At 66.6% G+C, this 56,211-nt stretch carries 50 protein-coding genes, 1 tRNA gene and 5 pseudogenes (2 of these 56 running past the window's edge); 29 read left to right on the top strand and 27 right to left on the bottom strand.

Going from position 1 to position 56,211, the window contains the following annotated elements:
* The 6 genes and pseudogenes from AC2S9W_RS09570 to AC2S9W_RS09595 all read right to left on the bottom strand — a co-directional run.
* A protein-coding gene (locus AC2S9W_RS09570) for a beta-glucosidase family protein (RefSeq protein ID WP_067182473.1) crosses the window boundary here: on the bottom strand, positions 1-1,742 show its 5' portion. 340 nt of this gene lie to the left of the window's left edge; only the first 1,742 of its 2,082 coding nucleotides appear in the window; the start codon lies at positions 1,740-1,742; the stop codon falls past the left edge of the window.
* Complete coding sequence (locus AC2S9W_RS09575; protein ID WP_486572030.1) at positions 1,739-3,163, bottom strand: MFS transporter; 1,425 nt, start codon at positions 3,161-3,163, stop codon at positions 1,739-1,741. The genes AC2S9W_RS09570 and AC2S9W_RS09575 overlap by 4 nt, the downstream gene beginning before the upstream one ends.
* 77 nt (positions 3,164-3,240) lie before the next feature.
* Positions 3,241-3,555 (bottom strand): hypothetical protein, encoded by a 315-nt coding sequence (locus AC2S9W_RS09580; RefSeq protein ID WP_486572110.1) that lies wholly within the window; start codon positions 3,553-3,555, stop codon positions 3,241-3,243.
* Positions 3,556-3,759: 204 nt separating this feature from the next.
* Positions 3,760-3,960, bottom strand: a pseudogene (locus tag AC2S9W_RS09585) (TetR/AcrR family transcriptional regulator); the annotation flags it as partial.
* A gap of 29 nt (positions 3,961-3,989) precedes the next feature.
* The gene (locus AC2S9W_RS09590) at positions 3,990-5,366 is read right to left on the bottom strand and encodes a sulfatase family protein (protein ID WP_234002603.1); all 1,377 of its coding nucleotides are present in this window, start codon (positions 5,364-5,366) and stop codon (positions 3,990-3,992) included.
* A complete protein-coding gene (locus AC2S9W_RS09595) occupies positions 5,366-7,621 on the bottom strand; it encodes a TonB-dependent receptor (RefSeq protein WP_158682106.1) in 2,256 nt (751 codons plus the stop codon). Before AC2S9W_RS09595 ends, AC2S9W_RS09590 begins: the two co-directional genes overlap by 1 nt.
* 59 nt (positions 7,622-7,680) lie before the next feature.
* On the opposite strand from AC2S9W_RS09595, the gene AC2S9W_RS09600 reads away from it, so the two are divergent.
* Entirely contained in the window at positions 7,681-7,965 is a 285-nt protein-coding gene (locus AC2S9W_RS09600; protein ID WP_158682108.1) for a hypothetical protein, read from the top strand.
* 14 nt (positions 7,966-7,979) lie between these two features.
* Positions 7,980-8,055: transfer RNA gene (locus AC2S9W_RS09605), tRNA-Thr, on the top strand.
* A gap of 37 nt (positions 8,056-8,092) precedes the next feature.
* Here AC2S9W_RS09605 and mnhG read toward each other — a convergent pair.
* The 8 genes from mnhG to AC2S9W_RS09645 form a co-directional block, all read right to left on the bottom strand.
* Entirely contained in the window at positions 8,093-8,455 is a 363-nt protein-coding gene (mnhG, locus tag AC2S9W_RS09610; protein WP_174521637.1) for a monovalent cation/H(+) antiporter subunit G, read from the bottom strand.
* Entirely contained in the window at positions 8,452-8,733 is a 282-nt protein-coding gene (locus AC2S9W_RS09615) for a K+/H+ antiporter subunit F (RefSeq protein WP_067106205.1), read from the bottom strand. The genes mnhG and AC2S9W_RS09615 overlap by 4 nt, the downstream gene beginning before the upstream one ends.
* Entirely contained in the window at positions 8,730-9,212 is a 483-nt protein-coding gene (locus AC2S9W_RS09620; protein ID WP_067106207.1) for a Na+/H+ antiporter subunit E, read from the bottom strand. The genes AC2S9W_RS09615 and AC2S9W_RS09620 overlap by 4 nt, the downstream gene beginning before the upstream one ends.
* Complete coding sequence (locus tag AC2S9W_RS09625; RefSeq protein WP_076074707.1) at positions 9,209-10,828, bottom strand: monovalent cation/H+ antiporter subunit D; 1,620 nt, start codon at positions 10,826-10,828, stop codon at positions 9,209-9,211. The genes AC2S9W_RS09620 and AC2S9W_RS09625 overlap by 4 nt, the downstream gene beginning before the upstream one ends.
* Entirely contained in the window at positions 10,825-11,172 is a 348-nt protein-coding gene (locus AC2S9W_RS09630) for a Na+/H+ antiporter subunit C (protein WP_067182485.1), read from the bottom strand. The genes AC2S9W_RS09625 and AC2S9W_RS09630 overlap by 4 nt, the downstream gene beginning before the upstream one ends.
* A complete protein-coding gene (locus AC2S9W_RS09635) occupies positions 11,172-14,102 on the bottom strand; it encodes a monovalent cation/H+ antiporter subunit A (protein WP_076074709.1) in 2,931 nt (976 codons plus the stop codon). The genes AC2S9W_RS09630 and AC2S9W_RS09635 overlap by 1 nt, the downstream gene beginning before the upstream one ends.
* A gap of 138 nt (positions 14,103-14,240) precedes the next feature.
* A complete protein-coding gene (locus tag AC2S9W_RS09640) occupies positions 14,241-15,116 on the bottom strand; it encodes a universal stress protein (protein ID WP_067106216.1) in 876 nt (291 codons plus the stop codon).
* A 379-nt stretch (positions 15,117-15,495) separates the two neighbouring features.
* Entirely contained in the window at positions 15,496-16,119 is a 624-nt protein-coding gene (locus AC2S9W_RS09645; RefSeq protein ID WP_067106306.1) for a helix-turn-helix domain-containing protein, read from the bottom strand.
* A gap of 142 nt (positions 16,120-16,261) precedes the next feature.
* On the opposite strand from AC2S9W_RS09645, the gene AC2S9W_RS09650 reads away from it, so the two are divergent.
* The 8 genes from AC2S9W_RS09650 (at position 16,262) to AC2S9W_RS09685 (ending at position 27,600) form a co-directional block, all read left to right on the top strand.
* Positions 16,262-18,238 carry a serine hydrolase domain-containing protein gene (locus AC2S9W_RS09650; protein ID WP_076074712.1) on the top strand — a complete coding sequence of 659 codons (1,977 nt, stop codon included), beginning with the start codon at positions 16,262-16,264 and terminating at the stop codon, positions 18,236-18,238.
* Positions 18,238-19,245, top strand: a complete 1,008-nt coding sequence (locus AC2S9W_RS09655; RefSeq protein ID WP_076074714.1) for a dipeptide epimerase — start codon at positions 18,238-18,240, stop codon at positions 19,243-19,245. The genes AC2S9W_RS09650 and AC2S9W_RS09655 overlap by 1 nt, the downstream gene beginning before the upstream one ends.
* A gap of 82 nt (positions 19,246-19,327) precedes the next feature.
* Positions 19,328-20,470, top strand: coding sequence for a dipeptidase (locus tag AC2S9W_RS09660; RefSeq protein ID WP_104959468.1), 1,143 nt, complete (start codon positions 19,328-19,330; stop codon positions 20,468-20,470).
* Positions 20,471-20,474: 4 nt separating this feature from the next.
* Entirely contained in the window at positions 20,475-22,661 is a 2,187-nt protein-coding gene (locus tag AC2S9W_RS09665) for a TonB-dependent receptor (protein ID WP_083675052.1), read from the top strand.
* A 19-nt stretch (positions 22,662-22,680) separates the two neighbouring features.
* Complete coding sequence (locus AC2S9W_RS09670) at positions 22,681-23,721, top strand: N-acetyltransferase DgcN family protein (RefSeq protein WP_076074716.1); 1,041 nt, start codon at positions 22,681-22,683, stop codon at positions 23,719-23,721.
* Positions 23,718-24,851, top strand: coding sequence for a YkvI family membrane protein (locus tag AC2S9W_RS09675; RefSeq protein ID WP_076074717.1), 1,134 nt, complete (start codon positions 23,718-23,720; stop codon positions 24,849-24,851). Before AC2S9W_RS09670 ends, AC2S9W_RS09675 begins: the two co-directional genes overlap by 4 nt.
* Complete coding sequence (locus AC2S9W_RS09680; RefSeq protein ID WP_076074719.1) at positions 24,848-26,425, top strand: serine hydrolase; 1,578 nt, start codon at positions 24,848-24,850, stop codon at positions 26,423-26,425. The genes AC2S9W_RS09675 and AC2S9W_RS09680 overlap by 4 nt, the downstream gene beginning before the upstream one ends.
* A complete protein-coding gene (locus AC2S9W_RS09685) occupies positions 26,422-27,600 on the top strand; it encodes a dipeptidase (RefSeq protein ID WP_076074720.1) in 1,179 nt (392 codons plus the stop codon). The genes AC2S9W_RS09680 and AC2S9W_RS09685 overlap by 4 nt, the downstream gene beginning before the upstream one ends.
* Positions 27,601-27,610: 10 nt before the next feature.
* Here the strand turns inward: AC2S9W_RS09685 and AC2S9W_RS09690 are convergent, their stop codons facing one another.
* Entirely contained in the window at positions 27,611-27,979 is a 369-nt protein-coding gene (locus tag AC2S9W_RS09690) for a hypothetical protein (protein ID WP_207797378.1), read from the bottom strand.
* An 18-nt stretch (positions 27,980-27,997) separates the two neighbouring features.
* Between AC2S9W_RS09690 and AC2S9W_RS09695 the strand changes: the two genes are divergently transcribed.
* The 6 genes from AC2S9W_RS09695 to AC2S9W_RS09720 all read left to right on the top strand — a co-directional run bounded on the left by AC2S9W_RS09695 (position 27,998) and on the right by AC2S9W_RS09720 (position 33,315).
* The gene (locus tag AC2S9W_RS09695) at positions 27,998-28,348 is read left to right on the top strand and encodes a DUF2200 domain-containing protein (protein ID WP_076074722.1); all 351 of its coding nucleotides are present in this window, start codon (positions 27,998-28,000) and stop codon (positions 28,346-28,348) included.
* A gap of 152 nt (positions 28,349-28,500) precedes the next feature.
* Complete coding sequence (locus AC2S9W_RS09700; RefSeq protein WP_067106253.1) at positions 28,501-30,051, top strand: catalase; 1,551 nt, start codon at positions 28,501-28,503, stop codon at positions 30,049-30,051.
* 263 nt (positions 30,052-30,314) lie between these two features.
* Positions 30,315-30,968, top strand: a complete 654-nt coding sequence (locus tag AC2S9W_RS09705; RefSeq protein WP_067106256.1) for a PepSY-associated TM helix domain-containing protein — start codon at positions 30,315-30,317, stop codon at positions 30,966-30,968.
* Between the two features lie 13 nt (positions 30,969-30,981).
* On the top strand, positions 30,982-31,506 hold the full coding sequence (locus AC2S9W_RS09710; RefSeq protein WP_486572031.1) for a DUF2271 domain-containing protein: 525 nt from the start codon (positions 30,982-30,984) through the stop codon (positions 31,504-31,506).
* Positions 31,507-31,522: 16 nt separating this feature from the next.
* Positions 31,523-32,356, top strand: coding sequence for a DUF4198 domain-containing protein (locus tag AC2S9W_RS09715; protein ID WP_486572032.1), 834 nt, complete (start codon positions 31,523-31,525; stop codon positions 32,354-32,356).
* A 92-nt stretch (positions 32,357-32,448) separates the two neighbouring features.
* Complete coding sequence (locus AC2S9W_RS09720) at positions 32,449-33,315, top strand: FAD:protein FMN transferase (RefSeq protein ID WP_486572033.1); 867 nt, start codon at positions 32,449-32,451, stop codon at positions 33,313-33,315.
* A 9-nt stretch (positions 33,316-33,324) separates the two neighbouring features.
* Here the strand turns inward: AC2S9W_RS09720 and AC2S9W_RS09725 are convergent, their stop codons facing one another.
* The 7 genes from AC2S9W_RS09725 to serS all read right to left on the bottom strand — a co-directional run bounded on the left by AC2S9W_RS09725 (position 33,325) and on the right by serS (position 42,180).
* Positions 33,325-34,026, bottom strand: a complete 702-nt coding sequence (locus tag AC2S9W_RS09725) for an energy transducer TonB (RefSeq protein WP_486572034.1) — start codon at positions 34,024-34,026, stop codon at positions 33,325-33,327.
* Positions 34,027-34,054: 28 nt separating this feature from the next.
* Positions 34,055-34,732, bottom strand: a complete 678-nt coding sequence (locus tag AC2S9W_RS09730) for a Fe2+-dependent dioxygenase (RefSeq protein WP_486572035.1) — start codon at positions 34,730-34,732, stop codon at positions 34,055-34,057.
* A gap of 74 nt (positions 34,733-34,806) precedes the next feature.
* A complete protein-coding gene (locus tag AC2S9W_RS09735) occupies positions 34,807-37,113 on the bottom strand; it encodes a catecholate siderophore receptor Fiu (protein ID WP_486572036.1) in 2,307 nt (768 codons plus the stop codon).
* Between the two features lie 200 nt (positions 37,114-37,313).
* Positions 37,314-38,366: a potassium channel family protein gene (locus AC2S9W_RS09740; RefSeq protein ID WP_486572037.1), complete on the bottom strand. Its 1,053-nt coding sequence runs from the start codon at positions 38,364-38,366 to the stop codon at positions 37,314-37,316.
* Between the two features lie 6 nt (positions 38,367-38,372).
* Positions 38,373-39,458 carry a peptidoglycan DD-metalloendopeptidase family protein gene (locus AC2S9W_RS09745; protein ID WP_486572038.1) on the bottom strand — a complete coding sequence of 362 codons (1,086 nt, stop codon included), beginning with the start codon at positions 39,456-39,458 and terminating at the stop codon, positions 38,373-38,375.
* Positions 39,459-40,080: 622 nt separating this feature from the next.
* A complete protein-coding gene (surE, locus tag AC2S9W_RS09750; protein ID WP_076074732.1) occupies positions 40,081-40,845 on the bottom strand; it encodes a 5'/3'-nucleotidase SurE in 765 nt (254 codons plus the stop codon).
* Positions 40,846-40,899: 54 nt separating this feature from the next.
* Positions 40,900-42,180 (bottom strand): serine--tRNA ligase, encoded by a 1,281-nt coding sequence (gene serS / locus AC2S9W_RS09755; RefSeq protein ID WP_486572039.1) that lies wholly within the window; start codon positions 42,178-42,180, stop codon positions 40,900-40,902.
* Between the two features lie 172 nt (positions 42,181-42,352).
* Between serS and AC2S9W_RS09760 the strand changes: the two genes are divergently transcribed.
* From AC2S9W_RS09760 to AC2S9W_RS09770, 3 genes are all read left to right on the top strand, one after another.
* Positions 42,353-43,444: a hypothetical protein gene (locus AC2S9W_RS09760; protein ID WP_486572040.1), complete on the top strand. Its 1,092-nt coding sequence runs from the start codon at positions 42,353-42,355 to the stop codon at positions 43,442-43,444.
* A 682-nt stretch (positions 43,445-44,126) separates the two neighbouring features.
* The gene (gene dksA / locus AC2S9W_RS09765; protein ID WP_067106274.1) at positions 44,127-44,588 is read left to right on the top strand and encodes an RNA polymerase-binding protein DksA; all 462 of its coding nucleotides are present in this window, start codon (positions 44,127-44,129) and stop codon (positions 44,586-44,588) included.
* A 326-nt stretch (positions 44,589-44,914) separates the two neighbouring features.
* Positions 44,915-45,073 carry a hypothetical protein gene (locus tag AC2S9W_RS09770; protein ID WP_486572041.1) on the top strand — a complete coding sequence of 53 codons (159 nt, stop codon included), beginning with the start codon at positions 44,915-44,917 and terminating at the stop codon, positions 45,071-45,073.
* Between the two features lie 50 nt (positions 45,074-45,123).
* Here AC2S9W_RS09770 and AC2S9W_RS09775 read toward each other — a convergent pair whose 3' ends face one another.
* A complete protein-coding gene (locus AC2S9W_RS09775; RefSeq protein WP_076074740.1) occupies positions 45,124-45,282 on the bottom strand; it encodes a YdcH family protein in 159 nt (52 codons plus the stop codon).
* A gap of 125 nt (positions 45,283-45,407) precedes the next feature.
* Here AC2S9W_RS09775 and AC2S9W_RS09780 point away from each other — a divergent pair, with 125 nt between their 5' ends.
* Entirely contained in the window at positions 45,408-45,605 is a 198-nt protein-coding gene (locus tag AC2S9W_RS09780) for a YdcH family protein (protein ID WP_067106279.1), read from the top strand.
* A gap of 28 nt (positions 45,606-45,633) precedes the next feature.
* Here AC2S9W_RS09780 and AC2S9W_RS09785 read toward each other — a convergent pair whose 3' ends face one another.
* Entirely contained in the window at positions 45,634-45,783 is a 150-nt protein-coding gene (locus tag AC2S9W_RS09785) for a hypothetical protein (protein ID WP_486570695.1), read from the bottom strand.
* On the opposite strand from AC2S9W_RS09785, the pseudogene AC2S9W_RS09790 reads away from it, so the two are divergent.
* From AC2S9W_RS09790 to AC2S9W_RS09800, 3 genes and pseudogenes are all read left to right on the top strand, one after another.
* Positions 45,760-45,864: pseudogene (locus AC2S9W_RS09790) on the top strand (DUF1465 family protein); the annotation flags it as partial. The gene AC2S9W_RS09785 and the pseudogene AC2S9W_RS09790 sit on opposite strands and share 24 nt — an antisense overlap.
* Before the next feature lie 23 nt (positions 45,865-45,887).
* Positions 45,888-46,139: a hypothetical protein gene (locus AC2S9W_RS09795; RefSeq protein WP_486572106.1), complete on the top strand. Its 252-nt coding sequence runs from the start codon at positions 45,888-45,890 to the stop codon at positions 46,137-46,139.
* 83 nt (positions 46,140-46,222) lie between these two features.
* Entirely contained in the window at positions 46,223-46,684 is a 462-nt protein-coding gene (locus AC2S9W_RS09800; protein ID WP_067182542.1) for a hypothetical protein, read from the top strand.
* A 21-nt stretch (positions 46,685-46,705) separates the two neighbouring features.
* Here AC2S9W_RS09800 and AC2S9W_RS09805 read toward each other — a convergent pair whose 3' ends face one another.
* On the bottom strand, positions 46,706-47,785 hold the full coding sequence (locus AC2S9W_RS09805; protein ID WP_486572042.1) for a DUF2332 domain-containing protein: 1,080 nt from the start codon (positions 47,783-47,785) through the stop codon (positions 46,706-46,708).
* Positions 47,786-47,823: 38 nt separating this feature from the next.
* Here AC2S9W_RS09805 and hisG point away from each other — a divergent pair.
* The 5 genes and pseudogenes from hisG (at position 47,824) to AC2S9W_RS09830 (ending at position 53,573) form a co-directional block, all read left to right on the top strand.
* Positions 47,824-48,497: pseudogene (gene hisG / locus AC2S9W_RS09810) on the top strand (ATP phosphoribosyltransferase).
* The gene (hisD, locus tag AC2S9W_RS09815; RefSeq protein WP_486572043.1) at positions 48,498-49,802 is read left to right on the top strand and encodes a histidinol dehydrogenase; all 1,305 of its coding nucleotides are present in this window, start codon (positions 48,498-48,500) and stop codon (positions 49,800-49,802) included.
* Positions 49,799-50,250: pseudogene (gene nusB, locus AC2S9W_RS09820) on the top strand (transcription antitermination factor NusB). The gene hisD and the pseudogene nusB overlap by 4 nt, the downstream one beginning before the upstream one ends.
* A 110-nt stretch (positions 50,251-50,360) precedes the next feature.
* Entirely contained in the window at positions 50,361-51,293 is a 933-nt protein-coding gene (gene thiL, locus AC2S9W_RS09825; RefSeq protein WP_486572044.1) for a thiamine-phosphate kinase, read from the top strand.
* 179 nt (positions 51,294-51,472) lie between these two features.
* Positions 51,473-53,573 (top strand): annotated as a pseudogene (locus AC2S9W_RS09830) (sodium-translocating pyrophosphatase).
* Between the two features lie 160 nt (positions 53,574-53,733).
* Here AC2S9W_RS09830 and AC2S9W_RS09835 read toward each other — a convergent pair.
* Positions 53,734-54,546: an SDR family NAD(P)-dependent oxidoreductase gene (locus AC2S9W_RS09835; RefSeq protein WP_486570698.1), complete on the bottom strand. Its 813-nt coding sequence runs from the start codon at positions 54,544-54,546 to the stop codon at positions 53,734-53,736.
* A gap of 316 nt (positions 54,547-54,862) precedes the next feature.
* Between AC2S9W_RS09835 and AC2S9W_RS09840 the strand changes: the two genes are divergently transcribed.
* Positions 54,863-55,393 carry a CarD family transcriptional regulator gene (locus AC2S9W_RS09840; RefSeq protein ID WP_486570699.1) on the top strand — a complete coding sequence of 177 codons (531 nt, stop codon included), beginning with the start codon at positions 54,863-54,865 and terminating at the stop codon, positions 55,391-55,393.
* Positions 55,394-55,477: 84 nt separating this feature from the next.
* On the opposite strand, the gene truA is transcribed toward AC2S9W_RS09840, so the two are convergent.
* A protein-coding gene (gene truA / locus AC2S9W_RS09845) for a tRNA pseudouridine(38-40) synthase TruA (protein WP_486572045.1) crosses the window boundary here: on the bottom strand, positions 55,478-56,211 show its 3' portion. The gene runs 7 nt beyond the window's last position; the window shows 734 of its 741 coding nt (coding positions 8-741); its start codon lies off the right edge, out of view; the stop codon is at positions 55,478-55,480.

Raw genomic sequence — 56,211 nt, forward strand, 5'->3', positions numbered from 1 at the left:
TAGCTGAGGCCGTGCCCGAAGGGATAGCGCGGCTCGATCCCGTCGCGCATCAGCTTCGCATAACCGTGCCAATGATCGTAGACGATCCTGTCCGCATCGCGGTCGAAGAAGGGATAATCGGCGGGATCGCGCGCCACCGTGAAGGGAAGGCGACCCGACGGATTGACGTCGCCGAACAGGATATCGGCGAGCGCGGCGCCGCCCTCCATCCCCGAATAGAAGGTCTGGAGGATCGCCCCCGCCTGCGCGCGCCAGCCTTCCACCAGCACCGCCGATCCCGCGACGATCGCGACGACCACGGGCGTTCCGGTCGCGGCGACGGCTTCGATCAGCGCAATCTGCCGCGCGGGCAGGTCGAGCGACAGCCGATCCCCTCCGATCGCCGGGCGCCTGCCGCTTGCATCGCTTTCCTGGCCCAGCGTGATGTCGCCCGGTATATATTCGCCTTCTTCGCGTGCATTGTAGCCTGCGACGATCAGCGCGGCGTCGGCATCGCGCGCCGCCGCGACCGCCGCGTCGATGTCATCCTCGTCGCCGACCGCGATGGCGTCGGCGCCCAGCATCGCGCGCAGCGCCTCGATCGGCGTGACCACATGGGGAGCGCGAACGCGGCTCGACCCCATGTCGCCGGTGTTCTCGAGCGACGCCAGCCGGCCGAGCACGGCGAGACGGCGGACCCGGCTGCGGTCGAGCGGCAGGACGCCGTTGTTCTCGAGCAGCACGATCGACTTCTCCGCCGCCTCGCGTGCCAGCGCGACATGCTCCGCGGACGCGACCAGTTCGGCGGGATAGGCGGTCAGCGGATCGGGCGCGCAGGCGAAGCGATATTGCGTGCGCAGGATGTTGCGGCAGGCGCGGTCGATCACGAAGGGCGCGACATGCCCCGCCTCGACCGCGGCGATCAGCTTTTCGCCCAGAATCTGCGGTTCGGGATTTTCGATGTCGAGCCCCGCCGCGACGGCATAGGGCTTGTAAAGGCCCATCACCCAGTCGGAATGCACGAAGCCCGCGAAACCCCATTCGCCACGCAGGATGTCCGTCAGCAAGCCGTGATGCTGGCCGCAATATTCGCCGTCGAACTTGTTGTAGGCGCTCATCACGCTCGCCACGCCGGCGTCGAGCGCCATCTTGAAATGCGGCAGATAGACTTCGTGAAGCGCACGCTCGCCGACCCGCACATCGACCTTGAACCGTGCGTTCTCCATCGAGTTGAGTGCGAAATGCTTGACCGTCGCCATCACATTCTGGGTCTGGATGCCAAGCCCCAGCGCGCTTCCCATGGCGCCCAGATGGTGCGGGTCCTCGCCATAGGTTTCCTGCGCCCGGCCCCAGGCGGGGTGGCGAAGGATATTGATGCAGACCGCGCCCGAAAGGTCGCAGCCCTGCGCGCGGATTTCCTTCCCCATTGCCTCGCCGATCCGCATTTCGAGGTCGGTGTCGAAGGTCGCGCCGCGCGCCATGGTGCAGGGGAAGCAGGTGCTCTGCCCGCGCGCGACGCCGCGCGGCCCGTCGGTGAACCACAGCGGCGGGACACCGAGGCGTTCGATTCCGCTCCCGGCGCGATAGGGCCGCGCGCCCCATAGCTTGTCGTCGGCGGCGAACTCCCGGAAAAAGCCGCGGCCGGACAGCATGCCGACTTTCTCCGCCAGCGTTGCATGCTCCATGATCGCATCGATCGTCTCGGCGATCCATTCCTCGGAGGCGCCGCGCCGCGGGGAGAAATCATGCTGCTGGTCGGTCATGTCGTCTGTCCATTGTCGGGGGTGGATGAAGCCGGGCCGCGGCGGCGTGCATTACGCCATCCGATCGCCCGGACGAGCCGCGCGTGGGTCCGCGTGTCGAGCGGGTAGAAATAGATGAACAGCCCGGCGCCGACCGCCAGCGCCGCGGGGACGAGCGTTGCCAGTCCGCGGATGCTCGTCAGCGTGTCGGGGGCTTGCGGCGCGTTGGGGACATAGCCGATGACGTCGAGCAATATGCCGATCAGGCCCGTTCCGACGCCGAGCGCGACCTTCTGCGTGAAGGCGAGAAAGCCGACGAGTGCCCCCTCTGCGCGGAGGCCGGTCTGCCATTCGCCTACCTCGACGGTATCGGGCAGCATCGACCAGAAAGTCAGCACGAAGGCTGCGTTCCCGACGCCGCTGAACGCCAGCAAGCCGTAAAGCATCGGCCCCGCCTTCGGCGCGATGGCGAAGATCAGGATGTTGGCGGTCGCACTGATCGCGATGCCGCTCAACCACACCGCGCGCTTGCCGATGCGCTGCGTCACCTTGACCCAGGGGAGCATCGACAGGGCCGCCGCGGCGAGCGAGACCGTCAGGCCGATAGTGATCGTCTCCTCGGATCCCGCATAATATTTCATGTAATAGAGCAGCGCCTTGCCGCCCATCGCATAACCGATCGAGCCGACGAGGGTTGCGCCGAGCAGGAGCAGGAATACGCGGTTCGACCCGACCGCGCGAAGCATCGCGGAAAAGGTCGGATGCGCGTCGGGCGCTTCGCCGATCGTTTCCTGGGTGCGCTTGAAGCAGTTGAGCAGCACCAGCGTGGCGATGAACGCATAGAGCGTTGCGACCCACAGGAAGCCTTCGCGGCCGCCGCCGAAGCGGGCGACGAGCGGCAGCGTCGCCGCAGCGAGGAACAGGCCGGTGATGATCGCGAACAGCATGCGCGCTCCCGCCAGTCGCGACCGGACGAGCGAGTCCGCGCTCATGCGGGCCGACAGGGCGACGAAGGGAATGTTCACGACGGTGTAGACCGTGCGGAACAGGATGTGCGTCGCAAGGCAGAAGAAGGCGAGTGCGTTGCTCGAAAGGCCCAGCGGCAGGAACATGGAGACGAAAGCGAGGGCGAGGAGCGGTGCGCCGAACAGCAGATAGGGGCGATAGCTGCCGAACCGGCTCCGCGTCCGGCTCGCGATCACGCCCATCGCGGGATCGGTAATCCCCTCCCACATGAGCGCCGCCATGATGATCAATCCGCCGACCGAGGCGGAAATGCCAAGGACGTCGGTGTAGAAATAGAGCAAGAACAGCGAGCAGAAGGTGAAATAGAGGTTGAACGCCAGATCGCCCGACCCGTAAGCGACGACCGCGCCGGTGGGCAGGGATGATCGGTCCGCAAGATCCCGGTGTTGCCCCGCTCCAACGCTGCCATCGGCCATCGCTGCTCTCTCCCTTTTATGGGGAGCATCTATCGCACCAGGGTCCGTCTGTCTCTAATTTTTATCCAATCGGATAATTATTTTCCGGATGCTTCTTCGCGCTTTGCGAGGCCGGGAAGGAACAGGGCGATGATCGCGTCGGAATAGGCCTCGATCGTCTCGTTCGAGCATGCGTCGATGCCGTGCGTCAATTTCGCTTCGGCAGCGAGGTTGAAGATCGACTGGGCGGCCCCCGTCAGCGCATAGACCATCAGCGCCGGGTCGACCCGCGGCATCGTGCCGTCGCGCATCAGGATGTCCCATCGTGGGAAGATCCGGTCGTGGCTGGGGCGGATGAAGCTTTCCGATGCCCATGCCAGTCGCTCATTGTCGCGGAAGGATTCCTGAACCATCAGCCGCGCATGCTCGGGGTGCTCGGCGCAATAGCGGACATAGCGCCGCAACGAGATTTCGAAAGCCTTGGCGGGGGGAAGGTCGGCTTCGCCGGGCTCGGGCTCCAATATCTCGCTCATGCGGGTGAAGAGCAGACGAACCGCCTCGCGCCACAATTCGTCCTTTTTGCCGAAATGATATTTGATCAGCCCGTGCTGGACGCCGACGCTTTCGGCTATTTCACGGACTCCGACACCGTCGAAGCCATGGCGGGAGAAAAGCTGCAGGGCTTCTTCGACGATCCGCTGCCGGGTCGCGACTCCGCGATCCTGGGTTTTTCTTTTCCGTCCCGGTTTCGACTGCAACCTGCTTGCCTCAGACCTTGAATCATTATCGTTCGACCGCGCTGCCAATACCAGCGACAATCGGACATAAGCAATAATGGAGAAACGGCTCAGGGGAGGGCTTTGCCGCCCGGAAGCCGATCGGGCTCCTTTTTCCGTCCGAGCGGCTCATATGTCTGACGATATTGCTCGAAGCGCGCGCGCATGGCCTTCACGACCTCGGGATGGCGCGTCGCCAGATTATAATCCTCGCCGGGATCGCTGCGCACGTCGAACAACAGATTGGCACCGATCCGTGCCAGCGGCAGATCATATCCCCGATAATAGCTGCGCGCGACGAATTTCCAGCGATCGGTGCGGATCGCCGCGACCTTCTCGTTGTCGAACAGGACCAGTGCTTCGTGTGGGCTCGGCGCGCCGTCGAGCAGAACCGCGCTGATATCCTTGCCGTCGAGAACGAGATCCTTCGGCAGCGGTTTGCCGGCGAGTGCGGCGAAGGTCGGCAACAGGTCGAAATTCATCGTGATCGCGCTGCTGCGACTGCCGGCCGGGATGCGGCCGGGGCCCCAGGCGATGAACGGAACGCGATAGCCGCCGTCCCATCCCGCGCCGCCCTTGCGATCGCGCAGTTCGCCGGTCGATCCTTCGAACCATGGTCCATTGTCCGACGTGACGATGACATAGGTATCGTTCTGAAGGTCGAGCCGTTCGATCTGTTCGCGCAGGCGGCCGAGTTCGGCATCGACCTCTTCGACGACGTCGCCATAGTCGCCGGCCGGCGAGTGCCCGGCGTGTTCCTTCGTCGGGTGAAGCGGAATATGCGGCGCGGTCAGCGCGAGCATCAGGAAAAAGGGGCGATCGCGATTGGCGTCGACGAACTCGCCGGCCCGCGCGAAGAATCGCTGCGTCAGGGCCACCATGTCGACGTCTTCCTGGGTGAATTCCACGCCCTCGCCCGCGGTATAGAGCGACAGCGGCTTCATGTCGTGGCTATAGGGAAGGCCGAAGAACAGGTCGAATCCCTGCACGGTCGGCGGCCAATAGGGTGGGGTGTGCCCAAGATGCCATTTGCCGATCAGCGCCGATGCATAGTCGTCGCCGAGCACTTCGGGAATCGTGACCTCTTCGGGCGGCAGGCCGTTCGTGTCGTCCGCCTGGATCACTTGCCACGCCAGCCCGGTGCGGATCGGATAACGCCCGGTCAGCAGGCCGGCGCGCGACGGGGTGCAGATATTCGCCGAGGCATAGGCATCGGTCATCAGCAGCCCGTCGGCGGCAAGCCGGTCGATATTGGGCGTGCGGATCGCGCGCGAGCCATTGGCCCCGATGTCGCCGTACCCGAGATCGTCGGCGAGGACGACGATGAAATTCGGCGGACGGCGCCGCGCGGCGCTGTCCTTCGACCGCGCCAGTGCCAGTGTGGAGACCCCGCCGGCTCCGGCGACGGCAAGGCTGGCGAGCAGGCTGCGGCGATCGAGTTCCATCATCAGAATCTATACTCCACCGTGGCCCCGAACTGCCGCGCCGCGGTCGACGGGAAGAACTGCGATTGCCCGCCGGTGTCGAGAGGCGTGTCGTAGATCAGTTCGACGAAGCTCTTGTCGGTCAGATTCTTGCCCCAGATCCACGCTCGCAGGCGGTCGCCCGGCAATGCGAAGCCGATTTGGGCATCAAGCAGGCCATAAGCCTTCTGCACCGATTTCGGATCGAGGTCGAGCGCGGTGAATGTGCTGCCGCGATAGGCAAAGGAAAGCTGGCCGAAAACGCTCGCGCCCGCCGCCGAAACCTCGGTTTCGTAACGCGCGGACGCGTTCGCCGTGAACTTCGGCGCCATCGCCAGTTCCTTGCCGGTCAGATCCTGCCGCGCCTGCCCGCCCGAAACGATGCAGCCCTGGGCCACCGTCTGTCCGAAATAGCAGGGTGCGCCCGCGAAGTCGGTATATTTCGCCCTGGTATAGGCCGCGCCGCCCATCAGACGCAGGCCCGATCCCATATTGATGTCGACGTCGGCCTCGATCCCGCGCGTGCGCAGCGAGCCGGCATTGATCACGTCGAACACCAGGGTACCGGTGTCCGAAACGCCGATCGCCTGCGCCTGGAAATCGTCGAAATCGGTGCTGAAGAAGGCGATGTTGAAGCGCACCCGGCGATCGAACAACTCGGTCTTGGCGCCGAATTCGTACGACGTCGGAATCTCGGGTTCGACGGTGCGCAGCACGGTCGAGTCCTGCAGCGCATTGAAGCCGCCGCCCTTGAAGCCGCGCGCGACGCTGCCATAGAGCGTCACCTCTTCGGTCGGACGGAATTGCGCCCCCATGCGCCACGTCCATGCGCCGTCGACGCGCTTCATCTTCTGGTCGACATTGGGTCCGAGCAGGATGGTACCCGGATTGGCGAAGCGCCGAAAATGCGTGTTCAGCCGCTCGACCGTGTAGCGCAGTCCGCCGAAGACGTTGAACTGATCGCTCAGATGATAGGTCGCATCGGCGAAGGCGGCGAAATTCTGGGTATCGTTCTCGACGAAGATCGCGCGCGACAACTGGACGCCGGGCGGCAGAGGCTGGTCGAACGTGCCCTGCTGCGAATTGCCGAGTTCATAATCCTGGTTGAAGAGGAACAGGCCGCCGACCCACTCGAACGGCTCGCCGGACGGAGAGGTCAGGCGCAGTTCCTGCGTGAACTGGCGCTGACGGCTGTCGCCATTGTTGATGTTGAGAACGGGGGTCGGCCGTTGGTCGGCGTCGTTGTTGTCGGTCGCATCCCACCAGCGCAGGCCGGTGATCGACGTCACCGTGATGCCCCCGGTGCCCTCGATATCGACCTGCACCGATCCGCCATAGGTTTCCTGGCGGATGAACGTGCGGCCGTCGAGCGCAACCTCCCGGTTGTCGGGGCCGGGAACGATGCCTGCGGCGGTCACCCGGTTGCGGATATCGGCATTGTTGCCGAAACTGCGGATCGTCCACATGCAGCAGGCGGCGTCGCGCGACGAATAGTCGCCCGCGACGAGCACGCGGATATTGTCGGCGGGTTCCCACAACAGCTTCGCGCGACCGCCCCACTCGTCGCGATCGTTGAGGCGGCTGTCGTCGAATCGGTTGCGAATATAGCCGTCTCGTTTCGTGCGATAGGCCGATGCGCGAAACGCCAGATTCGAGGTCAGGCCGCCGGTGACCGTTCCGCGCAGCACGAATTCGTCGAACTCGCCGTAGGTCGCCTGGACCTTGCCGCCCCAGCTGTAGCTGGGATCGGTGGTCACGATGTTGAGGACGCCGGCCGAGGCATTCTTGCCGAACAAGGTGCCCTGCGGACCGCGCAGCACTTCAATCCGCTGGATGTCGAACAGGTCGGTCATCCCCGCGCCCTGCCGCCCGATCGGTACACCGTCGATGACGATGCCGACCGAGCCCTCGATCGCCGACGAGAAATTATTCGTGCCGATGCCGCGGATCGCCAGGCCGGCGCCGCGCGGGTTGTTACTGCCCTGGAAGGAGAAGTTCGGGGTCGTCGTCTGCAACTGCGAGATTTCAGTGATGTTCCGGTTGCTCAACTGCTCGCCGCTCAGCACCGCGACCGACAGCGGAACGTCCTGCAACGACTGTTCGCGTTTCTGGGCCGTCACGACGATCTCGTCGCCGGCGACGCTTGCGTTCTCCGAAGCGGACAGGGGCGCGGTGTCCTGCGCATGGGCGCCGCTCGCGAGCAGCGTCGATCCCATCAACGCCACGAATATGCTCTTCATCCGCATCCTCCCATTTATTTATCCACTCGGATAATAATTTGAGCTGGCGAATGTCAAGCATGAATCCTGTATCCCGCCCCGGCCATGAGCAAAGGGCGGCGAGCAACGAAACATCCGTCGATTGCGGCGAGCCGGACGATGGCGTGGGTGCGCCATATCTTCGCCGCAAGGCCGGTGGAAAGCTGCTCGCTTCGAAATGGCGAGGTTCAAGATTTTGTTTTAAAATGGAAAATTACGGGAAATTTCCTTACCGGATCGGTGCGCAGGATCGCATGATATGTCGCCTGCCGTTCGACGGGAGAATCTGCGCAACGGCGCTTGTCTTCGCCCCGACACGCTGGTAGAGGCGCCCCTCGTTGCCGCTTTAGCTCAGTTGGTAGAGCACATCATTCGTAATGATGGGGTCAGGTGTTCGAGTCACCTAAGCGGCACCACAATCTCCATGATCGACGATTTGGTACGGCACGGACGTTATTCGGCGCGCTCCGGCTCGCTGCGGGTCGGAAGCTGCGGGAGCTTTTCGCTGCGATCGCGATAGATCGCCGCGCGGGCGAGCAGGATCAGCGTGACCGGCGTCGTCAGGGTGACGAACAGCGCGATCAATATCTCATGGACGACCGGCCGGCCCTGCGTGATCGAGAAGCACAGCATCGAGCCGAGCAGGATCGCCGCCATGCCCGCGGTCGCGCCCAGCGTCGTGGCGTGGACGCGCGCATAGAAGGTCTTCAGGCGTATCAGGCCGAACGCGCCCACCAGCGTGATGATCGCGCCGCCTAGGACCAGAAGGCCGACGATGATCGCGGCCCAGGTCGGCAGATCGGGTGCCTGCATCATTCGATGACTTCTCCCCGCATCAGGAACTTGCCGAGAGCGACGGTGCCGACGAATCCCAGCAGCGCGATGACCAGCGCCGCCTCGAAATAGAGGGTGCGGCCGGTCTGAATACCATAGGTGAGCAGCAGCAGCATCCCCGTCAGATAGAGCGTGTCGAGCCCGAGGACCCGATCCTGCGCGCGCGGACCGCGCAGCATGCGAAAGGCGGCGCATCCCATCGCGAGGCCCAGCACGATCTGCGCGGCGGTGATCACCAGCGCCAGGAACAGCGCGTTCATTCGAATATCTCCATCAGAAGCCGCTCGTAACGCTGCCGGATCTGCCGAACCCATTCGGCTTCGTCGACCAGATCGAGGATATGGATCAGGATGACGTGCCGGTTCGCGTCGTGCTGTACCCACAGCGACCCCGGCGTCGCTGTGATGATGAGTGCGAGCACGGCCAGTGCATAGGGGCTGCGCAGCTCGGTCGGCAGTTCGATGAAGTCCGAATGACGGTGCGGCGGGTTGAACAGGATGATCTTCCCCACCGCGATGTTGGAACGGACGATGTCCACCAGCACGATTCCGGCGAGCCGGACCATCGCCCATCCGACCCGCACGCGCGGCGGTTCGGGCTTGAGCGACAGCATCGACCGCGACACGATCAGCGCGACCAGAGCGCCGAGCAGGATGTGCCCGGGCGAGAAGCCGGTCAGCAGCGTCCACATTGCGAACAGCGCGAGCGCCAGCAGCGGGTAGGGGACGAGCCGCCTCATGGCTGCGCGCTCCCCGCCGGAGGCGCGCCGGCGACGGCGGAAAGATAGCCGGCCGGATCGTGCAGCGCGGCCGATGTCGCCTCGAGATAGGCCATGACCGGCCCGGCCCACAGCATCAGCGCCAGACAGACGGCGAGCAGCAGCGCGATGGGCGCGACCTCGACCAGGCTGAGGCGCGACGGGGCGTCCTCGCCCGGCGTCCACAGCAGGTCGATGCCGGCGCGGGTCATCACGATCATCGTCGCGAGGCCGGACACGATGAGCAGTCCGATCAGCGTCCAGTTCATCGGTCCGACCGCACCCGCGCGCAGCAGCGCATCGATGATGGCGAATTTGGCAATGAAGCCCGACAGCGGCGGCAATCCGGCGAGCAGCAGCGCGCAGAAGATGAAGCCGCCGCCGAGGATGGCGATCGTTCCGGGGATGACGACGCCCGTCTCGTCCTCCTCTTCCTCGATCGCGCCGACATATTCGTCGTCGAACACGGGCTCGGCGATGCCTTCGATCATGTCGTCCTCGTCGGCGTTGCGTTCGACGGGTTCGATGATGAGGTAGAGCGCGCTGATCGCGAGCGTCGAGCTGACGAGATAGAAGAGCAGCGCGGCGATGAGCGGCTGGCCGCCGATGCCGAGCCCGGCGAGCAGCGTGCCCGACGAAACCAGCACATAGTGCCCGACGACCCGCGTGAGCTGGCGGGCGGACAGGATGCCGATGACGCCAAAGGTCATGGTGGCGAGACCGCCATAGAGCAGTCCGTCGTTGGCGAAGCCGGCGACGTCGCCCGATGCTTCGCCGAACAGCAGGAAGGAGAGGCGGAGGATGACGTAGACGCCGACCTTGGTCATGATCGCGAACAGCGCGGCGACCGGCGGCGCTGCGGCGGCATAGGTGCGCGGGAGCCAGAAGCTCAGCGGCCAGACGCCCGCCTTGATCAGAAAGGCGACCCCCAGGATCGCCGCGCCGGCCTCCAGCAGCGCGATGTCGCCGGGATCGGTGCGGGCGACGCGGGTGGCGAGGTCGGCCATGTTGAGCGTACCTGTGACCGAATAGATCAGCGCCACACCGATCAGGAAGAGCAGCGAGGCCGCGATGTTGATGGTGATGTAATGCAGGCTAGCGCTGGTTCGCTCGGTCCCCGCGCCGTGCAGAATCAGGCCATAGGAGGCGGCGAGCAGCACTTCGAAGAAGACGAAGAGGTTGAAGATGTCGCCGGTCAGGAACGCGCCGTTCACACCCATCAGCAACAGCAGGAACAGCGCGTGGAAGCGCGGTCCCGACCGGTCCCAGCGCGCCAGCGCATAGAATAGCGAGGTGAAGCCGAGCACGTTGGCGAGCAGGAGCATCGTCGCCGACAGGCGGTCGACCACCAGCACGATTCCGAAGGGCGCCGCCCAGTTGCCGAGCAGATAGACATGGGGGCTGTCGGTGCCCGCATTGCCCGCGTCGCTGGTGAACCACAGCAGCGACGCGGCATTGGCGATCAGCAGCGCGGATGCGATCAGGCTCAGCCACCGTTTCAGGACGCGCCGCCGCTCGTCGAAGGCGAGCATCAGCGCGCTGGCCAGCAGCGGTAGCAGGATCGGCGTGATGATCAGGTGATGGAGCCAGCCGGTCATGCTTCGCCGTCCTCGCCATCGACATGGTCGGTGCCGGTCAGGCCGCGCGAGGCGAGCAGCACCACCAGCAGCAGCGCGGTCGTCGCGAACGAGATGACGATCGCCGTCAGCACCAGCGCCTGCGGCAGCGGATCGGCGTAGAGCGCGGGATCGGCGGACGCCGGATCCTTGCCGATGATCGGCGGCGCGTCGCTGCGCAGCCGACCGGCCGCCACGATGAACAGGTTGACCGCATAGGAAAGGAGCGACAGGCCGAGGATCACCTGAAAGGTGCGCGGCCGGAACAGCAGCCACAGGCCCGACGCCGTCAGCACCCCGATGGCGAGCGAAAGGAGGATTTCCATCAGGCGCTCCCCCCGGTGCCCGGCTCGGCCGCCGCGGGCTGAACCGGCTTGCGCGCGCGCGGCGAACGGATCGACTGGTGCGCGATGGCGATCAGCATCAGCAGCGTGGTGCCGACGACCACCGCGAACACGCCGATATCGAACAGCAACGCGCTCGCCAGCGGAATATCGCCGATCAGCGGCAGCGTCAGATAGCGCGAATGGCTGGTCAGGAAGGGGTAGCCGAACAACCAGGCGGCAAGGCCGGTCGCAACCGCGCAGACCAGTCCGGCGCTGATCCAGCGCACCGGCTGGACGCTCAGGCTCGCTTCGACCAGTCGCGTGCCGTTCGCCATGTAGAGGAGGAGGAAGGCGATCGACGTGGCGATGCCCGCGGCGAAGCCGCCGCCGGGCAGGTCGTGGCCGCGCATCAGCAGATAGAGGGCAAAGGTCAGGACGACCGGGAACAGCCATTGCATGATGATGCGCGGGACGAAGAGATAATGGACGAGCGTATCGCCCATCGCATGATCCTTGCTCGCTTCGTCGAACGCATTCTGCCGCCGCTGCTGGTCGGGTATCTCGATGCTTTCCGGCGCGGGACGGAACCGGCGCAGCAGGGTGAAGACGGTCAGCGCGACGATCGACAGGACGGTGATCTCTCCCAGCGTGTCGAACCCGCGGAAATCGACGAGGATGACGTTGACAACATTGGTTCCGCCGCCACCCGAATAGGCGTTCTCAACGAAATAGCGCGAGATGCTGTCCGGCATCGGGCGGGTCATCATCGCATAGGCAAGCGCGGCCGCGCCCGTCCCGCCGGCGATCGCGAGCAGCAGGTCGCCGCCGCGCCGGATCAGGACCATCGGCGGCTTGCGTTCTTCGGGCCATATGGCGGGGCGGCGCTGCGGCAGCCAGCGCAAGCTGAGCAGAAGCAGGACGAGGGTGACGATCTCGACGAGCAGTTGCGTCAGCCCGAGGTCGGGCGCCGACAGCCAGATGAAACTGATGCAGACGGCAAGCCCGGCGGCCCCAACCAGGACGAGCGCGACCAGCCGATGGAATTTCGCCTGCCACGCCGCCGCGATGGCGCAGGCGCCGCCGCACAGCCACAGCAGCCCGAAGACCGGATCGATCAGCGTATCCTGCAGCGGCCCCCGGCTATAGCCGAGCCGCAGGAAGGGAAGGGTGCCGAGCAGCAGCGCGGTGACGACGATCAACCGCAGCTGTACCTGCAGGCGCCGGGTGCCGAGCCGCTCGTGCAGGCCGCGCGCCGCATTGACGATCGCCGCGAGCACCGCCTCGAAGGTCCGGCGTCCCTTCAGCCGGCCGATCAGCGGCGATCGCTCGACGGCGTTCAGCCGCTCGCGGAACAGTATATAGAGCGCCGTACCGGCGATCAGCGCGATGAAGCTCATCGCCAGCGGCAGGGTGAACCCGTGCCATATCGCCAGGCTGTAGGTCGGCGTCTGGTCCCCCAGCACCGACTGGACGGCGCTGGCGAGAAACGGCCCGATGGTGAGCGCCGGGACGATCCCGACGAGCAGGCAAGCGAGCACCAGTATCTCGATCGGCAGGCGTATCCAGTGCGGCGCTTCGGCCGGTTGGTGCGGCAGGTCGACCGGCGGCGGTCCGAAGAAGGTCTGGTGGATGAAGCGCACCGAATAGAAGACGCTGAACGCGCTGGCCAGCGTCGCGAGATAGGGCAGCGCCACGTCGATGATCGTGCCGCTGTGCGCTTCGAGCGCTTCGGCGAGGAACATCTCCTTCGACAGGAAGCCGTTGAGCAGCGGTACGCCCGCCATCGCCGCCGCCGCGACCATCGCGAGCGTGGCGGTGATCGGCATGAAGCGGACGAGGCCGCTCAGCCGGCGCAGGTCGCGCGTTCCCGTTTCATGGTCGATGATCCCGGTGGCCATGAACAACGACGCCTTGAAGGTGGCGTGATTGACGGTGTGGAAGATCGCCGCCACCGCCGCGAGCGGACTGCCCAGACCCAGCAGCAGCGTGATGAGGCCGAGGTGGCTGATCGTCGAATAGGCGAGCAGGCCCTTCAGGTCCTGCTGGAAGATTGCCGCCCAGGCGCCGACCAGCAGCGTCGCGAGGCCGGTCGTGGTGACGATCAGATACCAGCTGTCGGTGCCCGAGAGGACCGGCCAGAGCAGGGTGAGCAGAAAGATGCCCGCCTTCACCATCGTCGCCGAATGCAGATAGGCGGATACGGGCGTCGGGGCGGCCATGGCATGCGGCAGCCAGAAGTGGAAAGGGACCTGTGCGCTCTTGGTGAACGCGCCGATCAGGATCAGGATCAGGGCGGGCAGATAAGCCTTGTCGGCATGGATGGCGTCGCGCGCGGCGAGCACCGCGTCGACGTCGTAGCTTCCCGCCATCCGCCCGAGCAGCAGCAGCCCGACGAGCAGGCACACGCCGCCCGCGCCGGTGACGATCAGCGCCATGCGCGCGCCGTCGCGCGCGCTTTGATTATGGTGCCAATATCCGATCAGCAGGAAGGAAAAGAGGCTGGTCAATTCCCAGAAGAAGGCGATCTGGATCAGGTTGCCCGACAGGACGATGCCGAGCATCGACCCCATGAACGCCTGGAGGAAGGCGAAGAAGCGCGGTACCGGATCGTCCGGCGACATGTAGTAGCGCGCATAGAGGATGACGAGCGCCCCGATGCCGAGGACGAGCGTCGCGAACAGCCAGGTGAAGCCGTCGAGCCGAAGTGTCAGGTTGAGCCCGAGCGTCGGCAGCCACGCCAGTTCGTGGCGCACGACCTCGCCGCGCTCAACGAGCGGATAATAGGCCGCGATGATCATGGCGCCTGCAAGCGCGATCACCCCCGCCAGCGTCGAGGCGAGGTTCCGGCCGCGGGCCGGCAGGAATGCCGCGATCGCGCTGCCCAGAAATGGAAGCGCGACGACGGCCAGGAGGAAGCGGGGGTCGTGCATAAGGTAGGGGGAAGATCTCCATCGCCTGGTGCGCTGCCCGAGGGCGTCCCCCCTTATGGTAGACGTTGGCGCGGCGGAGCAAGGCGTGAGTTGAGTTTTTTGCTGGGCAGGCGATCCGGCGCGGCGGCGCCGACGCGTCTATCCGGCCCCCGCCGCGCCCGGAACGATCAGGAGATCGCCTTCGAGCGTATCGAGCAGCCGCTTGTCCATGCTGCCGATGAACGCGTCGAACAGGATGCCGTGCCCCTGGCTTCCGACGACGGTCAGGTCGCCGTGATGGTCCTCGACATGGTCGCTGATCAGCATTTCGGGCGTGCCGCGTTCGACAACGACGTCCAGCCGTTCGAGCAGCGCGGCGTCGATGCGGCTCTCGGCTCGCAGCATCGCCCTGGCTTCGTCGGCCTTGGCTCGCGATTCCGACGTGAAGTCGCGGTCGGTGAGATAGCCGGTGTAGGGCACGTCATATCCATGAAAAAGGGTCAGCGCTGCTGCGGGAAAAAAGGCCGAGGCGACGAGCGTCGCCTGGAGCGCGGCTTCGGAAAAATCGGTGGCGATCACGATCCGGCGATAGGGTCCGGCCGGGCGGTCGCGCACGACCAGTACCGGCACCGCGGCCCGGCGCACGAGGCGGCTGACGGTGTTGCCCAGGATCATCCGCCCCAGCGTCTCGTCGCGCGCGATGCCGGTGACGATCAGGTCGCAATGCTCATGTTCGGCGATCTCGACCAGCTTCGTGGCGGGATCGCCGGTTTCGACCACCACGCCGATATCGTCCGCGACGCTGGCGACATCGCGCGCCAGGCGCCAGTGCATCCGCTCGGCGGGCGTCGCCTGCCGGCGCCAGGAGGAGGGGCGGGGGTCGAGAAGGTCCGCGGGTTCGGGTTCGATCACCGTCGCGGCGGTAAGCTCCGCGCCCCATTCGCCCGCCAACTGCACGGCGCGGTCCAGCGCGCGGTCGCAGCGACAGCTGAGGTCGGTGGCAAGGAGAATGTGGCGGGGCGTGGTGTCGGTCATGGTCATTCCCGGATTTGCAGTCGCGTCATTGCAACAGGAGACGGCCGTGGCGGCGCTGGGATCGCCCGGCGCCGAAAGGGACGGCATGGACGAACCATGTCTCCTTCATACGATAACGACCGGGATTTCAACCGAGAATCCGACACGCCTGTCGGCGGCTCATCGAGAGTCGCAGGGATTCAGCCTCGCTGCACGTTCGCTGATCTTCCGTCCCCCTGAACTTGTTTGGCGTATATGCTCTTCAGATACGTAAGAGCTTGTTCCCCGGCGAAAGCCGGGGTCAGATGGCATGGCGCTGTCCCGCGTGGACCCCGGCTTTCGCCGGGGAACGATGCCCCGTCGAAGAGGGAGAACCTCACCGGATTTGGAACGATCCGCCCTAGCCGTGCAGGCTCATCAGCGAGTCCATCAGCCCGTCGTCGGCGCTCGAGCAGACGCCGAGGACGAGCGCCTCCTCGCAACCTTCGCCGACGACATAGGCATGCCCCATCGTCGAATCGATATAAATGCCCTGACCCTGCTCGAGCGTGACCGGATCGTAGAATTCGCTGTGCACCTCGATCCGCCCCTCGATGACGAAGATGAATTCCTCCCCCTGATGGCGGACGAGTTCGCCGAACTCGCTGGCGCTGCGCGCGCGGATGCGGGTGATGATGGGGAGCATCCGCTTTTGCCGCAGATCGGTGCAAAGATAGTGATAATCGTAATTGTCGGTCGTGACGCGCACCGCCTTTTCCTTCGTGCCGATGCTGCGGCGGCCCGTGACGCGCGGCGCGCTCTCTTCCTCGCCCTCGGCGAAAAGATCCGACATGCGGATGTTGAGTCGCTGGCTGAGCTGCTGGAGCTTGTCGTAGCTCAGGGTCAGCCGGTCGTGCTCGACCTTCGACAGCGTCGACACGGGGATACCTGATTTCGCGCTCATTTCCTTGAGCGTCCAGCCGTTTCGCGAGCGAATTCCGCGCATCACCGCGCCGAGCGTCGGCGGGTTCGAACGGTCCGCCATCAGTTTTTCCATTCCATGTTTGACAATTTTCCAATCAGGATCATTATGTCCCCAATGGGCCAATAGGTGTTGGCTCCTTGGTAAGGGGTCGCGCGGCTCGCTGCAAGGTTTCAGAGGGCGCGCCAGAAAAAGGGGGAAAGCGATGCGTTTCATCCGAAAGGCCATGATCGGGCTCGCCGCGCTCGCCGCAGTGCCGCTCGCCGCACAGGGGCCGGTCCCGGCGCCGACCGTCAAGAAGGTCGAGGCGGCGCCGCTGCCGGCGGCGAAACCCGCTCAGGCGGCTACGCTCAGTTCGGCCGATCTCGAAGCCTTCCTCGACGGCTTCCTGCCCTACGCGCTCGAACGCGCGCGCATTCCAGGCGCGGTCGTCGTGGTCGTGCGCGGCGATCAGGTCGTGCTCGAAAAGGGCTATGGTTATGCCGACGTCGCCAAGCGCAAGCCCGTCCTGCCGGAGACCACGCTTTTCCGACCGGGATCGGTGTCGAAGCTCTTCACCTGGACCGCGGTGATGCAGCAGGTCGAGGCGGGCAAGCTCGACCTCGACAAGGATGTGAATGCCTATCTCGACTTCAAGATTCCGCCCTTCGAGGGCAAGCCGATCACGCTGCGCAACATCATGACGCATACGGCGGGCTTCGAGGAATCGGTCCGCCATCTGATCAGCAACGATCCGAAGGCGGTGATGACGCTCAAGCGGCAGATGCCGCTCGCGCTGCCGCAACGCGTCTTCGCGCCCGGCACGACGCCCGCCTATTCGAACTATGCCACCGCGCTCGCGGGCTATATCGTCGAGCGCGTCAGCGGCGAGCCGTTCGACGATTATATCGACAACCATATCTTCAGGCCGCTCGGCATGACGCATGCGACGTTCCGCCAGCCGCTTCCGAAGGCGCTCGCGCCCGACATGGCGGGCGGCTATCCCGACGTCACGCAAAAGGCGCGGCCGTTCGAGATGGTCATTCCGGCGCCGGCGGGCAGCCTGTCGGCGAGCGGCGCCGACATGGGCAAGTTCATGATCGCGCACCTCAATGACGGCGCGGGTCTGCTGAAGCCCGAAACCGCGAAGATGATGCACGATTTCAAGGCGCCCGGTGTCGGCCCGCTCAACAGCATGGCGCTCGGCTTCTACGAACAATGGGTCAACGGTCACCGTGCGATCGCGCATGGCGGCGATACCGTCTGGTTCCATTCCTATCTGTGGCTGTTCCCCGATGCCGACATCGGCGTCTTCATTTCGATGAACAGCCCGGGCAAGGAAGGCGCGGCGGGCGCGATCCGCAGCGCGCTGTTCCATAAATTCGCCGATCGCTACCTGCCGGGCGCGGAGAAGCCGGGGCAGGTCGACGCGAAGACCGCGCGGCAGCATGCCGAGATGATGGTCGGCCATTACGTCAGCAGCCGCGGTTCCTTCACCAATTTCATGAGCCTGTTCGGCCTGCTCGGCCAGCCCGCCGTGTCGCTGACCGAAGACGGCAAGATCACGGTACCGGGGCTCGAAGGCCTGAGCGCCGGGGCGCGCGACTGGGTCGAGGTCGAGCCTTTCGTGTGGCGCGACACGAACACGGGCGAACGTCTCGCCGCAGAGGTGAAGGACGGCCGCGTCGTGCGCTGGAGCCTTGATGCCGGATCGCCCTTCATGGTGTTCGAGCCCGCACCCGCCGGCGTCAACGCGGCATGGCTCAACCCGGCGCTCATCTTCGCGCTCGGCATCACGCTGCTTGCGGCGCTCGCCTGGCCGGTGCGCGCGTTGGTCCGGCGCAGCTTCGCTGCGAATTTCGTGCTCGAAGGCAAAGCGCTGCGCGCCTATCGCCTGTCGCGCGTCTTCGCGTGGCTGGTGCTGGCCGCGGTCATCGGCTGGGCGGGGCTCGTTGCCGTCTTCTCGGCCGATATCGGCAGCATCGGCGGCCCGCTCGACTGGTTGATCCACCTGCTGCGCATCCTGACGCCGGTCGCCGCCTTCGGCCTGCTGGCGGCGGCGGCGTGGCACCTGTGGCTCAGCATCCAGGGCAAGCGCCGCTGGACGATGAAGCTCGGCGCGGTGCTGCTGGTCCTCGCGGGGCTGGTCCTCGCCTGGGTGACGCTCGCCTTCCATCTCTATGGCTTCGGGATGGTCTATTGATGGCGACGCAGCCTGCACCCACCCTGGCGCTCGACCTGCGGGTCGAGCGCTTTCCCTATCACCAGCCGTTCCGCATTTCGGGCCATGTCTTCACCGAGACCGCGCTGCTCGTCGCCGAACTGTCGGACGGGACGCATGTCGGGCGCGGCGAGGGTGCCGGCGTCTATTATCTGGGCGACGACATCGATCATATGCTTGGCGAGGCGATGCGCGCGCGCGAGGCGATCGAGGGTGGCGCGACGCGCGGCGACCTGCAGCATCTCCTGCCGCCGGGCGGCGCGCGCAACGCGCTCGACTGCGCCTTCTGGGACCTGGAGGCGAAGCAGCAGAGCCGGCCGGTCTGGGACCTCGCCGGCCTCGACCCGCCGAAGGCGCTGCGCTCGACCCTGACGCTCGGCGCCGACGATCCGGAGGTCATGGCAAAGGCGGCGCTGGCAATCGACGCGCAGGCGCCGGTGAAGGTCAAGCTGACCGGCGATCTGGCCGACGATATCGCGCGCGTCTCCGCGATCCGCGCCGCGCGTCCCGACGCCTGGATCGGTGTCGATGCGAACCAGGGCTATGACATCCGGACGCTCGCCGACCTGTTGCCGGTGCTTGTCGAGATGCGCGTCGCGCAGCTCGAACAGCCGCTGCCGCGCGGACGCGAGGCCGATCTCGACGGTGTCAAGCGGCCGCTCCCCTTCGTCGCCGACGAAAGCGCGCTGTCGCTCGCCGACACCGCGTCGCTCGTCGGGCGTTTCGACGTCGTGAACATCAAGCTCGACAAGTGCGGCGGGCTGACCGAAGGGCTCGCGATCGCGCGGCAGGCGCGGACGCTCGGCCTCGACGTGATGGTCGGCAACATGATGGGGACCAGCCTGTCGATGGCGCCCTCCTACCTCGTCGGGCAGCTTTGCGACATCGTCGACCTCGACGGGCCGACCTTCCTCGCGCGCGACCGCGATCCCGGCGTCGAATATCGCGGCGGCAGGATCCATTGTCCCGCCGGCATTTGGGGTGACTGACAAATTTATGTCCTAAACGGGTTGACAATTTTCTGATTAGGACAATAGTCTAGAAATCGAAATTTCCTGGGTGGAGGATGGAATGACGCGATCATTCCGGGTAACGCGCCGCGCGGCCATCGCGGGCGCGGTCGGTGCCGCTTTGTCCGCGCCGATGATCAACAGGGGCATCTATGCCTTCGCGGCCGATCCGGCGCACGCCTATTCGCGCCGTGCGGTCGACCTCGTCGCATCGTCGCTGGTCATCGACATGCTGGCACCGCTCAAGATCACGACGTCGCCCGCCTATGTCGCGCATCGCCTGACCGACGCCGAAGCCGCCGAATTCCGCGCCAGCGGCATCACCGGCTTTCACAACGCCTATGGCCTTGGCGGCCCCGGCGCGAAGGCGCAGGCGCTCGAATATATGGCCGGCTGGCAGGGTTTCGTCGGGCGCAACAGTCACGTCTTCACGCTCGTCGACACCGCCGACGATCTCGACCGGGCGAAGAGGGACGGCAAATGCGCCGTCATCATGGGCATCCAGAACGCCGACCAGTTCGAGGCGGTCGAGGATGTCGCGACCTTCCGCCGCCTCGGCCTGCGCTGCGCGCAGCTCACCTACAACAGCCAGAACATGATCGGGTCGGGCAGCACCGATCGCGTCGACGGCGGCGTCAGCGACTATGGCGCGGCGATCATCGCGGCGATGGAGGCGGAGCGCATGCTCGTCGACGTGTCGCATTGCGGCGACCGGACGACCCTCGACGCGATTGCGATCGCGCGGGGGCCGATCGCGATCACCCACAGCAATGCCCGCGCGATCGCCGGCCATCCGCGTGCCAAGGCCGACGAGGCGATCCGCGCGCTCGCGGCGAAGGGCGGGGTGATGGGAATCACCGGGGTGCGGATGTTCGTGCGCGCGACCGACCCGACCGACGTCGGGCATATGGCGGACCATGTCGACCATGTCGCGAAGCTGGTCGGGGTCGAGCATGTCGGCATCGGCTCGGACGCTGACCTCAACGGCTATGACGACATGAAGCCCGACGAATATGCGCTGCTGAAAGCGGGCTACAAGGGCAGCTACGCCTTTCGCGACAAGATCGACATCGATGGATTCGACCATCCGCGCAAGGTCTTCGACCTGACCGAGGAACTGATCCGCCGGGGCTATTCCAACGACAACATCGGGGCCGTGCTCGGGGGCAACTTCCGCCGCCTGCTCGCCCAAGTCTGGGGGTAAGACGATGAAAAAGAGGTATTTTGTTGCGGTCAGCCTGATCGCTCTGACGACCGCGGTCCCCGCGCAGGCGCAGGAGGCAGCGGCGACCGGAAGTAGCGGCGAGATCGTCGTCACCGCACAGAAGCGCGTGCAGAACGTGCAGGACGTGCCGATCGCGATCAGCGTCGTCGCGGGCGAGGAACTGCAGGAGCAGGGCTCGGCCTCGCTCGTCGACTATGCGGGCTATGTTCCCGGGATGAACGTCAGCAACAGCGGCACGCCCGGCCAGACGACGATCACCCTGCGCGGCGTCGCGCCGCTCAACGCGGGCCAGACCGTCGGCATCTATCTCGACGACGCGCCGGTCGGATCGAGCGCGCTCTACAACCGCGCCGGGCAGTTCACGATCGACCTGATGCCCTATGACCTCGAACGCATCGAGGTGCTCAAGGGGCCGCAGGGGACGCTCTACGGCGCGAGCTCGATCGGCGGGCTGGTCAAATATGTCACCGTCCAGCCGGACGCGCGGGCGTTCCGCGTGCGCGCCGGGATCGAAGGCTTTGGCATCAAGGGCGGCGACGGTCTCGGCTGGGGCGGGCAGGCGTTCGTCAACGTCCCGGTCGTCGAGGACCAGCTGGCGGTCACCGGCAGCTTCGCCTGGCGCAGCACCCCGGGATGGGTCGGCAGCGTCAACAATGCCGCGCTGAAGGACCAGAATGATTATGAGCAGCGCGGCGGCCGCGTCGCGCTGTTGTGGCAGCCGACGGCCGAACTCAGCGTGAAGCTGGCGGGCATCTGGCAATCGCTCGATTCCGACGGCAACGGGATTTATGCCGCCGACCTCACCGGCGTGCGGCTCGGCGACGGGCGCTCGTACAACAATTACGTCCCCGAATCCTACGACATCGACCTCGATTATTATTCGGCGACGATCGATTATGATTTCGGCGCCGCGACGCTGACCTCGGCGACGACCTACAGCAAGACGCAGAGCCGCCAGCTTCAGGACGCGAGCTATGCCTTCGGCGTGCTCTTCCCGTTCATCACCGATCCGCCGATCGACGCCGGCATCACGCCCTTCCATCTCGACCTCGGGCTCCGCAAATGGACCCAGGAACTGCGGCTCGCCTCGCCGAGCGGTGGCCGCTTCGAATGGATGATCGGCGGCTTCTACACCGACGAGAAAACCAGCAATGCGCAGCTCGTGCATTCCTATGACATGGACGGCAATCTGATCGCTTCGCTCGATCCGCTCGCGACCGTGGGCCTGCCCGCGACCTACAAGGAATATGCGGTCTTCGGGAACGGCACCTTCAAGTTCAGCGACCGGTTCGAAATCACCGCCGGGTTGCGCTGGGCGCGCAACGAGCAGACCTTCCGCCAGATCAGTTCGGGCGCGATTGTCCCGTCCGCCGACGATCCGGGCACCTCGGCCGAGAGCGTGTGGACCTTCTCGGTCAGCCCGCAGTTCCACATCACCCCGGATGCGATGCTCTATGCGCGCGTCGCGACCGGCTATCGGCCCGGCGGCCCGAACGTCATCGTCCCCAACGTCCCGCCGAGCGTCGATGCCGACCGCATGACCAATTACGAGGTCGGGCTGAAGGCCGACCTAGCCGACCGGGCGGTGACGATCGACGTCGCGGGGTTCTGGATGGACTGGACCGACATCCAGGTCACGCGCGCCTTCGGCGGCGTGTCGGGCGGCGCGAACGGCGGCAAGGCGACCAGCAAGGGTTTCGAAGGCAATATCGCGTTCCGTCCCGTGCCGGGGCTGACGATCACCGCGACGGGCAGCTACACCGACGCCGGGCTCAGCGAGGATGTGCCCGAGATCAGCGGCGTCGACGGCGACCGCCTGCCCGCGGTACCCAGGTTCAGCGGCGCGCTGCGCGCCGACTATGAATTCGGGCTCGGCGGCGGCACGCGGGGCAGCTTCGGCGCGGGCATCCGCCATGCGAGCAGCCGGCTCTCGCTGGTCGAGAGCGACCCGCTCGTCGCGCGTGCCAGACCCTATACGTCGGTCGATCTCAACGCGTCGCTGGTGTTCGACGACCACTGGACGCTGCGGGCCTATGCGCGCAATCTGCTCGACAACAAGGGCGAGATGGCGCGCACGACGATGGCCGACGGACTCAACCGGCCGAGTTTCCTCGCCATCTCGCCGTTGCAGCCCCGGACGATCGGCGTCGCGCTCGACATGGCCTTTTGACGCGAACGGAGTGAAAAAGATGAATGCCCCCCTCGGCAGGCTGGCCGACAGCCTGACACTGCCGCAACCCTATCTCCTGTTCCTCGGCGATACGACCGAGGCGGGCTATGCCAAGACCGCCTTCGGCCTCGCCGACTGGGCCGCGGACCGCTGCGTCGGCGAATGGTCGGCGCCCGGCTGCACGGTCAGCACCGGCCTGCCGCGCCTGTCGCCCGCCGATGCCCGCGCGGCCGGGGCCCGGTCGCTGGTGATCGGCGTTGCGAACCAGGGGGGCGTCATCGGCGATACGTGGGTGGCGGTGCTGGTCGAGGCGATGGAGGCCGGGCTCGACATCGTCAGCGGCCTGCACACCAGGCTGACGAGCGTTCCCGCGCTCGTCGAGGCCGCCCGGCGGACCGGGCGGCGGCTGATCGACGTCCGCACCCCGCCGCCGACGATCCCCATCGGCAACGGGCGCAAGCGCAGCGGCAAGCGGCTGCTCACCGTCGGCACCGATTGCGCGCTCGGCAAGAAATATACCGCGCTGGCGCTGCACCGGGCCTTTCGCGAACGCGGCATCGACGCCGACTTTCGCGCCACCGGCCAGACCGGCATCATGATCGCCGGCGGCGGCGTGCCGATGGACGCGGTGGTTTCGGATTTCGAGGCCGGGGCGGCGGAAATGCTCAGCCCCGACGCGCCCGACGACCATTGGGACCTGATCGAGGGGCAGGGATCGATCTTCAACCCCGCCTATGCCGCGGTGTCGCTCGGCCTGCTGCACGGCAGCCAGCCCGACGTGTTCGTCGTCTGCCACGACCCGACCCGCAAGGTGATCCTGGGAATGGAGAATTTCGCCCTGCCGAGCATCGAGGAGGTGATCGACCTGACAGTCCGGCTCGGCAGCCGCACCAATCCCGCGATCCGCTGCGGCGGTGTCAGCCTCAACACCTCGATCTTCGACGCCGACGGCGCCGAAGCGCTGATGGCGGCCGAGCGCAACCGGCTCGGCCTGCCGGTCGCCGACCCGATCCGCGGCGGTCCGGGCTTCGCCGCGCTCGTGGACGCCATTCTCGCATGACGGCGGGCGCGGCGAACCCCAACTGGTTCCAGCGCTTCCTGCTCCCTGGCTTCGCGCTGAAAGCCGTCATCATCGGCGGCGGCTATGCGACGGGGCGCGAGCTTGCCGAATATTTCGTGCCCTCGGGGCCGTGGGGCGGGCTCGCCGCGATGCTGCTCGCGACCGGCATCTGGAGCGTCATCGCCGCGCTGACCTTCGCGCTCGCGCGCCAACTCGGCGCATATGATTATCGCGCCTTCTTCAAGGGGCTTCTCGGCCCCGCCTGGGTCGCGTTCGAGGCGGCCTATATCGTCTTCGTCATCTTGATCCTCGCAGTGTTCGGCGCGGCGGCGGCGGCGATCGGCGCCGCCACCTTCGGCTGGCCCGAATGGGCGGGATCGGCGCTGCTGGCGGTGGCGATCGTCGCGGTCACCGCCTGGGGGACGGGCGCCGTCGAGCAGATGTTCAAATATGTCTCGATCCTTCTCTATACCGTCTACGGCCTGTTCCTGATCCTTGCGCTCGCCAGCTTCGGCGGGCTGATCGGGCAGGGGTTCGCCGCCGCGCCGCCGCCATCGGCAGGCTGGATGGCGGGGGGCATCACCTATGCGAGCTACAATATCGTCGGCGCGGTGGTTATCCTGCCGGTGCTGCGACATCTGACCAGCCAGCGCGACGCGGTCGTCGCGGGGCTGATCGCGGGGCCGCTGTCGATGCTGCCGGCGATCCTCTTCTTCGTCGCGATGATCGCCTTCTATCCCGCGATCGGGGCAGAGACCCTGCCGTCCGATTTCCTGCTGCGCCAGATGAAGGTGCCGGGCTTTCACATCCTGTTCCAGATGATGATCCTCGCGGCGCTGCTCGAAAGTGGCGCGGGCGCGGTGCACGCGATCAACGAGCGTATCTCGGGCGCGGTCGAGAGCCGGGGTCGGCCTGCGCTCGGCGCCGGCGCGCGGGCGCTGATCGGCGCGGTGATCCTGACCGGCTGCATGTTCGTCGCGGGCGAGATCGGCCTCGTCGAGCTCATCGCCAGCGGATACCGCTTCCTCGCCTGGCTGTTTCTCGCCGTCTTTGTCGTGCCGCTCATCACTCTCGGCACCTGGCGCCTGCTGCGTCCGTCGTCTGCTCCTCGAAGGGAGGTCTTGCCATGAAACCCGTTCGCCTGCTTGCCCTGTCGCTGCTGCTGTCGGCGGCCGCGCCCGTCTGGGCCGACCCGCCCGCCGACATTGGCGAAAGCGTCGAGGTGCTGCGGCAGAAGGTCGGCGCGCCCGGCGTCTCGATCGCGATCGTCGAGGACGGCAGGACCACGCTCGCGCGCGGCTGGGGCGTTCGCAAGCTCGGCGAGAGCGCGCCCATCGACGGTCAGACGATCTTCCAGACCGGATCGACCGGCAAGGCGATGACCGCCGCGGCGCTCGCGGTGCTCGTCGACGAAGGTCGGATCGGGTGGGACGACCCGGTGATCGAGCATATGCCGTGGTTCCGGATGTACGACCCGTGGGTAACGCGCGAGATCACGATCCGCGACCTGCTCGTCCACCGCAGCGGACTGGGACTGGGGCAGGGCGACCTGATGTTCGTGCCGCGCACCAGCCTGACCCGCAGGCAGACCGCCGAACGCGTCGCGTTCCTCAAGCCCCGGACGAGCTTCCGTTCGGCCTATGCCTATGACAATATCCTCTATGCGGTCGCGGGGCAGTTGATCGAGGAGGTCACTGGTCAGACCTGGGAGGATTTCACCCGCGAGCGCGTGCTGCGCGCGGGCGGCATGAAGAATGCGACGAGCGACAGCGAAGACCGCTTCCGCATCGCGAACCGGAGCTGGCCGCACGCGCGCCTGTCGGGCGTGCTGCGCGGGATCGGGCCGCAGCAGGCGCTCGACGAGCGCGACGAGCTCGGCCGCAACGGCGCGCCCGCGGGCGGCCTCGCGCTCAGCGCCGAAGATATGGCGGCGTGGCTCAATATCCAGCTCGCGCACGGCGCGCTCCCCGACGGCAAGCGATTGTTCAGCGAGAAGCAGGCGGCCGAGATGTGGGCGCCGGTGACACCGATGCCGATCACCCCGCTGCCCGATACGCTGAAACCCGCGCAGCCGACGCAGCAGGCCTATGCGCTCGGCTGGCAGGTGCAGGACTATCGCGGCCACCGCATCATCCAGCATAGCGGCGGCGTTTTCGGGTCGATCACCCGCGTCGTGATGATCCCCGACAAGAATGTCGGTTTCGCGATCATGATGAACAGCGAGGACAGCGGCATGCTGCTCGGCCTGACCTACGAACTGCTAGACCATTATCTGGACCAGCCCGACTATGGCTGGACCCGGAAATGGGAGGATTGGTATCAGGCGCGGCTCGCGGGTGGGGTCGAATATCTCAAGCAGGCGAAGGCGTCGCCCGCCAAATCGGGCCCGTCGCTGCCGCTCGCGGGCTATGCGGGGCGCTACCGCGATCCCTGGTATGGCGACGTCGTGATCGGGGCGGGCGCGAAGGGGCTGAGCATCGACTTCACCTCGACGCCGCGGATGGCGGGGCGCCTCAAGCATTGGCAGTATGACAGCTTTGTCACCGATTTCGACGATCCGGCGATAGAGCCCGCCTATGTCACCTTCGCGCTCGATGCCGGGGGCAAGGTGACCGGGGTGACGATGAAAGCGGTCAGCCAGATCGCCGATTTCAGTTGGGACTATCACGACCTCGACCTGAAGCCTGTGGAGGACAAGAAGTGAAACGCATCGCCATTCTGCTCGGCGCGACCGCGCTCGCCGCCTGTTCGACCGGCGGCGACAAGCCGAAGGCCGCCGAGGCACCGCTGCACAGCCGGATGCTCGTGCTCGACACCCACCTCGACACGCCGCTCCATTTCGATCGGCAGGGATGGAATTTCGCCGACCGCCACATCCTCGCGACCGACCTGTCGCAACTCGACATCCCGCGGATGAAGGACGGCAATCTCGATGGCGGCTTCTTCGCCATCTACACCGATCAGGGACCGCTGACCGCGGCGGGCTATGCCGCCGCGCTCGCGCACGCTCGCAAGCGTTCGGACAGCATCGACCGGATGATCGCCGCCAACAGCGGCGCCATCGGCGCGGCGCGCACCGCCGACGATGCGCGGCGGCTCGACAGGGAAGGCAAGCTGATCGCCTTCAAGTCGATAGAGAACAGCTATCCGCTGGGCGAGGACCTGTCGCTGCTCAGCGAGTTCTACGACAAGGGCGTGCGTCTCGCGGGGCCGGTGCACGGGCTCAACAACCAGTTCGCCGACAGCGCGACCGACAAGCCGCGCTGGAACGGCCTCAGCCCGCTCGGCGAAAAGTGGGTGGCCGAGATGAACCGGCTCGGTATCGTCATCGACGCGAGCCATTCGTCCGATGCAACCTTCGATCAACTGCTCGCGCTGTCGAAATATCCGATCCTGCTTTCGCATTCGAGCCTGCGTTCGGCGCATAATCACCCGCGCAACCTCGACGAGGGGCGGCTGAAGGCGCTTGCGGCGAAGGGCGGCGCGATGTGCATCTCGACCATCTACATGTCGGAGATGAAGATGTCGCCGCCGCGCGCGAAGCTGTTCGCCGACTATGAGCGGATCGGCGAACTGGCCCCCGAAGCGCAGGCCGAACTGACGCGCCAGTGGCGCGAACTCGACAAGACCGAAACGATGTGGGCGGCGGACTTCGAGGATTATATGAAGATGGTGCTGCGCGCGATCGAGGTCGGCGGCGTCGATCATGTCTGCTTCGGAGCTGACTGGGACGGCGGCGGCGGGCTGAAGGGGATCGAGGATATTTCGGCGCTGCCGAAGGTCACCGAACGGCTGAAGCAGGCAGGCTATTCGGACGCCGATATCGAGAAGATGTGGAGCGGCAACATCCTGCGCGTCCTGGCCACACAGGGGAAGTAGCCGCCGGCGGTTATTTTTCGGGCCGTGGTCGCGGTTGCTTGAACAGCGCCGACGCCAGCGCGATCTTGCCCGTCCAGGTCTTGCCATAAGTCGGCGGGCGCGGCGCGGAGATGCGGTGATCCGGTTTGCCGGCATGCCCGTGACCTATGGCGTCAACATGAGTTTCAAGTTCCGATAGGCGCCCGCATTTGGCGCGGCGGCAGCCGTGCGCCATTCCCGCTTCGTGGCCGGACGCGGACGAAGCCCGCTTCCGGCCATTCGACCGTTCTCCGTCCGGTAAGGCGATGTCGAGATCGACATAGAGCAGGCCGAGTTCACCATAGCGGTCAAACCTCCCTCTCATGCTATGATCGGTCGGCGCAGCCGGCGCGCGGCTCATGGCGACGGAGGAGGACGCATGGCGAAGCATCGCATCTATTCGGTCAGCGTCGCGAGCGTTTATCCCCACTATATCGCCAAGGCGGAGAAAAAGGGGCGCACCAGGGCCGAGGTGGACGAGATCATCCGTTGGCTGACGGGATACAGCCAGAAGGCGCTGGACGATCGACTGGCGAAGCAGACGAGCTTCGAGGATTTCTTCGCCCAGGCGCCTCGAATGAATCCCTTGCGATCGCTGGTTACGGGCGTGATTTGCGGCGTTCGTCTCGAAGAGATTCAGGAGTCGACGATGCGGGAGATCCGTTATCTCGACAAGCTCGTCGACGAACTGGCCCGCGGGAAGGCCATGGCGAAAATCCTGCGCGGATAGTTCGAAGGAACTGCCCGGGTTCATCAGCCTTACCTTGCGTTGCGATCAATCTTGATCGACTTTTTCGATGAGAATGACGATTTTTATGAAGCTGATGAATTGAGCTTGCCGGTCTAACAGGGGGTATCGCCATTTCGAGAGGAGGAACTGCCATGACCAAGACGCATCCCGACGCCGGCCAGTGCCCGGTTTCCCATCTGACGACGGCATTCGGCGCGCCCGTGCCCGACAATCAGGACAGCCTGACCGCCGGCCCGCGCGGCCCGTTGCTCGCCCAGGACGTGTGGCTCAACGAGAAACTCGCCAATTTCGTGCGTGAGGTGATCCCGGAGCGGCGCATGCACGCCAAGGGTTCGGGCGCCTTCGGCACCTTCACCGTGACTCACGACATCAGCCGCTACACCCGCGCGAAAATCTTCAGCGAAGTGGGCAAGAAGACCGAGATGTTCGCGCGCTTCACCACCGTCGCGGGCGAGCGCGGCGCGGCCGACGCCGAGCGCGACATCCGCGGCTTCGCGCTGAAATTCTACACCGAGGAAGGCAATTGGGACATGGTGGGGAACAACACCCCGGTCTTCTTCCTGCGCGACCCGCGCAAATTCCCCGACCTCAACAAGGCGGTGAAGCGCGACCCGCGCACCAACATGCGCAGCGCCACCAACAACTGGGATTTCTGGACGCTGCTGCCCGAGGCGTTCCACCAGGTGACCGTCGTGATGTCCGACCGCGGCATCCCGAAAAGCTATCGCCACATGCACGGTTTCGGCAGCCACACCTACAGCTTCTGGAACGAGGCGGGCGAGCGCTTCTGGGTCAAGTTCCACTTCAGGACCCAGCAGGGCATCGCGAACCTGACCGATGCGGAGGCGGCGGCGCTGGTCGGCGGCGACCGCGAATCGCACCAGCGCGACCTGTACGAGGCGATCGAGCGCGGCGATTTCCCGAAATGGACGATGTATGTCCAGATCATGCCGGAGGCCGATGCCGAGACCTATCGCTTCCACCCCTTCGACCTGACCAAAGTGTGGTACAAGGCGGACTATCCGCTGATCGAGGTCGGTGAGTTCGAACTCAACCGCAATCCGGACAATTTCTTCGCCGATGTCGAACAGAGCGCTTTCGCGCCGTCAAACCTGGTGCCGGGAATCGGCGTGTCGCCCGACCGGATGCTGCAGGCGCGCCTGTTCAACTATGCCGATGCCCAGCGTTACCGGCTCGGGGTCAACTATCACCAGATTCCGGTCAACGCCGCGCGCTGCCCGGTGATGAGCAACCAGCGCGACGGCGCGGGACGGGTCGACGGCAATTACGGCAGCCGCCCGCATTACGAGCCGAACAGCTTCGGCCAGTGGCAGCAGCAGCCCGACTATGGCGAACCGCCGCTGCGCATCAGCGGCGACGCGGCGCACTGGAATTTCCGCGACGACGACGATGATTATTTCACCCAGCCGCGCAAGCTGTTCCAGCAGATGCGCCCGGAGCAACAGCAGGTGCTGTTCGACAATACGGCGCGGGCGATGGGCGATGCGCCGGCCTTCATCAAGCAGCGGCACATCGACAATTGCACCCGCTGCGACCCCGCCTATGGGGCCGGCGTCGCCGCGGCGCTGGGGATGACCGTCCGGCCTGCGGCCGAATTGCCGGCCGAGCCCGAAACGCCGCCGCAGAATTCGCGGCGTCAGGCTGCAACGATCGGGGGCTGACCGAAGCCGTCCTCCGACGCCGGCCGGGCAAGCGATCTCCGGCCATCGGCAAGGCAAGCCGATGGCTGGAGGTCGCTCCGACGCCTACGGCTCCTCACAAAGACGGTGATCCTTCCGGCCGCCAGCAGCGGACAGCTATCGAAGTTGACCGGCCTCATTTCGCGGAATTTGAGAGGATTTGCGACAATCTCTCTGTTGCTATTGAGAATCGTTCTGGATAGGGCGACTGCCATCGCGCTGTGCAACGGAACCTTTCGCCTATCATGTCCCGATCATCGTCACGTCAAGCCGGTCCGAAGCGCGGGCGCAAGGCTTTTTGGCTGAAACAGCTTCACACGTGGCACTGGATGAGCTCGGCGATCTGTCTGATCGGGCTGCTGCTGTTCGCGGTCACCGGCTTCACGCTGAACCATGCCGCCGATATCGAGGCGGCGCCGCAGGTGTCGGCGCGGACGGCGCAATTGCCCCCCCCGCTGCTCGATCAGCTCGCCAGGGCGGCCCCCGCCGGCGAGGCGGATGAAAAGGCGCCGCTGCCCCCGTCCGTCGCCGCGTGGGTCGAGGCGCATTTCCCCGTCAAGGTGTCGGCCGATGCCGAATGGTCGGACGGCGAAGTCTATCTGCCCGCGCCGCGTCCGGGCGGCGACGCCTGGGTCGCGATCGACCGCGCCACCGGTGCTGTCAGCGCGGAGATTACCGACCGCGGCTGGATCTCCTACCTCAACGACCTGCACAAGGGGCGCAATTCGGGCGGCGCGTGGAGCCTGTTCATCGACATCTTCGCCTTCGCCTGCCTGGTCTTCGCGATCACCGGGCTGTTCCTGCTTCAGCTTCACGCGGCCAAGCGCAGATCGACCTGGCCGATCGTCGCGGCCGGGCTTGCGATCCCCGCCGCAATCGCCATCGTCTCTATTCACTAGGAGGGCAACAGCCATGACTTCACCCATGCGGACGATCCTGATCGGCGGAACGCTGTCAGCCGTACTCGCGGCCCCGGCGCTGGCCGCCGCGCCGGGCACGATGGACGTGACCGTCACCATCCCGCGGCTCAAGGTCGCCGAATATCATCGGCCCTATGTCGCCATCTGGGTGGAGAAGGAGGGGGCCCCGGCCAAGACGGTCGCGGTCTGGTACGATTACGACATGAAGAATGGCGAGGGCACGAAATGGCTTCGCGACGTTCGCCAGTGGTGGCGCGTCTCGGGCCGCTCGATGACCTTCCCCGCGAACGGCATCACCGGCGCGACGCGCGCACCCGGGACGCACAAGGTCAGTTTCTCGCGCGCGCAGCTCGGCGCGACGGCGCCGGGGCAATATACGCTGGTCATAGAGGCGGCGCGCGAGGTCGGGGGACGCGAACTGCTGCGCATCCCCTTTACCTGGCCGGCGAAGGCTGGTGCGGGCGGCCGCGCTGCGGGCACCAGCGAGCTGGGCGCCGTCTCCATCTCATTCCGTTGATACGAAAGGGCGAACGATGAAGAAGCGAATCCTGGGACTGGCGGCGACGATCGCCTTGTCGGCGCTGGCCGTGACGCCGGCAAGCGCGCATCGACAGTGGATGATGCCGTCGGCGACCGTGCTGTCGGGTGATGACGTCTGGGTCACCGTCGATGCGGCGGTGTCGAACGACCTCTTCTATTTCGAGCACCAGCCGCTGCGGCTCGACGGGATCAAGGCCTGGGCGCCCGACGGCAGCGAGGCGCAGATCGAACATGGTTCGACCGGCCGCTATCGCAGCACGTTCGACGTCCATCTGACGCAGAAGGGGACGTGGAAGATCGGAACCGCGTCGGACGCGCTGATGGGCAGCTATGACCTGAACGGCAAGACCGAGCGCCTGCCGCGCGGCACCACCACCGCCAACCTTGCCGAGCGGCTGCCCGCCGGCGCGAGCAATGTGCGGACGGCGGAATCGAACAACCGCAACGAGATTTTCGTCACCGTCGGCGAACCGACGACGACGGTGTTCCAGACGACCGGCAAGGGGATCGAGCTGGTCCCGGTGACGCATCCGAACGACCTTTATGCGGGCGAGGCGGCGACCTTCCAGTTCCTGCTCGACGGCAAGCCCGCGGCGGGCCTGACGGTGACCGTGATCCCCGGCGGCATCCGCTATCGCGACCAGCTCGGCCAGATCGACCTGACGACCGGTACCGACGGCCGCGTCACGGTGACGTGGCCCGAGGCGGGCCTCTATTGGGTCAACGTCACCACGCCGCGTGCCGAGCAGGGCGAAGAGGGCGCGGCGCCGGCCCAGCCGCAGCGCCGGGCGAGCTATGTCACGACGCTCGAGGTGATGGCGCCCTGAACGACCGCGTCCTCATCCCGCGGGCGCTGACCCCCGCCGCCTTTGCGAAGCGCGATGCGCCGGCGGGGATCGAGCGCTTTTCGGGAACCAGCATGGGGACCGACTGGAGCCTGCAGGCCGTTGCGCCGCCGCGCGATGCGGCGGACGTCGTCCAGCGCGCGCTCGACCTCGTCGTCGCGCAGATGAGCCAGTGGGAGCCGGACTCCGACCTGTCGCGCTTCAACTGCGCCCCGGCCGGGACGTGGCAGGCGGTCCCGCCCGAACTGGTGCAGGTCGTCGAGGCGGCGCTCGCCATCGCCGACGCCAGCGGCGGCGCTTTCGATCCGGGACTGGGGCGGCTGACCGAGGCGTGGGGTTTCGGCAGCGCGGGGCCGGTGGCGGCGCGCCCGGCCCCCTCGATCGCCGCGCCGCGCGGCGGCATCGCCTTCGACCGGCAGGCCGGGAAGCTGCGCCGCGAGGAGGGCGCATCGCTCGATTTGTCAGGCATCGCCAAAGGCTATGGCGTCGACCTCGCGGCCGAGCGGCTGCGCGACGCCGGCGTGCGCCATTTCCTGATCGAGGTGGGGGGTGAGCTGCGGGGCGAGGGGATCAGGCCCGACGGTCATCCATGGTGGGTCGATGTCGAGCCACCGCCCGGTTGGAACGGGCTGCCCTGGCGCATCGCGCTGCACGACCTGTCGGTGGCGACGTCGGGCGATTATCGGCGCGGTCTGGAGATAGAGGGCCGCCGCTATTCGCACAGCTTCGATCCGCGCACCGGTCTGCCGATCCGCAACGGCATATCGTCGGCGACGGTGATCCATCGCAGTTGCATGATGGCCGACGGCTGGGCGACCGCGCTGACCGTCGCCGGGCCGGCGGCGGCGCTCGACATGGCCGACGCCCACGGGCTCGCCGCCTGCCTGATCGCGGACGAGCGCGAATATGTGTCGCGCGCGTGGCGCGCGATGCTCGATTGAGCGGCTTCGCTATCCGCGCAGGATGAAGGGGATTTCGACGACGCCCTTGACGCGCACGGCTTCGCCGTTGCGGATGGTCGGTGCCCAGCGCCACTTCCGCACCGCGCGCAGCGCGGCTTCGTCCAGGCGCGGAAAGCCGCTGGTTCGCGCGACGCTGATCGCCGCGACGGATCCGTCGACGCCCAGCGTCACCGACAGAAGCACCGTTCCCTGCTCGCGGTGGCGGCGACTTTCGGTCGGATAGCGCGGCGGAGGCCCCGACAGCATGCGCGTCGCAAGATCGTCGGCCTGGATCGTCGACGGCGGTGCCGGCGGAGCGGGCGGCGCCGGGGGAGCGGCCGGAACGGAAACCGCGATCGGCGCGGCCGGTTCGGGGTCGGGAACCGCAATCTGCACCGGCCGGGGATTGGGCAGCACGACCAGCGGCTGCGGCATGGTGGCGCGCGGCTGTGGCGGCGGCGGCGTCTCGGCGGGTGCGGGCGGGGGCGGTGGCGGCGCCATCGACAGGTTGACCACCGCCAGCCTGGTCGCCTTCGTGTGCGCGTGGCGAATCCCGCTGTGGACGAGCGCGGCGATCAGCACCGCGGTCAGCAACAGCGCCAGTCCGGCGGCGATCGGGTTGGGGCGCGATGTCTCGCCATAGCGATGCACGGCGGCGCCGTCGGGGCCTCCGGCCGCCTCGACCGGGCGGGCGGAACGAGGCAGGGGCACGGCGGCGAAGCGCTCTCGAGCCTCGCGTTCAGGTTTCCGACCAGCGTCGCAGCAGGTTGTGGTAGACGCAGGTGAGTTGAAGGACAGCATCATTATCGGCCCCATCGAGGGTGAGTTTCTGGATCGCCGTATCCAGTTCGAGAAGCATCCGCCGCAGGCTTTCTTCCCGCACCAGGCTTTGAATCCAGAAAAAGGATGCGATGCGTGCGCCGCGTGTCACCGGTTCGACGCGGTGCAGGCTGCTCGAAGGATAGAGGATGGCGTCCCCCGCTGGCAGCGCGACGCGATGCTCGCCATAAGTATCGCTGATGACCAGCGCGCCGCCCTCATACTCGGTCGGATCGTTGAGGAAGAGGGTGCAGGACAGGTCCGACCGCAGATGTTCGTCCTCTCCCAGACGCATCACCGCACCGTCGACGTGGAAACCATATTCGCCGCCGCCCGCATAGCGGTTGAAGCGCGGTGGCAGGATCTTGCGCGGCAGCGCGGCGGCGAAGAACAGCGGCGATCGCTGCAGCGCGGCGAGCACCGTGGCTCCCAGTTCGGCCTTCAGCGGCAGGTTATCGGGCAATTGCTCGTTGCGCTTGACGCGGGCGCCCTGCGCTCCGACCGTCTCGCGCCCGTCGGTCCACTCGGCGCCGTCGAGCCGGGTGCGGACCGCCGCCACCTCCTCGGCCGACAGGATGTTCGGAATATGCAGCAACATGCCGATCCAGATCCTTTCAAACGGCGAAGGCGGGGGCGCGCCACGTCCCCCGCCCAGGCCCGTTCCGCGCCGACCTAGAACCGGAAGTCGGCGCTGAACAGGAAGGTTTGCGGCTGCCCCGGCGTGTAGCGATAGCCGCTCTTGTTGATCGCCGCGACATAATGTTTGTCGAACAGGTTATAGGCATTCACCCGCAGCGTGACATTGTCGTTGACCGCATAGCCCAGCAGCGCGTCGACGACCGTGTAGCCCTGGGTGCGGGGCGGCGTGCCGGCCGCGCCGTCGGTCCCGCGCCGCATTCCGCTGGTGTAGCGGACGCCGCCGGCAATCTCGAGCCCGAAGGGCGCGCGATAGCTGGTCCATGACGAGAAGCTGTCGTCGGGGGCGTAGGTCAGGCCGGTGCTGCCGTCGACCGCGACCGCGCCGCCGATCGTGACCTTGGTCTTCTGATGCCCGTATCCGGCGGAGATCGACCAGTCGTCGGTGATGTTGCCCACGACCGACAGTTCGAAGCCCCGCACGCGCTTCGATCCGCTCTGGATGTCGGACGGGTCGGCGGCGTTGACCTCGTTCAGCACCTTGGTCTGGAACACCGCCGCGTTGAAGGCGAGTGCGCCGTCCAGTGCGTCCAGCTTGACGCCGGCCTCGATCGTCTTGGCCTTTTGGGGAGCGAAGTCCGGGTTGTTGGCGCTGTTGCCAGTGGCCAGGGTGAAGTTGTCGCCGCCCGGGGGCTGCTGCGACAGTGCATAGTTCACATAGAGGCTGACCGGCTCGCTGGGCTTCAGCACCGCTCCCAGCTTCCAGTTGAACAGCGTGTCCTTGGCCGTCAGGTCGGCGGTGGTCACGATCGAGCCCACGGGCGCGGTACCGCAGGGCACGGCGCCGCGGCCGGTTCCGTTGTTGCAGACGGCCGTGCTGACATAGGTCGTCTTGTAATGATCGAGGCGAATGCCGCCGGTCACCAGCAAGAGCCCGTCGAAGAATTTCGCGGTGTCGAAGGCATAGAAGGCCAGCGTATTCGTCTTGCCCCGCGAAGCGGTGCCGTTGCGCGAATGGGTGTAGTTGCTCGTGTCGTTCCAGTCGGGATCGTAGAGATTGGCGACCGGCAGGGTGCCCGAGGAACTGTGGCCGTAGGTGATCTGCTTTTCGCTGGTGATCTCGGCACCGACGCTCAGATTATGCTCGATCGCTCCGGTCGCGAAATCGGCCCTCAGGTTGAGCTGGTCGGTCAGGATGCGGTTTCGCGCATCGCGGATCGTGGGGTTGCCGCGCGTCATCGTATAGGCGGACAGGTCGTTGGGGTTCGCAGGATCGCCGACGATGTTGGCGCCCGTCGACATGAATGCGGTCAGCAGATAATCCTGCCTGGTCTCGCCCCAGCGCGCGACGTTGGACAGCCGCACATTGTCGGAGAAATCATGTTCGAAGATGAATGTCGCCATCTGCGCCCTGACGTCGTCATGATCCTTGCGCGTGCCGTAGAAATTCCTTGAATCGACGGGATGGCCGGCCAGCGCTTCCTGTCCGGACTGGGGCTGCCATCCGGGCAGGGCGATCGTCGGGACATAGCCGTCGGGAATATTGTCCTGATCAACATAGAGCAGGTTGAGATAAGCGCGGGTCGCGGTTTCGAGGCCGAAGCCGAGCGAGGCGGCGAGACCGAGCCGCTGGTTCTCGACATGATCGCGGCCGGGAACATCGCTGTCCTGCCACAGGACATTCAGCCGCAACGCGCTGTTGCTCAGGTCGCCCAGCGTCTGGTTGACGTCGGCCGTCACGCGCTTCTGCCCGTCGACGCCAACCGAGAGCGTGCCCGACAGCGCGCTTTCGAGCGACGCCCGCTTCGACACCATGTTGATCGCGCCCGTCGGTGCGGTGCGGCCATTGTCGGTGCCCGCCGGTCCTTTCTGAACCTCGACCGCTTCGGTGTTGAAGATGTCGCGCGAGATCGAACCCAGATCGCGGATGCCGTCGACGAAGATGCTGTTCGACGTGTCGAAGCCGCGCATGCGGATCGCGTCGCCGCTCGTCGTATTGCCGTTCTCGCCGGCATAGAAGGTGCCGACGCCGGGGCTGTTGCGCAGCACCTCGGTCAGCGTCGTCGCCCCCTGTTCGTTGAACAGCTGCTTGTCGATCACCTGGATCGTCTGGGGCGTGTCGCGCAGCGGCTGCGTGAATTTCGGCGAGGACGGACGGTCGACCTTATAGCCTTCGTCGTCGATCGCGGTGTCGGTCACGGTGACCCCGCCGAGCCGTGGCGCCTTCGCTTCCGATCCGCTGTCCTGAGCAGCCGCGGGCGAAACGGCGAGACCGAAGCAACCCAGAGCCAGATAGGCCGGCGCCGCTGCCGCCAGTGATTCACGCAAACGCAAGAATGACATTCATGCCCCCTTTTTGATCCATGATGGAAATAATGGCGCGCTATTGCGAGTCATTCGCGAGAAATGCAAGCGCCTTTTTACATTCCGTCGGCATTTCGCGCACCAAGGCGCCGATCCAGGCGGTTCACGAGGCTTCTTGTCATGCAGTAAATTGAAACCGCGACGCAGTAGTATGCGAGGATTGTCGCGCGTCGGGCGCGCTATGCCGGCGCTTCGCTATCCTTGCAGGGGACGACCTCGACCACCAGGTCGCCCGCTTGCAGCGCCTGGGCTTCGGGCTCCCAGAAGCCGTAGGGCTTGCCGCCGCGATAGAGGCGCAGGCCGCGCCCGCCGCTGGCGAGCGTATCAAGGCCGCGGCCGATCTCCTCGGGGCTGACCCGGCGCTCGCTCAGCTGCACCCGGCCGCCGGCGGCCGCCAGATCGGCCATATAGTCGGCGACATGCGCGCCCTCGGCCGACCCCGCGAGAAGCAGGCCGGTGAAGCTGACCGGGTTGATGACGTTGTTGGCGCCCGCCTGCCGCGCGAGCAGTTCATTGTCCTGGGTGCGGATGACGACGCTGATCGGAACGTGCGGCGCGAGATGGCGCACGGTGAGCACGATCAGGATCGAGGTGTCGTCGCGCCCGGCGGAAACGAGCACGCTCTTCGCTTCGTTGATGCGGATGTGCAGCAGCGTGTCGTCGTTCGACGCGTCGCCCTCCATCACGTTGCAGCCCATATGCTCGGCGGCGGCGACGCGGCCGCGCGCCGGGTCGATGACGACGATCTTCGACGGATCGGTGCCGCGCACGATCAGTTCCTTGACGGCTTCGCTGCCGCTGACGCCGAAGCCGAGAACGACGATATGGTTGGTGAGCTTTGCCTGGATGCGGGCCATGCGCCATTTTTCCCATGTGCGTTTGAGGACGAATTGATAGGCGGTGCCGACGAAGATGAAGAGCACGGCGATGCGGATCGGCGTGATCACCACCGCCTCGACCAGCCGCGCCCGGTCGGACACCGGGGTGATGTCGCCGAAGCCGGTGGTGGTGACCGAGATCATCGTGAAATAGACGACATCGAGGAAACTGATGGCACCGTCCTCGTGATCGACCAGCCCGTCGCGCCCGACCCAGTGGATCGCCACCGCGATCCCGATCAGCAGGAAGGCGACACCCAGCCGTGTGACCAGGTCGGCCCAGATCGGCCAGCGGGTCGCGCGGCGCAGGACGTCGAACTGGCGCTGGACGCTCCGGGGTAGTCGTCTGGCCATCGGCGGCTATCGGGGCGGCAACTGCTTCATCGGATCGACAGGTATCCGATTCTTCCTGAGCTGGAAATGGAGTTGCGGCGACTGGACCTGGCCGCTCGCGCCGGCGCGGCCGATCACGGCGCCGGCCTTCACCGCCTGCCCGCGCTGCACCGCGATTTCGCCCGCGTGGCCATAGGCGCTCATCCAGCCGCCGCCATGGTCGATCAGGATCAGGCCGCCATAGACGGCGATTTCGTCGCCGGCATAGGCGACGACGCCGTCCGCCGCGGCGTGGATCGGTGTCCCCTGCGCTGCGGCGATGTTGATGCCGTCGTTGACCTTGCCGGGCGCCAGCGGACCGAAGCGGGCGATGATCGGACCGGTGAGCGGCCAGCGGAAGCGGCCGGAAAAGGCGGCCGGCGCCGCGATTGCCGTCGTCACCGGGTGTTTTGGCACCGCGCTGGCCGCGGCAGGCCGCCCGCTTTCGGCGAGCGCGGGCTGGCTGCCCGTCGCGATGTCGTCGATGTCGAGCGTGAAGGATGCTGCGCGTGCCGCCACGTTGACGGCACGCGGCGATTGGGCTCGTGCCTCGGCCGGCAGGCGCAGCCGCTGGCCGACGCGCAGGATATAGGGTTCGCCGAGCGCGTTGATCGTGACGACCTCCCCCCAGTCGACGCCATAGGCCTGTGCGATGCCGATGCCCGTCTCCCCCGCCGCGACGCGATGATAGAGGCCCGCGGGAATGCGGAGCGTCTGGCCGGGATGCAGCGTGTAGGGCGGCGCGAGGTCGTTCTCCATCGCGATCGCCTCCGAACCCGCGCCCGTCATCGCGCCGATCGCGCGCAGCGTATCGCCCGGCCGCACGGTGTAGGTGCCGGCGGTCACTGCGCGCGCGTCGGCGGTGACGGGTTTCAGCGTCCAGGTCTGCCGCGCGTCGCCACCGACGACCTCGCCCAGCGAGCGCCGTTCGAAATCGTCACGCGCGGTAGACGGCGCCGGCGCGCTGGCTACCGGTGCGGTCGCGCGCGGTGTCGGCGACGTGGCCGCTGGAATACAGCCGCCCAGCAATGCCGCGCCCACAAGCGGCCCGATACGGTGAATAAGCGCCCCCACACCGCTTCCTTGCCAAAGCCAGGCGGCGAACGCCAGTCATCTGTTTCATTTTGGAACAGAAACTGAGTGATCGGAGGGCATGGGACGCCCGTTTCAGCGAAGCGGATCGCGAAAATACCCGTGTGCTCCCGCGGAGGCGGGAGCCCAGCGCAAAGCAAAGCCGGCGTCGGCGTCAAGACGCTCTACGGTCTATGGGGAGTCGGCGTTCGGCGCGCTGCCTCGTCCGTCATACTGAACTCGTTCAGCATCCATGGCCGAACCTTCCCTTTTGTGCCGACTTTCAGGCGAGGGCGGACCATGGACCCTCGGACCGGGTCCGGGGCGGGCTCTGAAACAAGTTGGCGCATATGTCCTTCAGGCAAGTCAGGAGCTGTTCCCCGGCGAAAGCCGGGGTCCATGCGCGGCGGGCTACCCCACGTGGACCCCGGCTTTCGCCGGGGAACGGTGACTTGTCGAAAAGGGATCATTGCCAAGCAAGTTCAGGGTGGCGGAAGGGAAAACGGTGCCGAAACCCGAATCCCCACAGCCATAGGCCCCCGCCTGCGCGGGAACACGATGTGTCATATTCAAGAGTGATCGCGCCAATGCATCGAACATCGGATCGGTATGGTCTCGCTGCCGCTCAGCCCTGATAGGCGCTCCGCAAGGCCGCGAGCGAGGCGTCGTGGGTCAGGTCGAGTTGCAGCGGCGTCACCGAAATATAGCCGGCGTCGATCGCCTCGAGGTCGCTGTCGGCGCCCAGCGAATGCTCGATGCCGTGCAGCCCGAACCAGTAATAGGTGTAGCCGCGCGGATCGACGCCCTCGACGATCGAGCCGCGGCTATAGTCGTGGAAGCCCTGCCGGACGACGCGGATCCCGCGCACCGCGTCGGCGGGGACGGCCGGGAAGTTGACGTTGATCAGCGTCCGCGGCGCCATCCGCATCGCGAGCAGCGGCGCCAGCACCTTCGCCCCCCACGCCTCGGCCGCGCCGAAGGGAACGGTGTCGCCCATGCCTTCGCGCGCATAGACCTGGCTCAGCGCGATCGCCGGGATGCCGGCCAGCGCCCCCTCGATTGCCGCCGACACCGTGCCCGAATAGGTGATGTCGTCGCCCAGATTGGCGCCGCGGTTGACCCCCGACAGGATCAGGTCGGGCTTTTCGGGCATCAGCTTGCCGATCGCGATCATCACCGAATCGGTCGGGGTGCCGGTGCACGACCAGCGCCGTTCGCCATGCTGGCGGACGCGCACCGGATAGGACAGCGTCAGCGAATGGCCGGCGCCCGACTGCTCCTCCGACGGGGCGCAGACCCAGATATCGTCCGAAAGCTGCCGTGCGATCGCTTCGAGCACCGCCATGCCGGGGGCGTGATAACCGTCGTCGTTGGTGAGGAGGATGCGCACTTTGGTTTCTTTCTCTTTTCGTCACCCGGCCCAAGGCCGGGGTGACGAGGGTAGTCAGGTGATGGGTGTCAGCCGCGTGACCCCACCCATGTAAGGCAACAGCGCCGCGGGAATATCGACGCTGCCGTCCTCCAGCTGATAATTTTCGAGGATCGCGACCAGCGTGCGCCCGACCGCCAGCCCCGAGCCGTTGAGCGTGTGGACGAACTCGTTGCCCTTCGCGCCCTCGCGGCGAAAGCGGGTGTTCATGCGCCGCGCCTGGAAATCGCCGCAGTTGGAGCAGCTCGAAATCTCGCGGTAGGCGCCCTGGCCGGGCAGCCACACTTCGAGGTCATAGGTCTTGCGCGCCGAAAAGCCCATGTCGCCCGCGCACAGCAGCATCCGGCGATAGGGCAGCTCGAGCGCCTCGAGGATCGCCTCGGCGGCGCGCGTCTTGCGTTCGAGTTCGGCGTCGCTGTCCTCCGGGCGGGTGACCGACACCAACTCGACCTTCCAGAACTGGTGCTGGCGGATATAGCCGCGCGTGTCGCGCCCCGCCGCGCCCGCCTCCGACCGGAAGCAGGGGGTGAGGGCGGTCATGCGCAGCGGCAGGTCGGCCTCGGGCAATATCTCCTCGCGCACCGCGTTCGTCAGGCTCATCTCCGACGTCGAGATCAGCCAGCGGCCGTCGGTGGTCTGGAACAGGTCCTCGCGGAACTTGGGAAGCTGCGCGGTGCCGAATGCCGCCTCGTCGCGCACCAGCAGCGGCGTCGCGCATTCGCGATAGCCCGCCTCGTCAGTCTGCCGGTCGAGCATATACTGGCCGAGCGCGCGTTCGAGCCGCGCCATCGACCCTTTCAGAAAGGCGAAGCGGGCGCCCGACATCCGCGCCGCAGTCTCGAAATCGAGGCCGAGCGCGGGGGCGAAATCGGCATGCTCGCGCGGCGTGAAGGCGAAGGTGCGCGGGGTGCCCCACCGCGAAATCTCGACATTGCCTTCTTCGTCCTCGCCCTCCGGAACGTCGGCGGCGGGCAGGTTGGGAAGCGCGGCGAGGCTGTCCTGCAATGCAGCAAGCTGCGCGCGCTCGGCGGCTTCCTGTTCGGGGAGCGACTGCTTCAGCGCCGCGACCTCTGCCTTCAGCGTTTCGGCGGTGGCCGTGTCGCCCTGCGCCATCGCCTGGCCGATCGCCTTCGACGCCTCGTTGCGGCGCGCGAGCGCGGCCTGCATGTCGGTCTGCAAGGCGCGGAGCGCGGCGTCGGCGGCCAGGATGGTTTCGGACAGGGGGGCAAGGCCGCGGCGCGCGAGGCCCGCGTCGAACGCGGCGGGGTCGTCCCGGATCAGGCGGATATCGTGCATGGCCGCGCTATGGCGGCGCGGAGCGGGCGGTGCAAGCCCGTGTTCGCCCCTCCGCTCGCAATGACGACGCGGGGCGATCCCGGGGCCGAAATCATGACCGCCACGAAAAAGGGGGCCGCCCCAAGGGACGGCCCCCATCATTCGGCATCCGGCGCGAGGCCGTCTGCCGCCAGTGGCCCGTTATGCCGCTTCGCTGTCGTCGCCGTCGCGGTTGGCCGCACGGCGGCGCATCACCAGCGCCGCGGCTGCGGCGCCGAACAGCAGCATCATCGGCGGTGCCGGCACCGGGGTCGGATCGCCCGACGACCCGCTGCTCGTGCTGCCGCCCGAACTCGACGAAGACGAGGAGCTCGAAGAAGAGGAACTACTCGACGACGACGAAGAACTGCTGCTCGACGAGGAGGACGAACTGCCCGTCGATCCGCCGAAGCTGCTGCTGCCGCCCGTCGCGCCCGACGAGGTCGCGCCGCTCGACGAACTGCTGCTCGACGAGGATGACGAGGAGGAAGAACTGCTCGACGACGAGGATGCGCCGCCGGTCGAGGTCGACGCGCCGCTCGAACCGCTCGACGACGAGGAAGACGACGAAGAGGAAGAGCTGCTGCTCGACGAGCTGCTGCCCGAACCGCCTGATCCGCCCGACGTGCCGCCCCAGCCCGAGCTGCCGTGCGAGCTTCCGCCCTTCGACGAGCTTCCATGCGACGATCCGCCGTGGGACGAACTGCCATGCGAGCTGCCGCCGCGTGACGACCCGCCGTGCGAGCTTCCGCCCTTCGACGAACTGCCGCCGCCCGACGAGGAGGAACTCGACGACGAGGAGGACGAACTGCTGCTCGACGAAGAGGAACTGCTGCTGCTCGAAGAGGAGGAACTGACATTGCCCGACGAGGTCGAAACGCCGCCGGTCGAGGTGCTGACCCCGCCCGTCGAGGTCGAGACGCCGCCGGTTGAGGTCGACACGCCGCCCGTCGAAGTCGAAACGCCGCCGGTCGACGTGCTGACGCCACCCGTCGAGGTCGAAGTGCTGACCCCGCCGGTCGATGTGGAAACCCCGCCCGAGGTGCTGCTGGTGGTCGAACTGAGCCCGCCCGTGGTCGTCGAGGTGATGACGACGCTGCCGCTGCTCCCGCCGCCGCTGCTGCCGCCGAAGAAACCCCCGAAGAAGCCGCCACCGAAACCGCCGCCGAAGCCGCCGCCGATCACGGTGACTCCACCGCCGCCGCCGCCGCCTTCGAAGCCGCCGCGCTGCGGGAAGGGCGCATAGGGGATGGGGGGCAGCGGAACCGTCTGCGTCACCACCTGCGTCTGCGGGGTGGCGGTGCGCATGATCCGCTTCGTCGTGACCACGCGGCGGACGCGCTTCACCGGCTTGCGCGCCACGTGCCGCTTGCGCACCACTTTCTTGGTGCAGCAGTTCTGCACCGTCTGCGCCTTCGCTCGCGGCACGTCGGCGACCTGCATCGCGCCGGTGCCGATGATCGCGCCGCCGCATGTGCAGGCACAAAGCTTTGCGAGGGCCATTCGGACAGACATAGGTTTCTCTCTCTTTTCCCGTTGCAGGTGCCCCCAGCGCTGCCGCCGGCACCGATTGCGCCTTTCACTAAGAGCAAAAGGCCAATGCTTTGTGAACACGGCAATTGCGTTAACCGCGTTTGCCTGTCCGAGAGCGGGAAAATGGGATCGAAATCAACTCTAAAGCGCTACTTTGTCCCAAAACAGCACGGATTTTTACCGAATCATGTCCCATTGGTAAACGGCTGGGCGCTCGAATGGGTGAGCGCGGTGGGCTTGCGGAGAGCATCGGACCGGTTCAGCGGCGCTTCACCCGCGGCCGCCTATCGGCCCTTGGCGCTTGTGTCCCAACCTACGGCTGGTTATAGGCGCGGCGCATTCCTTGGACCGCCATTTCGGCGGCAAGGCGACAGGAAAGGACGCGAGAGCCCCTTATGCCGACCAAGATTGCCGATGTTGGCGCCGACGCCCTCCGCGAAGCCAGGTCCAATCTCGATTCGGATTATGTCCCCAACGAGGACGAGCCGTTCATGAACGAACGGCAGCAGGACTATTTCCGCGGCCTCCTGCTCGCCTGGAAGAAGTCGATCCTTTCCGAAGCCGAATCGACGCTGGCGCATCTGCAGGACGGTCCGCTGCGCGAGCCCGACCTCGCCGACCGCGCGTCGAGCGAGACCGACTGGGCGATCGAGCTGCGGACCCGCGACCGCCAGCGCAAGCTGATCGCCAAGATCGACGCCGCGATCCGCCGCATCGACGAAGGCGAATATGGCTATTGCGCGGTCACCGGCGAACCCATCTCGCTCGCGCGGCTTCAGGCGCGTCCGATCGCGACGATGACGCTGGAGGCGCAGGAGCGCCACGAGCGCAACGAGCGCATTTCGCGCGAGGATTGATCGCGGCCGGCTCGGAAGGCGTCGGCGCCATTTACAATATCGCAAGGGCTGCTGCCTAGATTCGTCCCCTGAATCAAGCGGGGAACGGGTCGCATGGAATCCCACGAACACACATCGGTCGACGAGGAAGTGGCGGCGCTGTCGCGAAGCGCCGACCGCGACAGCCTGTTCATGCAGGCGCGGCTGCAACTGGCGGGGGCGCCCGATACGGTGCTCGTCCGCGTCCGCAACCTGTCGGCGGGCGGCATGCTCGCCGAGGTGCAGGGCCGGATCAGGGGCTCGAACAGGGCGGGGCGGTCGAAGTCGATCTGCGCAACATCGGCCCGGTGCCGGGGCGGATCGTCTGGATCGGCGACGGCAAGTTCGGCGTCGCGTTCGACCGGCCGGTCGATCCGCAGGCGGTGCGCCGTCAGGTGGTTCGCAAAATGGAGGTTCCCCCGCACATTTCAGCGCTCAACCGGGGGCCTTTCTACCGCCCGCGCTGACGCGCTTCGCGATGGAAGGCATCAGCCGGCGGTAGCAGTCGGGGGCTCGCTCAATCGAACGCGAGCATCTCTTCCTTGATTTTCAGCTTCTGCTTTTTCATCTGCGCCAGCAGGGCCGCATCGGGCGATGGGCGCCGTTCTTCATTCGCAATTTTCGCGTCGAGGTCCGCGTGACGGGACTTCAGGGCAGAAAGGTGCGATGTGCTCATGAGGCCTTCTCCTTTTCGAATCGGGTGGGCAGGGGCGAGTAGAACATGAATTGCCCCGAAAGTCGTGACGATTCGGCCGGACGGTCCCCGTTGCGGACCAGCGGTGGCCGTGGCAGGAGACGGGCGTGAATCCGGAAGACATCGCCCAGCGCCTCGAACGGCTTCGGACCGAGCATCGCGACCTCGATGCGGCGATCATCGCGCTCGCCACGGCGACGGTTCCCGACCAGCTCCAGCTCGCCCGCATGAAGAAGCACAAGCTGCGGCTGCGGGACGAGATCGCATGGTGCGAGGATCAGCTTCTGCCCGACATCATCGCCTGATCCGTCCGGTCGCGCGCCGGAAAGATGGTTAGCGGCGTTGCGGTGCGCGCCGCGACCGTGGCATGGCCGCGCGATGGACGAGCGGCAGTCGGGCATGCGCGGAATCGGCCGGCCGGTTCATCGCGCGCAGGTCGAAAATCTCTATGTCGAAGCGATGCTGCTCGCCGACGAGGCGCATGCGGCCTTTGCAGCGATGCGCGATCCGGGCGGCGATGGCCTGCTTCAGGTCGGTCTCGCCTGCGAATCGCTCAAGACGACGGCGCGGCTGATGCATATCATCGCATGGCTGCTCCACCGCCGCGCGATGATCGCCGGCGATCCGGGGCCGGACCCGACGACAGCGCCGCGCGCATCGGCGATCCCGTCCCGGCCGATTGGTCTGTCTGCGCCCGCTTCGATGCCCCGGTCGCCCGCGTCGTCATGGCGAGCGAGCGGCTGTTCGAACGCGTTGCCGCGCTCGAGGCGGGCTGGGATGCGCCCGCCGCGCCGACGCCGGTGCACGACATGCTGGCGGAGATCGCCGCGCGCCTCTGACGCGTGCGCATCCTCCCGGTGCGCATAACGCTTGCCTTAAAACCCGCATTTGAAATACTCCTTTGAAAAAGGAGAAGTTGGAGATGGACCGTGCGCAAAAACTGGAATTGCTCGATCGCAGCCTGACGCGAGCGGCCGACGCGATCGGCGACATCACGCCGGTGGTGATGGCGCGCTATTATGCGCGGCACCCCGACGCCGCGGCCAGTTTCGAGCGACACGGAATGGGGCGGACCTCGGCGCTGGAGCACGAGATGGTCGACAACTGCCTCTATTGCCTGATGTATTGTCTCGAACGCCCGACCGAGATCGAGATCCTGCTCGAAAATTCGGTTCCGCATCATCAGTTCACGCTTCAGGTATCGTTCGACTGGTATCGCGGGCTGGTCGATGCGACGATCGACGTGATCGCCGAAAGCATTCCCGCCGATGCCGCCGACGAGCGGCAGGTATGGGACGAGATTCGCAGCGTGCTGGGCGGCGTCTTCACCGGATGCCGGGGTTTGCTGGCGGGGGCGAATCCGATCGCGGCGGCGAGCGCCTGAAAACCGTTCGCGCGTTCCCGATTATCCGGTCCACTTGACCCACGCACCATGCGGGTGCGAGCGCGCGAGCAGGCGGCCCGCTTCGCCGCCGGGCCAATGGCGCACGACCAGTTCGTGATGATGCACGGTGCGGTTGGCTTCGAGCGCGATCCAGGCGAGCGGGCGGTCGGGCGTCGCTTCGGCGCCGGCTTCCTCCATCGCGGTCGTCACGCGCATCTGCTGGTCCTCGGGCACATATTGCCAGACGATCGAGTGCATCAGCAGGCGCGTGGTGCCGGCCGCCTGCGGCTTTTTCAGTTCAGCCTCGACGAAATCGGCGGCGGAGGCGCGAACGAGATCCGGTTTCCTTTCGCGCGCCGCAGCAATCGCCGCTTCCATACGCGCGAAGCGCACCGCATGCTCGGGCCAGATATAGGCCTTGAGCCGCAGCGCCTGCGCGGGATCGGTCAGGTCGACCGGTGCGACGTCGCATCCCTTCAGGGCCGCGATCTCGATCGGCAGCTGCGGCGGATGGTTTCCCTGCCATTCGGGGGTGAAGGCCATGACGCCGGGTCGAGGCCCGACCTGCACGCCGCCCAGATCGTAATGATAACGGTCGATCATCAGGTTGATCCCCGCGCTCGATCCGATTTCGAGGCAATCGAAGTGCGGCGGAAGGCCTTGCTCGGCGAGCCACAGCATCGCTGCGATGAAGTTCGACGACCGCCCCGCCTCGTTGGTTTGCGGCGGACCGTCGAGCCACGGCAGCAGCGCCGCCTCTTGCCGCTGGACGACTCCAGCGACGATCGCGGCGTCGTTGATGTCGTCGGCATCGGCATAGATGGGTGCAAGCTCGGGCGCGGCGCCCGACAAGTGCAGCGCATGCAGCCCGCCCGCGGCGCGCAGCGGCAGCGCGTCGGCAAGCGGCGCGCCCTGCCATTCCGCCATGCGCCGGGCGAATCCGGTCGCGGGCGCGTCGATCAGCGTCGCGAGCGCCGCGACGATCCGCGCCGTCACGGGGGCGTCGGCGGCGCGGCAATAGGCGACCTGGTTCCTGAAGGCGGTGCGCACCGCATCGGCGCCGGTCGCGCCGATGTCGATGAACTCGTAGCGCTCGCTCATTGCCCTTTCTCCCGTCGCCGCTTATGGGCGCGGTGCTTATGCCCGAACCGATCATCTTTGCCATCCCCAAGGGACGCATCCTCGACGAGGCGCTGCCGCTGCTCGCGCGCGTCGGCATCGAACCTGCGGCGGATTTCTTCGACAAGAAGAGCCGCGCGCTGGTGTTCGGGACGAACCAGCCGCATGTCTCACTGATCCGCGTGCGCGCGTTCGACGTCGCGACCTTCGTCGCGCACGGCGCGGCACAACTCGGCATCGTCGGGTCCGACGTGATCGACGAGTTCGATTATTCGGAACTTTACGCGCCCGTCGATCTCGGCATCGGCCACTGCCGCCTGTCGCTCGCCGGGCCGGCGGGCAGTTCGCCGCCGGGTGCCGCCGACTTCGGGGGCGCCAGCCATATCCGCGTCGCGACCAAATATCCCGCGACGACGCGCCGCTGGTTCGAGGGGCAAGGCATCCGGCCGAATGCATCAAGCTCAACGGCGCGATGGAGATCGCGCCGAAGCTGGGACTTGCGTCGCATATCGTCGACCTCGTCTCGACGGGGCGGACGCTGGTCGAGAACGCACTCGCCGAACAGACGGTGATCAGCGAGGTGTCGGCGCGGCTGATCGTCAACCGCGCGGCGTTCAAGCTGCGCTCGGCCGAGGTGCCGGCGCTGGTCGAAAGGTTCCGCGAGGCGGTGTCGAGTCCCGTCGGAGGAAATTGAGTGCGACGGCTCGACGCCTCCGCTCCTGGTTTTCGCGCCGCCTTCGACGCGCTGGTCGACGACCGGCGCGAAAGCGATTCGGGTGTATCGGCCGACGTGGCCGCGATCGTCGCGCGGGTGAAGGCGGAAGGCGACGCGGCGCTTGCCGACTATACGCGCCGTTTCGACCGCTTCGACCTCGACGCGAGCGGCTGGAGCATCTCGAAGCCGCAATGCGCCGCCGCCTATGACGCGCTCGCGCCCGGCCTGCGCGCGGCGCTCGACCTCGCGGCGGAGCGCATCCGCGCCTATCACGCAGCGCAGCGTCCGGCGGACCGCGACTATCGCGACGCGGCGGGCGCGCGGCTCGGCGCGCGCTGGCGCGCGGTCGATGCGGCGGGGGTCTATGTTCCCGGCGGACGCGCCGCCTATCCCTCGTCGGTGCTGATGAACATCCTTCCCGCCAAGGTCGCAGGGGTCGAGCGCATCGTGATGGTCACGCCGACACCCGACGGCACGATCAATCCCGTCGTCATGGCGGCGGCGCATATCGGCGGCGTCGACGAGATATGGCGCGTCGGCGGCGCGCAGGCGGTCGCCGCGCTTGCCTATGGCACCGATCGGATCGCGCCCGTCGATGTCGTCACCGGCCCCGGCAACGCCTGGGTCGCCGAGGCGAAGCGCCAGCTTTACGGTGTCGTCGGCATCGACATGGTCGCGGGTCCGAGCGAGATCGTCGTCGTCGCCGACGCCCGGAACGACCCGCATGTCATCGCCGCCGACCTGCTCAGCCAGGCCGAGCACGACCCGACGAGCCAGTCGATCCTCTTCACCGATGATAATGCTTTCGCCGATGCGGTAGCGGCGGCGATAGAGCATCAGATTCCTAATCTGACGACCAAAGCGACTATGCGGACGAGCTGGGATGCCAACGGCGCGATCGTCATCGTGCCGACGCTGGCCGCCGCGATCCCCTTGTGCGACCGGCTCGCGCCCGAGCATCTCGAACTCGCGGTCGATGCGGCCGAAGCCGACGCGCTCTTCGCCAAGGTGCGCCACGCCGGCTCGGTCTTCCTCGGCCGCCAGACGCCCGAAGCGATCGGCGATTATGTCGCCGGCCCCAATCATGTCCTCCCCACCGGCCGCCGTGCGCGCTTTTCGAGCGGGCTGTCGGTCGCCGACTTCATGAAGCGCACCAGCTTCCTCGCACTCGACGAGGGCGCGCTGGCGGCGATCGGTCCGGCCGCGGTCGCGCTCGCCGAGGCCGAGGGGCTTCCCGCCCATGCGCTCAGCGTCCAGAACAGACTCGAACAGGCAAAGCCATGAACAAACGCGCCCAGTCCCGCTCCGCCGCACGGCTCGCCGCCGTGCAGGCGCTCTATCAGCACGAGATGGAGAGCACGCCTACGGCGCAGCTCCTCCATGAATTCCACCAGCATCGCATCGGCGCCATCATCGAGGATGCCGAATATGCGGAGGCCGACGTCCCCTTCTTCGACGACATCGTGAAGGGCGCGCTCGCGCGCCGGCCGAGGTCGACGCCGCGATCGCCGCGCGGCTGGCGAGCGGCTGGACGCTCGACCGCCTCGACCGCACGATGAAGGCGATCCTGCGCGCCGGCGCCTACGAACTGATCGCGCGCGGCGATGTGCCGGTCGGCGCGGTGGTCAGCGAATATGTCGATGTCGCAAAGGCCTTCTTCGACGGGCGCGAGGCGGGGTTCGCCAACGGTCTGCTCGATGCGATCGGCAAGGATGTGCGGGCGAAGGGGTGAACCGTTCTCTCAGCCGTTCGGGCTGAGCTTGTCGAAGCCCCGCCCTTCTTTTAGCGACGTCAAGGGAAAGGACGGCCCTTCGACAAGCTCAGGGCGAACGGGGTTGTGTTGTGACCGAAGCCGATTTCATCGCCCGCCTGCGCGGCATCGCGACCGACCCCGCTGCGCGTGGGCTCGCTGACGATGCCGCCGTGCTGGGCGATCTCGTCCTTACCCACGACATGATCGTCGAGGGCGTGCATTTCCTTCCCGACGAGCGCCCGCAGGACGCCGCATGGAAGCTCGTTGCGGTGAACCTTTCCGACCTGGCTGCGAAGGGCGCGACGCCGGTCGGGGTGCTGCTCGGCTATAGTCTGGCGGGCGATGCGGCCTGGGACGCCGCCTTTGCCGACGGACTCGACATCGTGCTGCGCCGCTACGGCCTGCCCTTGCTTGGCGGCGATACCGTCGGCGTTCCGGCGGGGGCGCCGCGCAGCTTCGGTCTGACGGCCATCGGCCGGGCGCCGGCCGAGGGTGCGCCGTCGCGCAGCGGCATGAAGCCCGGCGACCGGCTCTGGGTCAGCGGGACGATCGGCAACGCCGGGGCCGGCCTCGCGATGCGACTTGGGGAGATCGACGCCAACGAGACGTGTCTCGCCGCCTATAGCCGCCCGCAGCCGCAGCTCACGCTGGGGCAGGCGCTCGCGCCGCATGTCCGCGCCATGATGGACGTGTCCGACGGGTTGCTGATCGACGCGCAGCGGATGGCGACGGCGAGCGGTTGCCGGATCACGCTGCGGCTCGATGCGGTGCCGCTGTCGGCGGCGCTGCTCGCCGTGCGTCCCGACGTGCTCGACACGCGGCTGGCGGCGACCACGGCGGGGGACGATTATCAGCTATTGTTCGCCGCCGACCCCGATGCCGGCGCCGTCATCCGTGCAACGGCGGAGGCGCTCAATATCGCCGTGACCCCGATCGGCCACGCCGGGGTCGGCGAAGGGATCGTGGTGATCGACGGAGCGCAGCGCGTCGCACTGCCCGACCGGCTCGGTTTCATGCACTGATCCGCGACGAGGCGGAGGCGCCGAAAAACCGGGCTTGCCCTTGGCCGCCTTTCTTCCCATAACCCCGCCACCAATTGGGGCGGTCGCATCAGGGGAAAGAGCGAACCGGCATCGACAAGTCGGACGTCTCGACTGCCAGCCTGTGTCCGCCTCCTTCAATGGGGAAGGAACAGACACGCATGAATCCGGTTTTGATCGCGATAGCGTGCGGCCTTTTGGCCGTGCTCTATGGATTCATTACCTCCCGCCGGTGCTCGGCGCCTCGGCCGGTAATGAAAAGATGCAGCAAATCGCAGGCGCCATCCAGGAAGGGGCGCAGGCCTATCTGAAGCGCCAGTACAGCACCATCGCCATCGTCGGCGTCGTCGTCGCGGCGATCGTCCTCTGGGCGCTCGGCCCTGTTTCAGCTTCGGGCTTCGCCATCGGTGCGATCCTGTCGGGTGTTGCCGGGTTCATCGGCATGAACATCTCGGTCCGCTCGAACGTGCGCACCGCCGCCGCGGCGCAGAAGGGGCTGCAGGCGGGTCTGACGCTGGCGTTCCGCGCCGGTGCGATCACCGGCCTGCTGGTGGCCGGGCTCGCGCTGCTCGCGATCGCGGTCTTCTACTGGGTGCTGACGGTCCAGATGGGCCGGACGGTCGGCGGCGACGACCGCACGGTCGTCGACGGCCTCGTCGCGCTCGCCTTCGGCGCCTCGCTGATCTCGATCTTCGCGCGTCTCGGCGGCGGCATTTTCACCAAGGCCGCCGACGTCGGCGCCGACCTCGTCGGCAAGGTCGAGGCCGGCATTCCGGAGGACGATCCGCGCAACCCCGCGGTGATTGCCGACAATGTCGGCGACAATGTCGGCGACTGCGCGGGCATGGCCGCCGACCTCTTCGAAACCTATGTCGTCACCGTCGGCGCCACCATGGTGCTGACCGCGCTGCTGCTCAAGGGCGCGGGCGATCTGCTGCCGGGCCTGATGGCGCTGCCGCTGCTGATCGGCGGCGTGTGCATCATCACCTCGATCATCGGCACCTATTTCGTCCGCCTCGGCGGCTCGAACAACGTCATGGGCGCGATGTACAAGGGCTTCCTCGTCTCGGCGATCCGGCGGTTCCGGCGATCTGGATTTCGACCGGCTATGTCCTCGGCGACATGAACGCGACGATTGCGGGCACCGAATTCACCGGCCGCGCGCTCTTCTATTGCTCGCTGCTCGGTCTCGTCATCACCGGCCTGATCATCTGGATCACCGAATATTACACCGGCACCAATTTCCGTCCGGTGCGCTCGATCGCCAAGGCTTCGGAAACGGGCCACGGCACCAACGTGATCCAGGGCCTTGCGATCAGCCTCGAAGCCACCGCGTTGCCGACGCTCGTCATCGTCGCGGGCATCATCATCGCCTATCAGCTCGCGGGCCTGATCGGCATCGCCTATGGCGCGACCGCGATGCTCGCGCTCGCCGGCATGGTCGTTGCGCTCGACGCTTATGGTCCGGTGACCGACAACGCCGGCGGGATCGCCGAAATGGCGGGTCTCGACGATTCGGTCCGTGAAAAGACCGACCTGCTCGACGCCGTCGGCAACACGACCAAGGCGGTGACGAAGGGCTATGCGATCGGTTCGGCGGGGCTTGCTGCACTGGTTCTCTTCGCCGCCTATACGACCGACCTTCGGGAATTCTTCCCCGATCTAACGGTCAATTTCAGCCTCGAAAATCCGTACGTCATCGTGGGGCTGCTGCTCGGCGCGCTGCTGCCCTACCTGTTCGGCGCGATGGGCATGACCGCCGTCGGCCGCGCGGCGGGCGATGTGGTCAAGGACGTGCGCGAGCAGTTCGCGGGCGATCCCGGCATCATGGCGGGCACGTCGAAGCCCGACTATGCGCGCACGGTCGACCTCGTCACCAAGGCAGCGATCAAGGAGATGATCATCCCGTCGCTGCTGCCGGTGCTGGCACCGATCGTCGTCTATTACGTCATCTCGGCGGTTGCGGGGCAGGCTAACGGCTTTGCCGCGCTCGGCGCCCTGCTGCTCGGCGTGATCGTCGGCGGGCTGTTCGTCGCCCTGTCGATGACCTCGGGCGGTGGCGCGTGGGACAATGCCAAGAAATATATCGAGGACGGCAACCACGGCGGCAAGGGCAGCGAAGCCCACAAGGCCGCGGTGACCGGCGACACCGTCGGCGATCCCTACAAGGATACCGCGGGTCCGGCCGTCAACCCGATGATCAAGATCACCAACATCGTCGCGCTGCTGCTGCTCGCGGCGTTGGCGGGACACGCGATGTAATCGCTTCCCGTCCCGGGTGAAAGAAAGCCCCGCTGGAGCGATCCGGCGGGGCTTTTTCTTTGTTCGTCATTGCGAGGAGCCGAAGGCGACGCGGCAATCCAGAGTGGCGTAAACCGCTCTGGATTGCTTCGCTCCGCTCGCAATGACGATAGGGGTCGACTTAGCGCTCGGCCTTCATCTGTTTCGCATAGCCGGCCTGGACCATCGCGCTCATCCGGTCGAACAGCGCGTCGGGGTCGCTGCGGCGCAGCGCGGCGATCTGTGCCTCCGGGCCCTCCGCGACGACGATCTCGCGTTTGCCCTGCGCGACGGCGTCCAGAATCTGCGCGGCGGCGGTTTCGGGCGACAGGCCGTTGTCGATCGCGGCGTCGCTTTCCCCGCGCACGCTGCCGTCGGCGTTGAGCGCGTTGCGGCTGACGTTGGTCGCGACCGATCCCGGCGCGACCACCAGTACCTTCAGCCCCAGATGCTCGTTTTCGGCGCGCACGCTGTCGTGATAGCCGATCAGCCCGTGCTTCGCGGCGCAATAGGCGCTGCGCAGCGGCACGCCCGCGATCCCCGCGACGCTCGAAATCGCGACGATCTGGCCGCCGCCCGCGCCGACCATGCGCGGCAGGAGTTGCTGGGTGAGGGCGATCGGCGCCAGCAGGTCGACCGCGATGATCTTTTCATAGACCGAAAAATCGGTGTCGATCGCCAGGCTGCGCTGCGAGATGCCGGCGTTGTTCACCAGCCCGTCGATACGGCCGCACCAGCCCCACGCCTCTTCGACGAGTCGCGGCAGCGCGTCGAAATCGGTCGCCTCGAACGGCAGGACCATCGTGCCCGCGCCGCAATCCTTCGCCACTTCCTCGAGCGCCGCGACGTTGCGTCCCGACAGGATCAGCCTTGCACCGCGCGCGGACAGGCCGCGCGCCAGCGCCGCACCGATCCCCGACGAGGCGCCCGTAACCCACCATATTTGCTCTTTCATGCCGGCATCCCTATCTGTGATTCAGTCTCAACCTGAAACGCGTCGATCCGGTCGTCAAGGCGCCCAACCGCGGATTTCCGTGCGGGGCTGGCAATTTTGTTGCGACTCTGTTATACTATCTATCATCACGCCGACAGTTTGCCTCTTCCCGCCGCCGGGCCGGGGGCGCTTTCGTCGTTTCCGATGGAGCCTATCCCTTGTCGTCATAGACTGGCGAGCGCCGCCCGAACTGCTTCGTTCCGCCTCGCTGCGAGGGCGGAGGCACCCGGCTTTTGGCGCTTTTCCTGTCTCGGCAAGGCCACAGAAAGGAACTTGCATGTCCGCAAACACGCTCGTCTTTGAAGTCGGTGACTATGTCGTTTATCCGAAACATGGCGTGGGGCGCGTCATCGAACTGCAGAAGTCCGAAATCGCGGGCATGCAGCTCGAACTCTATGTCCTGCGCTTCGAAAAGGAAAAGATGACCCTGCGCGTCCCGACCAACAAGGCGGAAGGCGTCGGCATGCGCAAGCTGTCGTCGGACAAGACGCTGAAGGAAGCGCTGCAGGTGCTCACCACCAAGCCGAAGGTGAAGCGCACCATGTGGTCGCGCCGCGCGCAGGAATATGAAGCGAAGATCAACTCGGGCGACCTCGTGTCGATCGCCGAGGTGACGCGCGACCTGTTCCGCGCCGACGATCAGCCCGAGCAGAGCTATTCGGAGCGCCAGATCTTCGAAGCGGCGTCGAGCCGACTCGCGCGCGAACTCGCCGCGATGGAGGAAAGCGACGAAAGGACCGCGCAGGCGAAGATCCTCCAGATTCTCAACGAGCATGCGCCGAAATATTATGTGGAGAAGGTGGGCTAAACCCGCCGCATTCCGACAAGCGAAAAGGGCGGTCCCGCGGGGCCGCCCTTTTTTCATGCGTCGCCTTCGCGGAGGCGACCTTTGTTACGGATATTTCGCTTCCACGAAATAAAGCCCATCCGGCGGCGCGTTGAGCCCGAGCGCGCTGCGGTCCGCCGCGTCGAGCGCGGCTTTCAGGTCGCGCGCCGACCATTTTCCCTGCCCAACGAGAACGAGGCATCCGACCATCGAGCGCACCTGGTGATGCAGGAAGCTGCGCGCCGCCGCCTCGACGATCACCTCGTCGCCGTGCCGGCTGACGCTCAGTCGGTCGAGCGTCTTCACCGCGCTTTCGGCCTGGCAGTGCACCGACCGGAAGGTGGTGAAATCGTGCCGTCCGACCAGCGCCCGCGCCGCGCCGTGCATGGCCTGCGCGTCGAGCGGTTTGGCGAACTGCCACGCCAGCCCCTTGTCCCAGGTCAGCGGCGCGCGGCGATTGACGATGCGATATTCATAGGCGCGCCCCAGGCACGAAAAGCGCGCGTGCCAATCGTCGGCGACCGCTTCGCACGCCAGCACCGCGACGGGGGCGGGGCGAAGCTGCGCGTTCAGCGCCTCCATCAGGCGAAAGGGAGTGAGCGGCTTGGCGATGTCGACATGCGCGCGCATTGCGATCGCGTGGACCCCGGCGTCGGTGCGGCCCGCGCCATGGACCGTCGCCGCCTCGCCCGTGATGCGCGCGGTCGCCTCCTCCAGCGCCTGCTGGACGCTGGGGCCGTGCGATTGCCGCTGCCAGCCCATGAAGGGGCGGCCGTCATATTCGATGGTGAGGGCGAAGC

It is taken from the genome of Sphingopyxis sp. 550B, assembly GCF_057401805.1.

Coding starts and splice junctions, on each gene's coding strand:
- AC2S9W_RS09675 (WP_076074717.1), top strand. CDS start 23,718: ATGACGGCGGGCGCGGCGAACCCCAACTGGTTCCAGCGCTTCCTGCTC.
- AC2S9W_RS09705 (WP_067106256.1), top strand. CDS start 30,315: ATGTCCCGATCATCGTCACGTCAAGCCGGTCCGAAGCGCGGGCGCAAG.
- AC2S9W_RS09630 (WP_067182485.1), bottom strand. CDS start 11,172: ATGGAAATCCTCCTTTCGCTCGCCATCGGGGTGCTGACGGCGTCGGGC.
- serS (WP_486572039.1), bottom strand. CDS start 42,180: ATGCACGATATCCGCCTGATCCGGGACGACCCCGCCGCGTTCGACGCG.
- AC2S9W_RS09775 (WP_076074740.1), bottom strand. CDS start 45,282: ATGAGCACATCGCACCTTTCTGCCCTGAAGTCCCGTCACGCGGACCTC.
- AC2S9W_RS09660 (WP_104959468.1), top strand. CDS start 19,328: ATGACGCGATCATTCCGGGTAACGCGCCGCGCGGCCATCGCGGGCGCG.
- AC2S9W_RS09635 (WP_076074709.1), bottom strand. CDS start 14,102: ATGCACGACCCCCGCTTCCTCCTGGCCGTCGTCGCGCTTCCATTTCTG.
- AC2S9W_RS09690 (WP_207797378.1), bottom strand. CDS start 27,979: ATGAGCCGCGCGCCGGCTGCGCCGACCGATCATAGCATGAGAGGGAGG.
- AC2S9W_RS09620 (WP_067106207.1), bottom strand. CDS start 9,212: ATGAGGCGGCTCGTCCCCTACCCGCTGCTGGCGCTCGCGCTGTTCGCA.
- AC2S9W_RS09595 (WP_158682106.1), bottom strand. CDS start 7,621: ATGAAGAGCATATTCGTGGCGTTGATGGGATCGACGCTGCTCGCGAGC.
- AC2S9W_RS09645 (WP_067106306.1), bottom strand. CDS start 16,119: ATGGCGGACCGTTCGAACCCGCCGACGCTCGGCGCGGTGATGCGCGGA.
- AC2S9W_RS09805 (WP_486572042.1), bottom strand. CDS start 47,785: ATGAGCGAGCGCTACGAGTTCATCGACATCGGCGCGACCGGCGCCGAT.
- AC2S9W_RS09580 (WP_486572110.1), bottom strand. CDS start 3,555: ATGGTTCAGGAATCCTTCCGCGACAATGAGCGACTGGCATGGGCATCG.
- AC2S9W_RS09715 (WP_486572032.1), top strand. CDS start 31,523: ATGAAGAAGCGAATCCTGGGACTGGCGGCGACGATCGCCTTGTCGGCG.
- AC2S9W_RS09655 (WP_076074714.1), top strand. CDS start 18,238: ATGGCGACGCAGCCTGCACCCACCCTGGCGCTCGACCTGCGGGTCGAG.
- AC2S9W_RS09590 (WP_234002603.1), bottom strand. CDS start 5,366: ATGATGGAACTCGATCGCCGCAGCCTGCTCGCCAGCCTTGCCGTCGCC.
- mnhG (WP_174521637.1), bottom strand. CDS start 8,455: ATGATGCAGGCACCCGATCTGCCGACCTGGGCCGCGATCATCGTCGGC.
- dksA (WP_067106274.1), top strand. CDS start 44,127: ATGCCGACCAAGATTGCCGATGTTGGCGCCGACGCCCTCCGCGAAGCC.
- AC2S9W_RS09785 (WP_486570695.1), bottom strand. CDS start 45,783: ATGCGCCTCGTCGGCGAGCAGCATCGCTTCGACATAGAGATTTTCGAC.
- AC2S9W_RS09835 (WP_486570698.1), bottom strand. CDS start 54,546: ATGAAAGAGCAAATATGGTGGGTTACGGGCGCCTCGTCGGGGATCGGT.
- AC2S9W_RS09665 (WP_083675052.1), top strand. CDS start 20,475: ATGAAAAAGAGGTATTTTGTTGCGGTCAGCCTGATCGCTCTGACGACC.
- AC2S9W_RS09700 (WP_067106253.1), top strand. CDS start 28,501: ATGACCAAGACGCATCCCGACGCCGGCCAGTGCCCGGTTTCCCATCTG.
- AC2S9W_RS09625 (WP_076074707.1), bottom strand. CDS start 10,828: ATGACCGGCTGGCTCCATCACCTGATCATCACGCCGATCCTGCTACCG.
- AC2S9W_RS09650 (WP_076074712.1), top strand. CDS start 16,262: ATGCGTTTCATCCGAAAGGCCATGATCGGGCTCGCCGCGCTCGCCGCA.
- AC2S9W_RS09735 (WP_486572036.1), bottom strand. CDS start 37,113: ATGTCATTCTTGCGTTTGCGTGAATCACTGGCGGCAGCGGCGCCGGCC.
- AC2S9W_RS09800 (WP_067182542.1), top strand. CDS start 46,223: ATGGACCGTGCGCAAAAACTGGAATTGCTCGATCGCAGCCTGACGCGA.
- AC2S9W_RS09640 (WP_067106216.1), bottom strand. CDS start 15,116: ATGACCGACACCACGCCCCGCCACATTCTCCTTGCCACCGACCTCAGC.
- AC2S9W_RS09600 (WP_158682108.1), top strand. CDS start 7,681: ATGAATCCTGTATCCCGCCCCGGCCATGAGCAAAGGGCGGCGAGCAAC.
- AC2S9W_RS09720 (WP_486572033.1), top strand. CDS start 32,449: ATGGGGACCGACTGGAGCCTGCAGGCCGTTGCGCCGCCGCGCGATGCG.
- AC2S9W_RS09615 (WP_067106205.1), bottom strand. CDS start 8,733: ATGAACGCGCTGTTCCTGGCGCTGGTGATCACCGCCGCGCAGATCGTG.
- AC2S9W_RS09575 (WP_486572030.1), bottom strand. CDS start 3,163: ATGGCCGATGGCAGCGTTGGAGCGGGGCAACACCGGGATCTTGCGGAC.
- AC2S9W_RS09695 (WP_076074722.1), top strand. CDS start 27,998: ATGGCGAAGCATCGCATCTATTCGGTCAGCGTCGCGAGCGTTTATCCC.
- AC2S9W_RS09710 (WP_486572031.1), top strand. CDS start 30,982: ATGACTTCACCCATGCGGACGATCCTGATCGGCGGAACGCTGTCAGCC.
- AC2S9W_RS09740 (WP_486572037.1), bottom strand. CDS start 38,366: ATGGCCAGACGACTACCCCGGAGCGTCCAGCGCCAGTTCGACGTCCTG.
- AC2S9W_RS09795 (WP_486572106.1), top strand. CDS start 45,888: ATGGCTGCTCCACCGCCGCGCGATGATCGCCGGCGATCCGGGGCCGGA.
- AC2S9W_RS09840 (WP_486570699.1), top strand. CDS start 54,863: ATGTCCGCAAACACGCTCGTCTTTGAAGTCGGTGACTATGTCGTTTAT.
- AC2S9W_RS09730 (WP_486572035.1), bottom strand. CDS start 34,732: ATGTTGCTGCATATTCCGAACATCCTGTCGGCCGAGGAGGTGGCGGCG.
- AC2S9W_RS09680 (WP_076074719.1), top strand. CDS start 24,848: ATGAAACCCGTTCGCCTGCTTGCCCTGTCGCTGCTGCTGTCGGCGGCC.
- AC2S9W_RS09670 (WP_076074716.1), top strand. CDS start 22,681: ATGAATGCCCCCCTCGGCAGGCTGGCCGACAGCCTGACACTGCCGCAA.